A 56,878-nucleotide genomic window follows, 5' to 3' on the forward strand; every position below is an offset into this window, starting at 1 on the left:
ACCGCCTGCAGAACGTGGCCAAGGAAACCGCCTCGCTGTCGGCGGTGTACGACGCCGGGACGATCTTCGGCGGCGACAGGCTGCGCCTGGGCAGCGGCGCCCGCTACGTGGGCAAGCGCGCGGGCGACCCGGCGAATTCCTTCGAGCTGCCGTCCTACACCGTGGCCGATGCCTTCGCCAGCTACGACACCCAGCTGGGCGGGCACAACGTCGGCTTCCAGTTCAACGTGAAGAACGTCTTCAACCGCGAGTACTACCCCTCGGCGGCGAACAACCTCTACGTCGCGGTGGGGGAGCCGCGGCAGTTCGAGGTTTCCACGACGGTGGAGTTCTGAGGGGAGGGTCTTTTCGTAGGAGCGAGCTTGCTCGCGAACGGAGTTCTGCCAGGTGGACCAAGTGCTCGGCCTGAAGAGCGCCCTCTCCCTAACCCTCTCCCTGAAGGGAGAGGGGACCGTTGGGCAGGGCTGGGTGTTTTGGAGTCAGCCGGCAGCACTGAAGGTTCCGGTTGAAACCATGCCTTCTCTCGGCACGGACAAGCCCCCTCTCCCTTCAGGGAGAGGGCTGGGGAGAGGGAGCGGAGTCACCTCAACACACCAGAGCCGCCGGGAAACACCGTTCGCGAGCAAGCTCGCTTCTACAAGCTCGGCAGACTTACATCTCCACCACAATCCGCCCCTCGATCTGCCCGGCGCGCATCTTGTCGAAGATGCCGTTGATGTCCTCCAGCTTGCCGGCGCTCACCGTCGCCTTCACCAGCCCCTCGCCGGCGAAGTCCAGCGCCTCCTGCAGGTCGGCGCGGGTGCCGACGATGGAGCCGGTGATGTGCAGGCCCTTGAGCACCACGTCGAAGATTGGCGTGGGGAAGTCGCCCGGCGGCAGGCCGACCAGGGACACGGTGCCGCCGCGGCGGGCCATGCCGATGCCCTGGCCGAAGGCGCTGTTGGACACCGCCGTCACCAGCACGCCGTGGGCGCCGCCGATGTCGCGCTGGACCACTTCCACCGGGTTTTCCTGCTTCGCGTTGATGGTCAGGCTGGCGCCCAGTTTGCGCGCCAGCTCCAGCTTGGCGTCGTCCACGTCCACCGCCGCCACGTGCAGGCCCATGGCCTTGGCGTACTGCACCGCGACGTGGCCCAGGCCGCCGATGCCGGAGATGGCCACCCACTGGCCGGGGCGCGCCTTGGTTTCCTTCAGGCCCTTGTACACGGTGACGCCCGCGCAGAGGATCGGGGCGATCTCGGTGAAGCCGACGCCCTTGGGCAGGATGCCGACGAAGTTCGGGTCCGCCAGCACGTATTCGGCGTAGCCGCCGTTCACCGAGTAGCCGGTGTTCTGCTGGTGCGTGCAGAGGGTTTCCCAGCCGGTCAGGCAGTGCTCGCAGCAGCCGCAGGCGGTGTACAGCCAGGGCACGCCGACGCGGTCGCCTTCCTTCACCCGGGTCACCCCGGCGCCCACCGCGGCGACGTAGCCGACGCCCTCGTGGCCGGGAATGAACGGCAGGCTCGGCTTCACCGGCCAGTCGCCCTCGGCGGCGTGCAGGTCGGTGTGGCAGACGCCGGAGGCCTCGATCTTCACCAGGATCTGGCCGGGGCCGGGCAGCGGCACCTTCACTTCCTCCAGGCGCAGCGGCGCGCCGAAGGCGTGCACCACTGCGGCTTTCATGGTCTGGGGCAGTGTCGAGGACATGACGAAGCTCTCCTTGTGCAAACGAACGGGGGCGGGCGAAAGCCTGTCTGCGCCGCGGGTTGCATCAGTCTGAACCCTTGAGCCTAGGCGATATTGAGCTGGAGCAAGGGCCGCTCGCCTCATCCCTTGGTAGCACCTGCCCAACGGCCCGCGCACGGACTCCACGAACGGCGCGGCCTTGCGGTATACTGCGCCGCCTCCGAACCGGCCCCGCTCGTCGGTTCGTCCATGTACAAGCCACGCCCGGGACCGGAATGCGTGGCTTGTTGGTTTTTGACGCGCAGCACGCGCACCACCAAGAGGCACGACGATGAGCGTACTGGTTGGCGTGATCATGGGCTCCAAGTCCGACTGGAGCACCCTTAGTCACACCGCGGACATGCTGGACAAGCTGGGCATCCCCCATGAAGTGAAGGTGGTTTCCGCCCACCGCACCCCGGACCTGCTGTTCCAGTACGCCGAAGAGGCCGAAGGCCGCGGCATCGAGGTGATCATCGCCGGTGCCGGCGGCGCCGCCCACCTGCCGGGCATGTGCGCGGCCAAGACGCACCTGCCGGTGCTCGGCGTGCCGGTGCAGTCGTCCATGCTCTCGGGCGTCGATTCGCTGCTGTCGATCGTGCAGATGCCCGGCGGCGTGCCGGTCGCCACCCTGGCCATCGGCAAGGCCGGCGCCATCAACGCCGCGCTGCTGGCGGCGAGCATCCTCGGCGGCAAGCACCCGCAGTACCACGACGCGCTCAAGCGCTTCCGCACCGAGCAGACCACCTCGGTGCTGGACAACCCCGACCCCCGCGAGGCCTGAGCAGAACCATGAAGATCGGTGTCATCGGTGGCGGCCAGCTGGGCCGCATGCTGTCCCTGGCGGGCACCCCGCTGGGCATGGACTTCGCCTTCCTCGACCCGGCGCCGGACGCCTGCGCCCAGGCCCTGGGCGAGCACATCCGCGCGGACTACAGCGACCAGGACCACCTGCGCCAGCTGGCCGACGAAGTGGACCTGGTGACCTTCGAGTTCGAGAGCGTGCCGGCCGAGACCGTGGCCTTCCTCTCGCAGTTCGTGCCGGTCTACCCCAGCGCCGAGGCGCTGCGCATCGCCCGTGATCGCTGGTTCGAGAAGTCGATGTTCAAGGACCTGGGCATTCCCACCCCGGCCTTCGCCGACATCCAGTCCCAGGCCGACCTCGACGCCGCCGCGGCCAGCATCGGCCTGCCGGCGGTGCTCAAGACGCGCACCCTGGGCTATGACGGCAAGGGCCAGAAGGTCCTGCGCAAGCCCGCGGACGTGGCCGGCGCCTTCGCCGAACTGGGCAGCGTGCCCTGCATCCTGGAAGGCTTCGTGCCCTTCACCGGCGAAGTCTCGCTGGTAGCGGTGCGCGCCCGCGACGGCGAGACGCGCTTCTACCCGCTGGTGCACAACACCCACGAGAACGGCATCCTGCGCCTGTCCGTGGCCAGCAGCGAGCATCCGCTGCAGGCTCTGGCCGAGGACTACGTCGGTCGCGTGCTGGACAAGCTGGACTACGTCGGCGTGCTGGCCTTCGAGTTCTTCGAGGTGGACGGCGGCCTGAAGGCCAACGAGATCGCCCCGCGCGTGCACAACTCCGGGCACTGGACCATCGAAGGCTCCGAGTGCAGCCAGTTCGAGAACCACCTGCGGGCCGTCGCCGGCCTGCCGCTGGGCTCCACCGCCAAGGTGGGCGAGAGCGCCATGCTCAACTTCATCGGCGAAGTGCCGCCGGTGGACAAGGTGCTGGCCATCGCCGACTGCCACCTGCACCACTACGGCAAGGCCTTCAAGGCCGGGCGCAAGGTCGGCCACGCCACCCTGCGCAGCAAGGACCTGGCCACCCTGAAGGCGCGCATCGGCGAAGTCGAAGCCCTTATCGGCAAGGGCTGACAACCCCGGTCGCCCGTCCCTCATGGCGGGCGGCCGCGCGGAACGCCAGGCTTTCCTACACTGTCAGACAAAGGGCGCGCCGGTTGGCGCGTCCATCCACAGGAGGGAAAACCATGGGTTTAATCGGAACCATCGTCATCGGCCTGATCGTCGGCCTCATCGCTCGTTTCCTGAAGCCAGGGGACGACAGCATGGGCTGGATCATGACCATCCTGATCGGCATCGGCGGCTCGCTGCTGGCCACCTACGGCGGCCAGGCCGTGGGCATCTACCAGGCCGGGCAGGCCGCCGGCTTCATCGGCGCGGTGGTCGGCGCGGTGATCCTGCTGGTGATCTACGGCATCGTGAAGAAGAGCTGATCCACCCGTCGTACGCCGGGTAGCGCCTCGCGCTGGTCATTTGCCCGGCGATCCCCAAGAATGTGCGCCGATTCCCGCTCGCCCGGCCAGGGCGGGCGGCGAAGGTCTTCGCCGTCTTCCCGTTGCGTGGGCGCCTGCTGCCGGCGCCCGAGAGCCCATCCATGCGCCGTACCCTGCTCGCCTGCAGCCTCGCGCTGCTCACCGGCCTGGCCCATGCCGCCGACATCCCGGAAACCGACTGGCTGCAACTGATGCCGCCCAGCGACCGCAAGGCGCTGGAGGAAATGCCCGAGATCGACCACAACAGCCCGGAAGCCGCCGGCACCTTCACCCAGAAGCAAGGTGGCCTGAAGCAGAAGGGCAAGCTGCCGCAGGTGATGTTCTCGACCAGGACGGTCGCCGCGCTGGATGGCAAGCAGATCCGCCTGGGCGGCTACCCGGTGCCGCTGGAGAACGACGCCAGGGGCCGCGTCACCGAGTTCTTCCTGGTGCCCTACCCGGGCGCCTGCATCCACGTGCCGCCGCCGCCGCCGAACCAGATCGTGCTGGTGCGCTACCCCAAGGGCATGAAGATCGACGACATCTACAGCCCGCTGTGGGTGACCGGCAAGCTGAAGGTGGAGAAGGTCAGCAACGAGATGGCCGACGCCGCCTACGCCATGGACGAGGCCAAGGTGCGGGCGGTGCAGGAGAGTGATCTGTAGCGTGCCTTGCTCTTCTTAGGAGCGAGCTTGCTCGCGAACCCGGTTCGGTGCTTGGCCTGAAGAGCGCCCTCTCCCTAACCCTCTCCCTGAAGGGAGAGGGGACCGTTCGGCGTGGGTGGGTATTCCTGAGTTAGCCGGCAGCCCCGGCGCTTTCGGCTGAAACCATGCCTTCTCTCGGCACGGACAAGCCCCCTCTCCCTTCAGGGAGAGGGCTGGGGAGAGGGAACGGAGTCAACCCAACACACCAGAGCCGCCGGGAAACACCGTTCGCGAGCAAGCTCGCTCCTACGAAAAGACGCGCAGCCTAACCCTCCAGCCCCTCGCTCCAGATTTCCACCGCCATCGTCTCGCTACGCCCCGGCGCCACGCTCAGCACGTCGTCCCAGACCCGCGCCGTCTCGATGCACAGCATGCGCTGCCAGGCGTCGTCGGCGAACTGCGAGAGGCGCTGGGCCTTGTCGATCCAGGGGTTCCACAGCACCGCCGAGCGCGAGTGGCTGGCCTGGATGTGGATGCCGCGGTTCCACTGTGGGTCGCGGATCACCAGGGGGCGGTCGACGTCCAGGTAGATGCGGTCGGTCTCGCCCTGGATGCGCACCACGCCGTCCTGGCGGCGTTCCTCCCAGTTCTCCAGCGTCTCGATGTAGCGGCAGCCCTGCAGGCCGTCGACGCTGAGCTGGCGGGCGTCGCTGACGGCGAAGTAGGTGTGCAGCGCCTGGCTCAGGGCCAGCGGCTTGTCGCCGAGGTTGCGGGTGGTCAGTTCCAGGGCCAGGCGCTCGCCGAAGCGCATCACCAGGCTCAGTTCGGCGCAATGGGCCCAGCCCGGCAGGCCCTGGCGGGCGTCGAGCTTCCAGTGCACGGCCAGCGCGCCCTGTTCGTCGGCGATGTCGTCCAGTTGCCAGTCGATGCCGCGCACCAGGCCGTGGGCCGGCGGCTTGTCGCCCTCGTATTCGGTGCGCACCTGCACCGGGTTGCGCGCCAGGTCGCCGAACCAGGGCCAGCACACCGGCACGCCGCCGCGCAGGGACTGGCCGCGCTTGTACCCGGCCTGCTCGCTGAGCCACACCAGCGGCGGCTGTTCGTGGGGCTGGTAGCTGAGCAGCTGGGCGCCCTGCTGGGCGATCAGCGCCTCGCCGAACTCGGTGTGGATGCGCCAGCAGGGCAGCTCGTCGATGGTCGTCTGTTCGACGCGGGGGGTGATGTAGGGGCTGCTCATGGGGGCCTCCGGCACTGCAAGGGGAAAGGATTCAGTATCACCGATCCCCCGGCGGCCGGGCAGTTCCCCGAAACGGCTTTTTTCAGCCTTGGCGCAGGCTTTCCAGGCTGCGCCGCTGGCGCCCCTGCGCGTCGAAGTTGGCCGCGTCGAGCCAGGCCTCGAAGGCTGCCTGGCGCACCGGCCATTCGCTGTCGAGGATGGAGAACCAGGCGCTGTCGCGGTTGTGGTCCTTGACCACCATGTGCTGGCGGAAGGTGCCCTCGTAGACGAAGCCCAGGCGCTCGGCGGCGCGCATGGAGCGCGCGTTCAGCGCGTTGCACTTCCACTCCAGGCGCCGGTAGCCCAGCTCGAAGGCGCGCCTGGCCAGCAGGTAGACCGCCTCGGTGGAGGCCGGGCTGCGTTGCATGACGCGGCCGAAGGCGATGTGGCCGATCTCGATCACCCCGTCCTTCGGGGTGATGCGCAGGAAGCTCAGCAGGCCGGTGACGCGGCCGCTGTTGCGCTCGCGCACGGCGTAGAACTGCGGGTCGGCGCTGGCGGCGTTGCCGGCGATCCAGGCGTCGAAGGCGGCGCGCTCGGGGAAGGGGCCGTAGGGCAGGTAGTCCCACAGCACGGGGTCGGATTCCGGGCCCTGCAGGGCTTCCCACAGGTCGTCGCCGTGGCGCGCGGCGTCCAGCGGCTCCAGGGCCAGGTAGCGGCCTTCCAGGGTTTCCCGGGCCGGGGCGGGCACCGGCTGCCAGTGCAGGGCGGGTTGGGTGTCGGTCATGGCGGTGCTCCGATCAGAGGATCTTGCGGTATTGGACGAAGCCGGAGCGGTCGGCGATCCGGTCGTACAGGTGCATGGCGTCGGTGTTGGTCTCGTGGGTCAGCCAGTGCACCCGCGAGGCGCCGGCGGCGCGCGCCATGGCGTAGACGTGCTCGATCAGCTCGCGGCCGATGCCGCCGCCGCGCAGGCCTTCGGCGACGTAGAGGTCCTGCAGGTAGACATAGTCGCCCTGGGTCCAGCAGGAGCGGTGGAAGATGTAGTGGACCATGCCGATGGCCTTGCCGTCGCGCCAGGCCAGCGCCGCGTGCATGGGTTCGGCGGGGTCGAGGAAGCGCTGCCAGGTCAGGGCGCTGGTGGCTTCGTCGATCACGGTCTTGTAGAAACGCTGGTAGCCCTGCCAGAGCGGCAGCCAGGCGGCATGGTCGTCGGCGGTGACGGAGGCGATCTCGAGCGGTGCGGTCATGGGGTGGCCTTTGTCCTTGGGGTCTGGTTCCAGACTAGAGCGGGAATTGGTTCCGCTAAAGAGCCATTCATGGTCCAATTCGAGGAGCCATTTCCGGAGCCTGCCATGAACGCCCCGCTGCCTTTCGACCCGTCCGGCATCCGCCTGGACCCTGCCAGGGGGCTGGGCCAGCAGCTGTTCCAGGCGCTGCACGAACGCATCCTCGACGGCCGCCTCGGCGCGCGCTCGCGGCTGCCGGCCAGCCGCGACCTGGCCGCCGCCCTGGGGGTGTCGCGCAACACCGTGGTGCGCGCCTACGAGCAGCTCTACGCCGAGGGCTACATCGAAGGCCACACCGGCGATGGCACCTACGTCGCCGAACGCGTGCAGCCGCGCAGCGCGCCCGCCCCGCAACCGGGCAAGGTGCCCGAGGTGGCGGCGCTGGAGCGCTTGCAGCGGCACCACCTGCCCAGGCCGCCGAGCGGTGCGCCCAGGGCCTTCCGCGTCGGCGTGCCGGCCTTCGACCTGTTCCCCTTCGAGACCTGGGCGCGCCTGCAGGCGCGCTTCTGGCGCGACCCGCCGGCGGACTGCCTGGGCTACGGCGACGCCGCCGGCGAATGGCGCCTGCGCGAGCTGATCGCCGCCTACCTGCGTAGCGCGCGTGGCCTGCATTGCGAGGCGGGGCAGGTGATAGTCACCAGCGACGCGCAGCAGGCCATCGCCCTGTGCGCCCAGGTGCTGCTCGCCGCGGGCGACCACGTGGCCATCGAGAACCCCGGCTACCGCGCCGCCGGCCATGCCTTCGCCACCGCCGGCGCGCACCTGCACGGGGTGGCGGTGGACGCCGAGGGCCTGCGCACCGAGCAACTGCGCGAGCTGCCGGACTGCCGGCTGGTCTACCTCACCCCCTCGCACCAGTACCCCACCGGCGTCACCCTGTCGCTGGCGCGGCGCCTGGCGCTGCTGGAGTGGGCCGAGCGCAGCGGCGGCTGGATAGTCGAGGACGACTACGACGGCGAGTACCGCTACGCCGGCACCCCGCTGATGCCCCTGGCGGCGCTCGACCGCCAGCAGCGCGTGCTCTACGTCGGCACCTTCTGCAAGATCGCCTTTCCCGCCCTGCGCCTGGGCTACCTGGTGGTGCCGCCGGCCCTGGCCGAGGCCTTCGCCCGCCGCCGCGCCCTCGACGTGCGGCATTCGGAGGTCGGCACCCAGCGGGTGATGGCCGACTTCATCGCCGAAGGCCACTTCCAGCGCCACGTACGGCGCATGCGCCGGGCCGCCCGGGCCCGGCGCGACGCCCTGCTGCGCGGTTGGCCCGAGGTGCCCGGCTGCGCGCCCATGCCGCCGGTGGAGGCGGGGCTGCACCTGTGCGTGCGGGTGGAAAGCCGCGAGCGCGAGCGCTGGCTGGTGGAGCGCGCGCTGCAGGCCGGGGTGGAGGTCAACGCGCTGAGCGACTACTGGCTGCCCGAATCGACGGAGCCCGAAGACGAGCGCGCCGGCCTGGTCATGGGCTTCGCCGCCGTGCCCGAGGCGCGTATCGCCGAGGCCCTGAAGGCCCTGCGCAAAGCCTGGAAACTTCCGCTTTCGTAGGCGCCCCCCTCGATCCTACGAAGAGCCCGGGGGCTTTTCCTCGCGCTCGGCCCAGTAGGTCTGCTTGTGCCCGCGGCCCTGGTACTCCAGGGCCAGGGCCTCGGCCTCGTCGCGGCTCAGGCCGCGGCGCACGACGAAGCGGTTGCCGTTGTCGTCCAGCCGCCACAGGCACCAGTCGCGCGCTTCAGGCATCGAAGGTCGAGGTCTTGCGCAGGCGCAGCGCGAGCAGGATCAGCAGCACGCCGAAGAACAGCGCATAGGCGCCGATCACCCAGACCACCGCCACCGCGCCGGCGCCGGGGTTGGCGATCATCAGCACGCCGAACAGCACCGACAGCGCCCCCGACAGGCCCAGCCACCATTCGTTGGCCAGGCTCTTGCGCAGGCGGAAGGCGGCGACGATCTGCAGCACGCCGGTGGCCAGCGCCCAGCCGGCGATCAGCATCAGCAGGCCCAGCGCCGTCAGCGCCGGCCAGAAGAAGGCCACCAGCCCGGCCAGCACGCCCAGGGCACCGACCAGCCACAGCGGCCAGATCGGCCGTTGCGACTCGCGCATGCTGGCCGCGGCGATCAGGGTGAAGACGCCATCGACGAAGGCGTAGGCGCCCCAGACGATGACCAGCACGGTGAGGGCGATGCCCGGCCAGGCGATGGCGAGGACGCCGAACAGCACGGCGGCGATGCCGCGCAGGGCGATCCATTTCCAGTGCCGGCCCAGGGCTTGCCACAGGGGATGATCGTTCATGGGGTTCTCCAGCGGGGTTCGCCAGAAACCATAGCAGCCCCGTGCCCGTGGACGCTTTTCGTAGGAGCGAGCTTGCTCGCGAACCCCGCCCATTCGCGAGCAAGCTCGCTCCTACGAAGAGCCGGGCAAAAAGAAAGCCCGGCGCGAGGGCCGGGCGAAAGGGCCTGCCGGGGCAGGCGGGTGGCGTCGGGCGGGACGTCACCGGGGAGCCGTGGATCAGCCGGCGGCCAGCTCGCCGCCGGCTTCCGGCCGCGGGCCGTGCAACCGCTCGTAGTCGGCGCGCATGGCCTTGTGCAGGCCGAACATGAACAGGATCAGCACCGCCGAGAAGGGCAGGCCGGCCAGCACCACCACCGTCTGCATGGCGGTGAAGTTGCCGGCGAACAGCAGGCCGATGGTCACCAGGGTGACGATCGCCGACCAGAGGATGCGCAGCCAGTTCGGCGCGTCCTCGTCCAGGTCGCCGCCCTCGCGGGACAGGTTGGCCAGCATCACCGAGCCGGAGTCCGCCGGGGTGAGGAAGAGCACGAAGCCGACGAAGATCGACACGCCGATCACCACCTTGGCGAAGGGGTAGTGCTCCAGCAGCAGGTAGATCGACATCGACGGCTGCTCCAGGGCGGCCTTGCCGAGGTCGGCGGCGCCGTGGTTCATCACCAGGTCCAGGGCGCTGTTGCCGAATACCGAGAGCCAGGCCAGGGTGAAGCCCAGGGGGATCAACAGCACGCCGCAGACCAGCTCGCGCACCGTGCGCCCGCGGGAGATGCGCGCCACGAACATGCCCACGAAGGGCGCCCAGGAAATCCACCAGGCCCAGTAGAACAGCGTCCACAGGCCCAGCCATTCCTCGCTCCTGGCGGCGCTGCCGCCGGTGTAGACGTAGAGGTCGAAGGTCTTGAGGACCAGGCCGTTGAGGTAGTCGCCCAGGTTCTGCACGAAGCCGTTGAGCAGCTCCAGGGTGGAACCGCAGACCAGCACGAACACCAGCAGCGAGCTGAACAGCACGATGTTCAGGTTGGACAGCCGGCGGATGCCCTTCTCGATGCCCGAGACCGCCGCCAGGGTGGCCACCAGGCTCATCACCAGCAGCACGATCAGCAGCGTGGTCTTCGAATGTTCCATGCCGGCCAGGTACTCCAGGCCGGAGGACACCTGCAGCGCGCCTATCCCCAGGTTGGTGACCAGCCCGAGCAGGGTGACGAAGATGCCGAAGATATCCACCGCGTGGCCGGCGCCGCCCTTCACCCAGCGCTCGCCGAGGATCGGCAGCAGCGCCGAGCGCAACGCCAGCGGCTGGCGGTGGCGATAGGCGAAGTAGCCCACGGCCAGGCCGACCAGGGCGTAGATCGCCCAGCCGTGCAGGCCCCAGTGCAGGAAGGTCAGCTGCAACGCCTGGCGCGCCGCCTGCGGGCTGCCGGCGACACCCTCGGGCGGGTGGTAGAGGTGGTCGATGGGCTCGGAGGCGGCGAAGTACAGCAGCGAGATGCCGATCCCCGAGGAGAACAGCATGCCGGCCCAGGCGCCGTAGCTGAAGTCGGGCTTCTCATGGTCGGCGCCGAGCTTCAGCGTGCCATAGCGTGAGAAAGCGACCCAGGCGACGAAGAACAGGTAGGCCCCGATGGCCAGCATGTAGTACCAGCCGAAGCTGTGCGACAGCCAGGCCTGGGTACGGGCCAGGGCGGCGCCGGCGCTGTCCGGGAAGAAGATCAGGATGGCGGTCAGAACCAGGATCAGGGCGGTGGAGCCGAAGAACACGATCGGGTTCAGACGGGCCTGCTCGTTTGTTTTTCTTGGCGAAGCAGAACTCATTTTTCAGGGGGACCCCATGGCAGTGAACGCATGGCGGCCGGCGACAGTGCGCGAGGCACGGCGACGGGCCGCGAACCACAGACACAGCATTGCCGCCGCGACACTTCCGGCCGGGATTCTGCGATCCTTGGCCATTGGAGAGCGGCGCGGTGATGAACGGCTCGGGCCCGCTTGCACGCAAGGGCTCGGGAGGGTTCACGGAGCGCAGCTTATTCTTAGTTGATTGAACGTTCAATAAAAACAAAATAGACTGGCCCACATTGACGCCGGACGGCACAGCCACGTCCCGCGTGAGGAGAGAAACCAATGCCCAAGGTCGGTATGCAGCCGATTCGCCGTTCGCAACTGATCCACGCCACCCTCGAGGCCGTGGACCAGGTCGGCATGAGCGACGCCAGCATCGCCCTGATCGCCCGCCTGGCGGGGGTCTCCAACGGCATCATCAGCCACTACTTCCAGGACAAGAACGGCCTCCTGGAGGCGACGATGCGGCATCTGATGTCGGCTTTGAGCAAGGCCGTGCGCGAACGCCGCGCTAGCCTGCGAACCGACGATCCGCGCGCCCACCTGCGGGCGATCGTCGCCGGCAACTTCGACAACAGCCAGGTCAACGGCCCGGCCATGAAGACCTGGCTGGCGTTCTGGGCCAGCAGCATGCACCAGCCGTCCCTGCGCCGGCTGCAGCGGATCAACGACCACAGGCTGTATTCCAACCTGTGCTGGCAGTTCCGCCGCGAGCTGCCGCTGGGCCAGGCGCGCAGCGCCGCCCGTGGCCTGGCCGCGCTGATCGACGGCCTGTGGCTGCGCGGCGCGCTTTCGGGCGACGCCTTCGACACCGAGCAGGCGCTGGCTATCGCCTACGACTATCTCGACCAACAACTGGCCAAGCGCACCGGATAGCGGGCGCGGCCTTACGTGCTGAAACCATAAGAGAGGACAACCGACCCATGGCTCGATTCGACGTTCAGAAGCTCTACATTGGCGGCCGCTACGTGGAGGCCACCAGTGGCGCCACCTTCGAGACCGTCAACCCGGCCAACGGGGAGGTCCTCGCCCTGGTGCAGCGGGCTTCGAAGGAAGACGTCGAGCGCGCCGTCGCCAGCGCCGTCGAAGGCCAGAAGGTGTGGGCGGCGATGACCGCCATGCAGCGCTCGCGCATCCTGCGCCGCGCCGTGGAAATCCTCCGCCAGCGCAACGACGAGCTGGCCGAACTGGAAACCCTGGACACCGGCAAGCCGCTGGCCGAGACGCGTTACGTCGACATCGTCACCGGCACCGACGTGCTCGAGTACTACGCCGGCCTGGTGCCGGCCATCGAGGGCGAGCAGATCCCGCTGCGCGAGACCAGCTTCGTCTACACCCGCCGCGAGCCGCTGGGCGTGGTCGCCGGCATCGGCGCCTGGAACTACCCGATCCAGATCGCCCTGTGGAAATCCGCCCCGGCCCTGGCCGCGGGTAACGCGATGATCTTCAAGCCCAGCGAAGTCACCCCGCTGAGCGTGCTCAAGCTCGCCGAGATCTACACCGAGGCCGGCCTGCCCGATGGCGTGTTCAACGTCCTAACCGGCAGCGGCCGCGAGGTCGGCCAGTGGCTGACCGAGCACCCGCTGATCGAGAAGATCTCCTTCACCGGCGGCACCTCCACCGGCAAGAAGGTCATGGCCAGCGCCTCCAGCTCCTCGCTCAAGGAAGTCACCATGGAGCTGGGCGGCAAGTCGCCGCTGATCATCTTCGACGACGCCAACCTCGACCGCGCCGCCGACATCGCCGTCATGGCCAACTTCTTCAGCTCCGGCCAGGTCTGCACCAACGGCACCCGGGTGTTCGTCCCGCGCGGCCTGCAGGCGCGCTTCGAGGAGAAGGTGCTGGAGCGCGTGAAGCGCATCCGCCTGGGCAGCCCGCAGGATGCGAACACCAACTTCGGCCCGCTGGTGAGCTTCGCGCACATGGAGAGCGTGCTCGGCTACATCCAGGCCGGCAAGGACCAGAAGGCCCGCCTGCTGTGCGGCGGCGAGCGCGTCACCGAAGGCGAATTCGCCAAGGGCGCCTACGTCGCCCCCACCGTGTTCACCGACTGCCGCGACGACATGACCATCGTCCGCGAGGAAATCTTCGGCCCGGTGATGAGCATCCTCGTCTACGACAGCGAGGAAGAAGTCATCCGCCGCGCCAACGACACCGAGTACGGCCTGGCCGCCGGCGTCGTCACCCAGGACCTGGCCCGCGCCCACCGGGTGATCCACCGCCTGGAGGCGGGCATCTGCTGGATCAACACCTGGGGCGAGTCGCCGGCGGAAATGCCGGTGGGCGGCTACAAGCAATCCGGCGTCGGTCGCGAGAACGGTCTGACCACCCTGGCTCATTACACTCGCATCAAGTCCGTGCAGGTGGAGCTGGGCGACTACGCCTCGGTGTTCTGACCACCGCGATCGAGCCCTGAGCGGCCGGTCGCCGGAGCGACCGGCCATTCCGACCTTCAGACACCGGCGCGCCCAGCGTCGCGGGCGGTGTCGTGCCCAGAAAAAGAGGTAGGCCTGCATGACCCAGGAATATGACTACATCATCATCGGCGCCGGTTCCGCCGGTAACGTCCTCGCCACCCGCCTGACCGAGGACCCGGACGTCAGCGTGCTGCTGCTCGAGGCCGGCGGCCCGGACTACCGCGCCGACTTCCGCACCCAGATGCCCGCCGCGCTGGCCTACCCGCTGCAGGGCCGCCGCTACAACTGGGCCTACCTCACCGACCCCGAGCCGCACATGAACAACCGCCGCATGGAATGCGGGCGCGGCAAGGGCCTGGGCGGCTCCTCGCTGATCAACGGCATGTGCTACATCCGCGGCAATGCCATGGACTTCGACGGCTGGGCGAAAGAGAAGAGCCTGGAGGACTGGGCCTACCTCGACTGCCTGCCGTACTTCCGCAAGGCCGAGACCCGCGACATCGGCCCCAACGACTACCACGGCGGCGACGGCCCGGTCAGCGTGACCACGCCCAAGGCCGGCAACAACCCGTTGTTCCACGCCATGGTCGAGGCCGGCGTGCAGGCCGGCTACCCGCGTACCGAGGACCTCAACGGCTACCAGCAGGAAGGCTTCGGCCCCATGGACCGCACCGTGACGCCCCAGGGCCGTCGCGCCAGCACCGCGCGCGGCTACCTGGACCAGGCCCGCGAACGCGCCAACCTGACCATCGTCACCCACGCCCTGACCGACCGCATCCTGTTCAGCGGCAAGCGCGCCATCGGCGCCAGCTACCTGCAGGGGGACGACAATACGCCGAAGGAAGTGCGCGCGCGCCGCGAAGTGCTGGTGTGCTCCGGGGCCATCGCCTCGCCGCAACTGCTGCAGCGTTCCGGCGTCGGCCCGGCGCCCGTGTTGCGCGACCTGGGCATCGAGGTGGTGCACGACCTGCCGGGCGTCGGCCAGAACCTCCAGGACCACCTGGAGATGTACCTGCAGTACGCCTGCAAGCAGCCGGTGTCGCTGTACCCGGCGCTGCAGTGGTGGAACCAGCCGCAGATCGGCGCCGAGTGGATGTTCCTCGGCAGCGGCCTGGGCGCCAGCAACCAGTTCGAGGCCGGCGGCTTCATCCGCACCCGCGACGAGTTCGAATGGCCGAATATCCAGTACCACTTCCTGCCGGTGGCGATTAACTACAATGGCAGCAACGCGGTGAAGGAGCACGGCTTCCAGGCCCACGTCGGCTCCATGCGCTCGCCCAGCCGCGGGCGGATCCAGCTGACCTCGCGCGACCCGCGCAAGCACCCGAGCATCCTCTTCAACTACATGTCCAGCGAGCAGGACTGGCAGGAGTTCCGCGACGCCATCCGCGTCACCCGCGAGATCATGGCGCAGCCGGCGCTGGACGCCTACCGCGGCCGCGAACTGAGCCCGGGCCTGGACAAGAAGAGCGACGCCGAACTGGACGCCTTCGTCCGCGAACACGCCGAAACCGCCTTCCACCCCTCCTGCTCGTGCAAGATGGGCGAGGACGACATGGCGGTGGTCGACGGCCAGGGCCGCGTGCACGGCATGGAAGGGCTGCGCGTGGTGGATGCGTCGATCATGCCGCTGATCATCACCGGCAACCTCAACGCCACCACCATCATGATCGCCGAGAAGATCGCCGACCGTATCCGCGGCCGCCAGCCGCTGCCGCGCAGCACCGCGGACTACTACAAGGCCAACGGCGCACCGGTGCGGGGCAAGCCGATGCGGGCGTGAGTTCCAAGCAGGAATAGGGAAGGGCGCCACGAGTTGGCGCCTTTTTCTTCATATGGGTGGGAGCGATAAGGAAGTAACCGGCTGAATCCGGCCTCTGGTCTGGCACGGACTGGCCCCCTCTCCCTTCAGGGAGAGGGCTGGGGAGAGGGAAAAGCGATATCAGGGAGCGCAGGACTCGTCACCACTCCGAGCTGCTTCCAGCCAAAGAGGACTGTCCCTCACCCCCGCCGCGGCGGCACCGGCCTAGTCCGCCCGCTGCCATCGATGGCCACGAACACGAACACCGCCTCGGTGACCTTGCGCCACTCGCTGGACAGCGGATCGTCGCTCCACACCTCCACCAGCATGCGGATCGAGCTGCGCCCGACCTCCAGCGTCTGGGTATAGAAGGACAGCTGCGCGCCCACCGCCACCGGCACCAGGAAGGCCATGCGGTCGATCGCCACCGTGGCCACGCGGCCGGCGGCGATGCGGCTGGCCATGGCGGTGCCGGCCAGGTCCATCTGCGACACCAGCCAGCCGCCGAAGATATCGCCGAAACCGTTGGTCTCGCGCGGCAGCGCGGTTATCTGCAGTGCCAGGTCGCCCTGCGGGATGGGGTCTTCTTGTTCAAGCTCGATCATAGGTAAGGGCCTCTTGCCCCGACGGTCTCGATTCAAGGTACGAAAGGAAAAGCTCTCCCAAGAGTCCTGTTTTGTGTTGCTTCCTACAGAAACTTGGGACAACTTTCTGATCGGCCCCGCGCACATGGCTTGGGCATTATATAGAGGCCGGCCTGCGGCAGCGACCGCAGAATTCCCCATAACAATGTTGCGCTGACGAGTATCCATTTGCCATGGTTCGCCGTTCGCGATCCCGTGTCAGCGCCGCCAACCTGCCGAGAAACCTTGCATGCCTTCTGCGAATACCCCAGCCGCCCGTCCGCTCACCCGCAGCGACTACAAGACACTGTCCCTCTCCGCCCTGGGCGGCGCCCTGGAGTTCTACGACTTCATCATCTTCGTCTTCTTCGCCACCGTGGTGGGCAAGCTGTTCTTCCCCGCCGACATGCCCGAATGGCTGCGCCAGCTGCAGACCTTCGGCCTGTTCGCCGCCGGCTACCTGGCGCGGCCGCTGGGCGGCATCGTCATGGCGCACTTCGGCGACCTGCTCGGGCGCAAGAAGATGTTCACCCTGAGCATCTTCATGATGTCCGTCCCGACCCTGCTCATGGGCGTGCTGCCCACCTACGAGCAGATCGGCATCTGGGCGCCGCTGGCGCTGTTGCTGCTGCGCGTGGTGCAGGGCGCGGCCATCGGCGGCGAGGTGCCCGGGGCCTGGGTGTTCGTTTCCGAACACGTGCCTTCGCGCAACGTCGGCTTCGCCTGCGGCACCCTCACCGCGGGGCTGACCGCGGGCATCCTCATCGGCTCGCTGATGGCCACGGTGATCAACAGCTTCTATAGCACCGAGGAAGTGTTGGCCTACGCCTGGCGCATCCCCTTCCTGCTCGGCGGCATCTTCGGCCTGTTCTCCGTCTACCTGCGCCGCTGGCTGCACGAGACCCCGGTGTTCGCCGAACTGCAGCAACGCAAGCAACTGGCCGACGAGGTGCCCCTGGGCGTGGTGGTGCGCGAGCACCGTCCGGCGGTGGCCATCTCCATGCTGCTCACCTGGCTGCTGTCGGCGGCCATCGTCGTGGTCATCCTCATGACGCCCTCGGTACTGCAGAGCGTCTACGGCGTGCCGGCGGCCACCGCGCTCAAGGCCAACAGCCTGGCGATCATCTTCCTCACCGGCGGCTGCATCCTCGCCGGGCGCATCGTCGACCGCATCGGCGGGGGCCGTACCTTCATCGGCGGCAGCCTGCTGCTGGGCGTGACCTCGTGGATCTTCTACAGCAGCCTGAAGACCCATCCGGACTGGCTCTTCTCTTTATATGCACTGACCGGCCTGTGCGTCGGCATCGTCGGCGCCGTGCCCTACGTCATGGTCAAGGCGTTCCCGGCGGTGGTGCGCTTCAGCGGCCTGTCCTTCTCCTACAACCTGTCCTACGCGATCTTCGGTGGCCTGACGCCGATGGTGGTGGCGCTGCTGATGAAGGAAGACCCCATGGGCCCCGCTTACTATGTGGCTGCGCTGTGCCTGGTCGGCTTCCTCACCGGCTGCTTCCTGCTGCGCCAGGAACGCCTGGCCAGTGGGGCTTCGCTGGTCACCAATTGATCGATCGGACAGGTTTTTCAGAAAAGTTTCAAAAAGTCGTTGACGGGCATTCTGAAGTCCCTATAATGCGCACCACTCCCAGCGACGAAGCGCTGAAAGAGCTTGAAAATCAAGCACTTAAGTGGATTCGAAATTGGGGGTGGTGGTCAGGCAGGTGCTTCACTTGCCGCCTTTCGGTTCAATAACTGCTCCGGCAGCGGGCCGAAAAGGAAGATCGCCGAGGTGCTTGACAGCGAGTTTGAACGCTGTAGAATGCGCCTCCCGCTGACGAGAAGCTTCGGCCGATCGAAAGCGCAAGCGGTTGAGTAGGAACGAAAAATTCTGAAAATAACGCTTGACGGAATGAGAGGTTGGCGTAGAATGCGCGGCCTTGGTTGAGACGAAAGAATCAACCGCTGCTCTTTAACAAGTTGAATCAAGCAATTCGTGTGGGTGCTTGTGAGCTAAGACTGGTGATCGCAAGATTATCAGCATCACAAGTAACACTCGTGAATTCGAGAGTTTTTTGCGATTGCTGAGCCAAGTTTAGGGTTTTCTCAAAACCCGATCAGTATTGAACTGAAGAGTTTGATCATGGCTCAGATTGAACGCTGGCGGCAGGCCTAACACATGCAAGTCGAGCGGATGAAGGGAGCTTGCTCCCTGATTCAGCGGCGGACGGGTGAGTAATGCCTAGGAATCTGCCTGGTAGTGGGGGACAACGTTCCGAAAGGGACGCTAATACCGCATACGTCCTACGGGAGAAAGTGGGGGATCTTCGGACCTCACGCTATCAGATGAGCCTAGGTCGGATTAGCTAGTAGGTGGGGTAATGGCTCACCTAGGCGACGATCCGTAACTGGTCTGAGAGGATGATCAGTCACACTGGAACTGAGACACGGTCCAGACTCCTACGGGAGGCAGCAGTGGGGAATATTGGACAATGGGCGAAAGCCTGATCCAGCCATGCCGCGTGTGTGAAGAAGGTCTTCGGATTGTAAAGCACTTTAAGTTGGGAGGAAGGGCTGCAAGTTAATACCTTGTAGTTTTGACGTTACCAACAGAATAAGCACCGGCTAACTTCGTGCCAGCAGCCGCGGTAATACGAAGGGTGCAAGCGTTAATCGGAATTACTGGGCGTAAAGCGCGCGTAGGTGGTTTGGTAAGATGGATGTGAAATCCCCGGGCTCAACCTGGGAACTGCATCCATAACTGCCTGACTAGAGTACGGTAGAGGGTGGTGGAATTTCCTGTGTAGCGGTGAAATGCGTAGATATAGGAAGGAACACCAGTGGCGAAGGCGACCACCTGGACTGATACTGACACTGAGGTGCGAAAGCGTGGGGAGCAAACAGGATTAGATACCCTGGTAGTCCACGCCGTAAACGATGTCGACTAGCCGTTGGGATCCTTGAGATCTTAGTGGCGCAGCTAACGCGATAAGTCGACCGCCTGGGGAGTACGGCCGCAAGGTTAAAACTCAAATGAATTGACGGGGGCCCGCACAAGCGGTGGAGCATGTGGTTTAATTCGAAGCAACGCGAAGAACCTTACCTGGCCTTGACATGTCCGGAATCCTGCAGAGATGTGGGAGTGCCTTCGGGAATCGGAACACAGGTGCTGCATGGCTGTCGTCAGCTCGTGTCGTGAGATGTTGGGTTAAGTCCCGTAACGAGCGCAACCCTTGTCCTTAGTTACCAGCGGGTTATGCCGGGCACTCTAAGGAGACTGCCGGTGACAAACCGGAGGAAGGTGGGGATGACGTCAAGTCATCATGGCCCTTACGGCCAGGGCTACACACGTGCTACAATGGTCGGTACAGAGGGTTGCCAAGCCGCGAGGTGGAGCTAATCCCACAAAACCGATCGTAGTCCGGATCGCAGTCTGCAACTCGACTGCGTGAAGTCGGAATCGCTAGTAATCGTGAATCAGAATGTCACGGTGAATACGTTCCCGGGCCTTGTACACACCGCCCGTCACACCATGGGAGTGGGTTGCTCCAGAAGTAGCTAGTCTAACCTTCGGGGGGACGGTTACCACGGAGTGATTCATGACTGGGGTGAAGTCGTAACAAGGTAGCCGTAGGGGAACCTGCGGCTGGATCACCTCCTTAATCGAAGATCCCGGCTTTCTCATAAGCTCCCACACGAATTGCTTGATTCACTGGTAAGCGACGGTTAGGCAACCCTATATGGGTCTGTAGCTCAGTCGGTTAGAGCGCACCCCTGATAAGGGTGAGGTCGGCAGTTCGAATCTGCCCAGACCCACCAATCGTTGGAAAAGAGGGGGCCATAGCTCAGCTGGGAGAGCGCCTGCTTTGCACGCAGGAGGTCAGGAGTTCGATCCTCCTTGGCTCCACCATCTCCGAATCGTCGAAAGCTCAGACATGAGTGTTCCGCTGCGAACATTGATGTCTGGTCTTTGTACCGGAACCGTTCTTTAAAAATTTGGGTATGTGATAGAAGTAGACTGAATGATCTCTTTCACTGGGGATTGTTCAAGTCAAGGTAAAATTTGCGAGTTCAAGCGCGAATTTTCGGCGAATGTCGTCTTCACGTTCGAGACGTATGACCAGATTGCTTGGGGTTATATGGTCAAGTGAAGAAGCGCATACGGTGGATGCCTTGGCAGTCAGAGGCGATGAAAGACGTGGTAGCCTGCGATAAGCTTCGGGGAGTCGGCAAACAGACTGTGATCCGGAGATCTCTGAATGGGGGAACCCAGCCAGCATAAGCTGGTTATCACACACTGAATCCATAGGTGTGTGAGGCGAACCAGGGGAACTGAAACATCTAAGTACCCTGAGGAACAGAAATCAACCGAGATTCCCTTAGTAGTGGCGAGCGAACGGGGACTAGCCCTTAAGCTTCTTGGAATCTAACAGAACGCTCTGGAAAGTGCGGCCATAGTGGGTGATAGCCCCGTATGTGAAAGGTTCCAGGAAGTGAAATCGAGTAGGACGGCGCACGTGAAACGTTGTCTGAACATGGGGGGACCATCCTCCAAGGCTAAATACTACTGACTGACCGATAGTGAACCAGTACCGTGAGGGAAAGGCGAAAAGAACCCCGGAGAGGGGAGTGAAATAGAACCTGAAACCGTATGCGTACAAGCAGTGGGAGCCCACGTGTTGGGTGACTGCGTACCTTTTGTATAATGGGTCAGCGACTTATATTCAGTGGCGAGCTTAACCGAATAGGGGAGGCGTAGCGAAAGCGAGTCTTAATAGGGCGTTTAGTCGCTGGGTATAGACCCGAAACCGGGCGATCTATCCATGAGCAGGTTGAAGGTTAGGTAACACTGACTGGAGGACCGAACCCACTTCCGTTGAAAAGGCAGGGGATGACTTGTGGATCGGAGTGAAAGGCTAATCAAGCTCGGAGATAGCTGGTTCTCCTCGAAAGCTATTTAGGTAGCGCCTCACGTATCACTCCAGGGGGTAGAGCACTGTTTCGGCTAGGGGGTCATCCCGACTTACCAAACCGATGCAAACTCCGAATACCTGGAAGTGTCAGCGTGGGAGACACACGGCGGGTGCTAACGTCCGTCGTGAAAAGGGAAACAACCCAGACCGTCAGCTAAGGTCCCAAAGTTATGGTTAAGTGGTAAACGATGTGGGAAGGCTTAGACAGCTAGGAGGTTGGCTTAGAAGCAGCCACCCTTTAAAGAAAGCGTAATAGCTCACTAGTCGAGTCGGCCTGCGCGGAAGATGTAACGGGGCTCAAACCATACACCGAAGCTACGGGTGCATCGCAAGATGCGCGGTAGAGGAGCGTTCTGTAAGCCTGTGAAGGTGAGTTGAGAAGCTTGCTGGAGGTATCAGAAGTGCGAATGCTGACATGAGTAACGACAATGGGAGTGAAAAACTCCCACGCCGAAAGACCAAGGGTTCCTGCGCAACGTTAATCGACGCAGGGTTAGTCGGTCCCTAAGGCGAGGCTGAAGAGCGTAGTCGATGGGAAACAGGTTAATATTCCTGTACTTCTAGTTACTGCGATGGAGGGACGGAGAAGGCTAGGCCAGCTTGGCGTTGGTTGTCCAAGTTTAAGGTGGTAGGCCGAACACTTAGGCAAATCCGGGTGTTCAAGGCCGAGAGCTGATGACGAGCTTTCTTTTAGAGAGCGAAGTGGTTGATGCCATGCTTCCAGGAAAAGCTTCTAAGCTTCAGGTAACTAGGAACCGTACCCCAAACCGACACAGGTGGTCGGGTAGAGAATACCAAGGCGCTTGAGAGAACTCGGGTGAAGGAACTAGGCAAAATGGCACCGTAACTTCGGGAGAAGGTGCGCCGGTGAGGGTGAAGTATTTACTGCGTAAGCCCACGCCGGTCGAAGATACCAGGCCGCTGCGACTGTTTATTAAAAACACAGCACTCTGCAAACACGAAAGTGGACGTATAGGGTGTGACGCCTGCCCGGTGCCGGAAGGTTAATTGATGGGGTTAGCGAAAGCGAAGCTCTTGATCGAAGCCCCGGTAAACGGCGGCCGTAACTATAACGGTCCTAAGGTAGCGAAATTCCTTGTCGGGTAAGTTCCGACCTGCACGAATGGCGTAACGATGGCGGCGCTGTCTCCACCCGAGACTCAGTGAAATTGAAATCGCTGTGAAGATGCAGTGTATCCGCGGCTAGACGGAAAGACCCCGTGAACCTTTACTGTAGCTTTGCACTGGACTTTGAGCCTGCTTGTGTAGGATAGGTGGGAGGCTTTGAAGCGTGGACGCCAGTTCGCGTGGAGCCAACCTTGAAATACCACCCTGGCATGCTTGAGGTTCTAACTCTGGTCCGTTATCCGGATCGAGGACAGTGTATGGTGGGCAGTTTGACTGGGGCGGTCTCCTCCTAAAGAGTAACGGAGGAGTACGAAGGTGCGCTCAGACCGGTCGGAAATCGGTCGTAGAGTATAAAGGCAAAAGCGCGCTTGACTGCGAGACAGACACGTCGAGCAGGTACGAAAGTAGGTCTTAGTGATCCGGTGGTTCTGTATGGAAGGGCCATCGCTCAACGGATAAAAGGTACTCCGGGGATAACAGGCTGATACCGCCCAAGAGTTCATATCGACGGCGGTGTTTGGCACCTCGATGTCGGCTCATCACATCCTGGGGCTGAAGCCGGTCCCAAGGGTATGGCTGTTCGCCATTTAAAGTGGTACGCGAGCTGGGTTTAGAACGTCGTGAGACAGTTCGGTCCCTATCTGCCGTGGACGTTTGAGATTTGAGAGGGGCTGCTCCTAGTACGAGAGGACCGGAGTGGACGAACCTCTGGTGTTCCGGTTGTCACGCCAGTGGCATTGCCGGGTAGCTATGTTCGGAATAGATAACCGCTGAAAGCATCTAAGCGGGAAACTAGCCTCAAGATGAGATCTCACTGGGGACTCGATCCCCCTGAAGGGCCGTCGAAGACTACGACGTTGATAGGTCGGGTGTGTAAGCGCTGTGAGGCGTTGAGCTAACCGATACTAATTGCCCGTGAGGCTTGACCATATAACACCCAAACAATTTGTGTGTTGGACGGTGAAGTCGACGAACCGAAAGTTCGTGAGAGCCGCAAATACCTGTCACATACCCGAATCGGGATGAGCGTGAGCGCAAGCCACGAGCATCCGAAAGAATTGCTTGACGACCATAGAGCGTTGGAACCACCTGATCCCATCCCGAACTCAGTAGTGAAACGACGCATCGCCGATGGTAGTGTGGGGTTTCCCCATGTGAGAGTAGGTCATCGTCAAGCACCTATCCCAAAACCCCTGATCAGCCTGGCTGGTCGGGGGTTTTGCTTTGGCGCGGGGAAAACCATTCCCCTGTAGGAGCGCGCCCTGCGCGCGAATCGCGGGCAGGGCCCGCTCCTACGCTTCACCCCTCGCGCCAGGCCTCCCCCTCCTGTAGGAGCGGATCTCATCCGCGATCCGGCCGGCAGGCCGGCGATGCCGTTGGGGCCAGCGGCGGATAACCGCGAACGGTTATTCGCCCTACGTCTGAAATATTCCGTAATAAATACCGTCACATTTCTCCTTCGAGCCCGTCGGTTTTCATCTGGCTGTCACATTGCTTTCATAGAGTCTGCTCGCGCCCCAACGCGTGGCGCCGAATTCCAGCCAGTCGGCCTTTCCCCAAGGAGCAAGGCATGAAACTCAAGCGTTTGATGGCGGCGCTGACCTTCGCCGCCGCCGGCGTGGGCGCTGCCAGCGCTTTCGCGGCGATCGACCCGGCGCTGCCGGACTACCAGAAGACCAGCGGCGTCTCTGGCAACCTGTCCAGCGTGGGCTCGGATACCCTGGCCAACCTCATGACCCTCTGGGCCGAGGAGTACAAGCGCCTGTACCCGAGCGTGAACGTGCAGATCCAGGCCGCTGGCTCCTCCACCGCCCCGCCGGCGCTCACCGAGGGCACCGCCAACCTCGGTCCCATGAGCCGCAAGATGAAGGACGTCGAGCTGCAGGCCTTCGAGCAGAAGTACGGCTACAAGCCCACCGCCGTGCCCGTCGCCGTCGATGCCCTGGCCGTCTTCGTGCACAAGGACAACCCCATCAAGGGTCTGACTATGCAGCAGGTCGACGCCATTTTCTCCGCCACCCGCCTGTGCGGTGCCAAGCAGGACGTGAAGACCTGGAGCGACCTGGGCCTGGGCGGCGACTGGGCCAACAAGCCGGTGCAGCTGTTCGGCCGCAACTCGGTGTCCGGCACCTACGGCTATTTCAAGGAAGAGGCCCTGTGCAAGGGCGACTTCAAGCCCAACGTCAACGAGCAGCCGGGCTCCGCCTCGGTGGTGCAGTCCATCAGCCAGTCGCTCAACGGCATCGGCTACTCCGGCATCGGCTACAAGACCGCCAGCGTGAAGACCGTGGCCCTGGCCAAGAAGCAGGGCGACCCCTACGTCGAGGACAACGAGCAGAACGCGCTGAACGGCACCTACCCGCTGGCCCGCTTCCTCTACGTCTACGTGAACAAGGCGCCGAACAAGCCGCTGGACCCGCTGGAGGCGCAGTTCCTGAAGATGGTGCTGTCCAGGAGCGGCCAGGAAATCGTCGTCAAGGACGGCTATATCCCGCTGCCGTCCAAGGTCGCGGCGAAGGCGGTCAAGGAGCTGGGACTCTAGGTAGCGCCGGCCCGCCAGCCGTCCCTGGGCTGAGCGGTAGGTGATCCGGCCCGTTGGCAGGCAACTGCCGACGGGCTTCGTCTCGTCATCTAAGTGTCATGTTTCTGTCATAGACTGCCGCAAGCGTGTCGCCCCATGAACGACCTGGCCACTTCAGCAATGAGCAACTCTTCCCCCGAGCGGATCGACTTCAATACCCCGACCCTGCGCCGCAAGCGCCGCATGCGCGCCCTCAAGGACCGCCTGACGCGCTGGTACGTGCTGGTCGGCGGGCTGTCGGTGCTGGTGGCCATTACCCTCATCTTCTTCTACCTGGCCTACGTGGTGCTGCCGCTGTTCCGCGGCGCCGAGCTGGATGCCCGCGCCCCCTGGCCCCGGCTTGGCTGAAGGGCGTGCAGGCGCCCCTGCTGCTGAGCATCGAGGAGCAGAACCAGGTCGCCATGCGCGTGGCCGCCGACGGCCAGGTGCTGTTCTTCGACCTGGACAGCGGCGCCGAACTCAGCCGCCAGGCGCTCAAGCTGCCGGCCGGCAGCCAGGTGGTCTCCATCGCCGAGGACCAGCCGGGGCACCCGATGGTGGCGCTCGGCCTGTCCAACGGCCAGGCCCTGGTGTTCCAGCACAGCTACCAGGTCACTTACCCGGACAACCGCAAGACCATCACCCCGCAGGTCGACTACCCCTACGGCGAGACGCCCATCAGCCTCGACCCGCAGGGCCGCGCGCTGGAGCACGTGGCCCTGGCCTCCGACGACGACGGCCTGCTGCTGGCCGCCTCCACCGGCAGCCAGATGTTGCTGCTGAGCCTGACCAGCCAGGAGAACATGCTCACCGGCGAGACCAGCCTGGAGCGGGAAGCCGTGAACCTGCCGCAGATCGCCGACCCGGTGAAGGCGATCTACATGGACCCGCGCAAGCAGTGGCTGTACGTCATCAACGGCCGCGCCCAGGCCGACGTCTTCGACCTGCGCACCCGCCAGCTCAACGGCCGCTACAAGCTGCTCGACCATGCCAACCGCGAGGTCACCGCCAGCGCCCAGCTGCTGGGCGGCATCTCGCTGATGATCGGCAATTCCGACGGCGGCATCAGCCAGTGGTTCATGGCCCGCGACACCGACGGCGAGCCGCGCCTGGCGCACGTGCGCGACTTCCAGCTGGGCAGCAAGCCGATCACCGCCATCGTCCCCGAGCAGCGCCGCAAGGGCTTCGTCGCCCTGGACAGCGCCGGCGAGCTCGGCGTGTTCCACAGCACCGCGCACCGCACCCTGCTGGAACAGCAGGTGGCACCGGCCAGCGGCGTGCTGGCCCTGTCGCCGCGGGCCAACCGCCTGCTGCTGGAGCAGGGCGGCCAACTGCACGGCTTCGACCTGAGCAACCCGCACCCGGAGGTCTCCTGGAACGCGCTCTGGGGCAAGGTCTGGTACGAGAACTACGACAAGCCCCAGTACGTCTGGCAATCCACCGCCGCCACCACCGACTTCGAGCCCAAGCTGAGTCTCGCGCCGCTGACCTTCGGCACCCTCAAGGCGGCCTTCTACGCGATGATCCTGGCCGCCCCGCTGGCCATCGCCGCGGCCGTCTACACCGCCTACTTCATGGCACCGGCCATGCGCCGCAAGGTCAAGCCGGTGATCGAGCTGATGGAAGCGCTGCCGACGGTGATCCTCGGCTTCTTCGCCGGCCTGTTCCTTGCGCCCTACGTCGAAGGCCACCTGCCGGGCATCTTCAGCCTGCTGCTGCTCACCCCGCTGGGCATCCTGCTCGCCGGCCTGCTCTGGAGCCGCCTGCCCGAACGTATCCGCCTGGCGCTGCCGGACGGCTGGGAAGCGGCCATCCTGATCCCCGTGGTGCTCGGCGTCGGCGCCTTCGCCCTGTGGCTCAGCCCGCACCTGGAAACCGCCTTCTTCGGCGGCGACATGCGCCTGTGGATAAGCCACGAGCTGGGCATCACCTACGACCAGCGCAACGCCCTGATCGTCGGCCTGGCCATGGGCTTCGCGGTGATCCCGAACATCTTCTCCATCGCCGAGGACGCCATCTTCAGCGTGCCCCGCAGCCTCACCGACGGCTCCCTGGCCCTGGGCGCCACGCCCTGGCAGACGCTCACCCGCGTGGTGATCCTCACCGCCAGCCCGGGCATCTTCTCGGCGCTGATGATCGGCATGGGCCGCGCGGTGGGCGAGACCATGATCGTGCTGATGGCCACCGGCAACACCCCGGTGATGGACATGAACATCTTCCAGGGCATGCGCACCCTGGCGGCGAACGTGGCAGTGGAAATGCCCGAGTCGGCGGTGGCCAGCACCCACTACCGCGTGCTGTTCCTCTCGGCGCTGGTGCTGCTGACCTTCACCTTCGTGATGAACACCCTGGCCGAGCTGATCCGTCAGCGGCTGCGGAAGAAATACGCGTCGCTCTGACCGGCGTCTGAAGAGGCTCTTTTCGGTGAAACAGAAACAGGATTCGGTGAAAGCCTGGTTCGCCAGCGGTTCTCCCTGGGTATGGATGAACGCCGGCGCGGTTTCCATCGCGGTGATCATGACCCTCGGCCTGCTGGCCGTCATCGCCGTGCGCGGCCTCGGCCATTTCTGGCCGGCCGACGTGCTGGAGGCCCGCTACAGCGTGCCGGGGCAGGAAGCCAGGGTGCTGATCGGCGAAGAAGTGCAGGTCGAGGAAGTGCCGCGCGAGCGCCTGCGCGGCGCCGGCCTGCCGGTGCCCGCCGAAGGCCCGGAGTTCATGACCCGCGAACTGCTCAAGCTGGGCAACCGCGACCTCTACGGCAGCGACTTCTCCTGGGTGATCGGCGACTGGCTCACCGAGCGGCGCTGGCCGCGGGAACTGGTGGCCCTGGAGCGTCGCGAGTGGGGCAACTTCTATGGCTACCTGGTCAGCGTGAAGCAGGACGGCCAGGTGCTGGCCCGGGGCGCCGACGCCATGCCCGAGCTGCAGGCCCGCCTGCGGCGGGTGGAAGGGTTGTACGGCCAGCTCTACCAGCTGGAGAAGAAGGACATCGGCGGCGTCAACCACGAACTGGAGCGCCTGCGCCTGAAGGAGCGCCGCCTGCAGTTGCACGATGGGCTGGACGCCGCCGCCCAGGCCGACCTGGCCGCCGCGCGCGCCGAACTGCAGGGGCGCTACCAGGAATACGAAGGGAAGCTGACGGAGCTGCGCCAGCAGTTCAACCGCGACAGCGTGGTAATGCGCGACGCCGGCGGCCGCGAGCTGGAGATCAGCCTCGGCAAGCTGGTCCACGCCTACCAGCCCAACGCCATGGGCCTGGGCGCCAAGCTGGCGTTCTACTTCAAGAAGCTCTGGGAGTTCCTCAGCGAGGACCCGCGCGAGGCCAACACCGAGGGCGGCATCTTCCCGGCGATCTTCGGCACCGTGATGATGACCCTGGTGATGGCGGTGATCGTCACCCCGTTCGGCGTCATCGCCGCGGTATACCTGCGCGAGTACGCGCGCCAGGGCCTGCTGACGCGGGTGATCCGCATCGCCGTGAACAACCTCGCCGGGGTGCCGGCCATCGTCTACGGCGTGTTCGGCCTGGGCTTCTTCGTCTACGTGCTGGGCGGCTCGATCGACCGGCTGTTCTTCCCCGAGGCCCTGCCGGCGCCGACCTTCGGCACCCCGGGGTTGTTCTGGGCCTCGCTGACCCTGGCGATCCTCGCCGTGCCGGTGGTGATCGTGGCCACCGAGGAAGGCCTGTCGCGCATCCCGCGGGCGATCCGCGAGGGCTCCCTGGCCCTGGGCGCGACCAAGGCCGAGACGCTGTGGAAGATCGTCCTGCCCATGGCCAGCCCGGCCATGATGACCGGCCTGATCCTCGCCGTGGCCCGCGCCGCCGGCGAGGTGGCGCCGCTGATGCTGGTGGGCGTGGTCAAGCTGGCGCCGTCGCTGCCGGTGAACGGCAACTACCCCTACGTGCACCTGGACCAGAAGATCATGCACCTGGGCTTCCACATCTACGACGTCGGCTTCCAGAGCCCCAACGTCGAGGCCGCGCGGCCGCTGGTGTACGCCACCGCGCTGCTGCTGGTGCTGGTGATCGCCCTGCTGAACTTCTCCGCCATCGCCATCCGCAACCGCCTGCGCGAGAAGTACAAGGCGCTGGAAAACTGATCCGCGGCCGCCGCCCGTGCAGGCGGCGGCCCGAGCCTCCAACGGGAGAGACGAGATGCAACAAGAACCCCATCGCCATGGCATCGACCTCGCAGCCCTCGGCCGGCCGATCCGCGAGGGCCTGCGCCTGGACAAGGAAACCGTGGCCCTGGAAGTGCCCGGCCTGAACCTGTTCTACGGCCAGAAGCAGGCGCTGTTCGACATCGCCATGCAGGTCCCCAAGCAGCGCGTGACCGCCTTCATCGGCCCGTCCGGCTGCGGCAAGTCGACCCTGCTGCGCTGCTTCAACCGCATGAACGACCTGGTCGACGATTGCCGCGTGGAAGGCGAGATCCGCCTCGACGGCCACGACATCTTCGCCCGCGGCGTGGACGTGGCCGAGCTGCGCCGCCGCGTCGGCATGGTGTTCCAGAAGCCCAACCCCTTCCCCAAGACCATCTACGAGAACGTGGTCTACGGCTTGCGCATCCAGGGCGTGAACAAGAAGCGCACCCTCGACGAGGCCGTGGAATGGGCGCTCAAGGGTGCAGCCCTGTGGGAGGAGGTGAAGGACCGCCTGCACGAGTCGGCCCTGGGCCTGTCCGGCGGCCAGCAGCAGCGCCTGGTGATCGCCCGTACCATCGCGGTGGAGCCGGAAGTGCTGCTGCTCGACGAACCCTGCTCGGCGCTCGACCCGATCTCCACGCTGAAGATCGAGGAACTGATCTACGAACTGAAATCCAAGTTCACCATCGTGATAGTCACCCACAACATGCAGCAGGCCGCGCGGGTCTCCGACTACACGGCGTTCATGTACATGGGCAAGCTGATCGAGTTCGGCGACACCGACACGCTCTTCACCAACCCGGCGAAGAAGCAGACCGAGGACTACATCACCGGGCGCTACGGCTGAGGGCCAGGCGGCGGTCGCAATAAATCTGCAACCTTCGGCGCGTAGCCTGCAGCTTTCGCGGAGCGAAACCACATGATCAACAAAGAAAGTCTCAGCCATCACATCTCCCAGCAGTTCAACGCCGAGCTGGAGGACGTGCGCAGCCACCTGCTCGCCATGGGCGGGCTGGTGGAGAAACAGGTCAACGACGCGGTCACCGCGCTGATCGACGCCGACTCGGGCCTGGCCCAGCAGGTGCGCGAGATCGACGACCAGATCAACCAGATGGAGCGCAACATCGACGAGGAATGCCTGCGCATCCTCGCCCGCCGCCAGCCGGCGGCCTCCGACCTGCGCCTGATCATCAGCATCTCCAAGTCGGTGATCGACCTCGAGCGCATCGGCGACGAGGCCTCGAAGATCGCCCGCCGCGCCATCCAGCTGTGCGAGGAAGGCGAGTCGCCGCGCGGCTACGTCGAGGTGCGCCACATCGGCGGCCAGGTGCGCAAGATGGTGCAAGAGGCGCTGGACGCCTTCGCCCGCTTCGACGCCGACCTGGCGCTGTCGGTGGCGCAGTACGACAAGACCGTCGACCGCGAATACAAGACCGCCCTGCGCGAGCTGGTGACCTACATGATGGAAGACCCGCGGGCCATCTCCCGCGTGCTCAACGTCATCTGGGCCCTGCGCTCGCTGGAACGCATCGGCGACCACGCGCGCAACATCGCCGAACTGGTGATCTACCTGGTGCGCGGCACCGACGTCCGCCACATCGGCCTGACGCGCATGAAGGAAGAGGTGCAGGGCAAGTCCGATAGCTGAGTCGATTTTCGCGAAAAGCCCCATACGGATTCGCTTTTGCCGCCTGAGCCGAGTGCTCTTCGTAGGATGGGGCGTACCCAGCAGGACCATCGGCGGATAACCGCGAACGGTTATTCGCCCTACGTCGAGGGTGGGTTGGGCGTAGGGCGAATAACGTTCAACGTTATCCGCCGTTTGACCTTGATCCCATGCGCGCTTCGGGGGCGGCCTCGAAGCACCTGTTCCCGGCCAACCCGAGTCCAGTCGAGACGCCGGCCGCCTCAGAAATTCAACGTCAGCATCTCCGCCAACCGCCGCCCCTGCGGATCGCGGGCGCGGCTGTTGTGCTTCAGCGCCTGCTGCAGGCAATGGATGAAATGCCGCGAGGTCGCGTCCAGCCCCTGGTCGCGCAGGCGGATGATGCTGATATCCCCATCCGGCAACGGCTCCTCTAGCTCCAGGGCCCGTGCGCCGCTGCGCAACGGTTCGCAGAGCAGCATCGGCTGCGGGGCGTAGCCGAGCAGGCCGGCATCCACGATCAGGCTGCTGAGCATGCCCGAGGAATGGGCGCAGACGATGCGCTCGCGGGCGATCTGCAGGCCGTGCTGGCCGAAGAGCTCGTAGGTGGTCTCGGCGTAGCGGTCGTCGGTGAAGTTCATCGTCCAGTCGTGGTCCAGCAGCTGCTTCAGCGAGCGCGCCACGGCCAGCGGGTGGTCGTTGCGGGCCACCACCTGCATGCGGTAGTACGCCAGGGGCTGGTGCACGAACTCCGCGCCCTGGAGGATGCACGCCGGGCCCAGGACGAACTGCATGCGGCCCGTGCGCAGCAGCGGCAGGATCAGCGCCTGCAACCCCTCGTACAGCTCCAGCTGGACGTGCGGCATATCCTTGCGGAAGGCCTGCAGGGCCTCGCCCAGCAGGGTCTGGCCGAACCAGGGGGTGACGCCGACGCAGAGCGACGCCGCGCCCTCGCCGCGCAGGCTGGCCAGCTCCTGGCGGGCGCTTTCCAGCTGGGTGGCGATCTGCCGGGCGCGGGGCAGCAGCACCTGCCCGGCGGTGGTCAGGCGGGCGCCGCCGGCGTGCCGCATCAGCAACGGCAGCCCCTGTTCCTCCTCCAGCTCGCGCAGGGCGCGGGTCACCGCGGCCTGGCTGAGGCCCAGGCCACGGGCCGCGGCGCGGATGCCGCCGCCGTCCGCCACTGCTACCAGGGCCTGCAACTGATGCAGTTTCAAGGTGGGTCCCCCCTCCGAACACCGGAGATCGTCACGACAACATTTTTTTGGCTTATGCGCAGCGGGCGCCAGCGCTAGGGTAATTCACGCCTAGCGCACCGGCCGGTCCAGGCATCGATCCAGTCCAATCCCACAAGAAAACAGGAGCGAGCCGATGAACAAAGCCTGCATCGCGCCGGGCATAGCCGCTATCGTCCCGGAAATGGTCGAACTGCGCCGGGCCATCCATGCCGAACCCGAACTGGGTTTCGAAGAGTACTCCACCCGCGAGCGGGTCATCGAGCGGCTGCGCGCCTGGGGCTACGAGGTGGCCGAGATGGCCGGCACCGCGGTGATCGGCACCCTGCGCAACGGCCCCGGCCCGGCGCTGGGCCTGCGCGCGGAGCTGGACGCGCTGCCCATCCAGGAACAGAGCGGGTTGCCCTGGAGCAGCCAGGTGCCCGGCAAGATGCACGCCTGCGGCCACGACGGGCACACCGCCATGCTCCTGGCCGCGGCCTGCGAGCTGGCCCGCGAGCGCAGCTGGCGCGGCACCCTGCACCTGTTCTTCCAGCCCGCCGAGGAAGGCCATGGCGGCTCCGGGGCCAAGCGCATGCTCGACGAGGGCGTGCTGCAGCGCTTCCCCTGCGACGCCCTGTTCGCCATGCACAACCTGCCCGGCCTGGCCGAGGGGCGCTTCATGGTCATGCCGGGGCCGTGCATGGCCTCGGCCGACAGCCTGACGATCCTCATCCACGGCCGCGGCGGCCACGGCGCCATGCCCCAGCAGACGGTGGACCCGATCCTGGCCGGCGCGACGCTGGTCACCGCCCTGCAGAGCCTGGTGTCGCGCAACGTGCCGCCGTCCGAGGCGGCGGTGCTCACCGTCGGCGCCTTCCTGGCCGGCGACGCCAGCAACGTGATCCCCGACAGCGCCGAACTGCGCCTGAGCGTGCGCGCCCTGAGCCCGCAGGTGCGCGAACTGCTGCTGCGGCGCATCGGCGAGCTGGCGCGGCAGCAGGCGGGCAGCTTCGGCGCCCGCGCCGAAATCGAGGTCGAGGCGGACGGCTACCCGGTGCTGGTCAACGACGTCGAGTGCGCGGAACTGGTCCGCCAGCTGGTCCTCGACTGGCTCGGCGAGGACGGCCTGGTGCCCGACCCGCGGCCGATCCACGCCAGCGAGGACTTCGCCTTCTGGCTGGAGCAGGTGCCCGGCTGCTACCTGATGATCGGCAATGGCGACGGCGAGGGCGGCTGCGCGGTGCACAACCCCGGGTACGACTTCAACGACCGCATCCTGCCGCTGGGCGCGACCCTCTGGGTGCGCCTGGCGCAGCGCTTCCTGGCCTGAACCCTCCAGACGAGCAGGGAATACCGACATGACAACAAGAACGACTTCCTTCGCTGTGAGTGCCGAACCCTCCCGCGCCGGGCGCACCCGCGCCATCGCCGCGGTATGCCTGGGCAACGCCCTGGAGTTCTACGACTTCCTCGTCTACAGCCTGCTCGCCACGCTGATGGCGCGGCTGTTCTTCCCCTTCGGGGAAAACCCGCTGACGTCCCTGCTGCTGTCCTTCGCGGTGTTCGGCACCGGCTTCGTCATGCGCCCGCTGGGCGGCCTGGTGATCGGCCTGTACGCCGACCGTGTCGGGCGCAAGGCGGCGATGCGCCTGACGCTGTGGCTGATGGCCCTGGGCGCGCTGCTGTTCACCCTGGCGCCGACCTACGCCCAGGCCGGGCTGTTCGGGCCGCTGGTGGTCATACTCGCGCGGCTGCTGCAGGGCTTCGCCGTCGGCGGCCAGGTGGGGACCGCCACCACCATCCTGATGGAGTACGCCGGGGCCGGCTCGCGGGCTTTCTATTGCAGCTGGCAGGTGTTCAGCCAGAGCCTGGGCGTGCTCATGGGGGCACTGGTGGTGCTGGCCCTGAGCAACCTGCTCAGCGCCGAGGCCATGGACGCCTGGGGCTGGCGGGCGGTCTTCGCGGTGGGCATCCTGGCCATCCCGATCAGCGAATACATCCGCCACCGCCTGGAGGAAACCCTGCCCGCCCAGGCGCAGGGCGACCGCCAGCCGGCGCCGGCCAGCCAGGGCCTGGCGCTGCTGTGCCGGCACCCGCGCCAGCTGGTCACCGGCGTGCTGCTGGTGACCGGCGTCTCGGTGCCGGTCTACATCACCCAGTTCTACCTGGCCAACCACGCCATCGGCGTGCTCGGCATGCCGCTGGGCGTCGCTACCTGGGCGGCGGTGGTGAGCTGCCTGCCGTCGCTGCTGCTGGCGCCCCATGCCGGGCGCCTGAGCGACCGCATCGGCCGGCGCCGCTCGATCTTCTGGCCGCTGCCGATCCTGCTGCTGGCGATCTACCCGGCGTTCCTGCTGCTCAACCACTCCCCGAGCCTCGCTACGCTGCTGCTGATCGTGGGGCTGCTCAACATCCCGCTGACCTACTGCATGGTGGCTTCCCTGGCGATCCTGCCCGAGCTGTTCCCGGCGGCGATCCGCGCCACCGGGCTGTCGGTCACCTACTGCGTGGGCGTGGCGCTGTTCGGCGGCTTCGCGCAATTCTTCGCCGCCGGGCTGATCGGCCTGACCGGTAGCCCGAACGCGCCGGCCTGGTACATGGTCGGGGCCATCCTGCTGTGCCTGGCCGGGTTGCGCATGGCGCCGGAAACCGCCGGGCGAACGCTGGATTGAGTGACGGACGTGTCCGACCGGTCACGCCGGCATGGCATCCTGCCAGCGCCCGAGGCTATCCTTCGCCTTGGCGTTCCAGGGAGTCGACGATGAGCAAGGTCAGTGTTCTGGTGGTGGATGATGCACCCTTCATCCGCGACCTGGTGAAGAAGGGGTTGCGCGACCATTTTCCGGGGTTGCGCATAGAGGAGGCGGTGAACGGCCGCAAGGCCCAGCAGCACCTCGCCCGCCACGCGGTCGACCTGATCCTCTGCGACTGGGAGATGCCGGAGATGTCCGGCATCGAACTGCTCGGCTGGTGCCGCGCCCAGGCGCCGCTGAAGGACGTGCCCTTCATCATGGTGACCAGCCGCGGCGACAAGGAGAACGTGGTCCAGGCCATCCAGGCCGGGGTGTCGGACTACATCGGCAAGCCCTTCTCCAACGACCAGCTGGTGAGCAAGGTGCGCAAGGCCCTGAGCCGCAGCGGCAAGCTCGACACGCTGCTGGCCTCGGCGCCGCAGCGGAGCCTGGCCGGCGGCCCGCCGAACGACTCCCTCGCCGCCCTCACCGGCGGCAAGGCCGAGGTGGTGCGCCCCACGGCCGCGCCGGCCGCAGCCCCGCCCCGGCACGCCCGGCGCCTGCTGCCGCACCGGCCGCCGCCGCCGCTGCACGGGGCAAGGGCCAGGGCCAGTTGCGCCTGCCCAACGCCAGCCTGCCCTGCGTGATCCGTGGGCTCAGCCTGAAGGAGGCGCAACTGGTGGTGAAACGCGGCCAGGTGCTGCCGCAGGTGCTGGAAACCGCAGTGCTGGACCTGGAGGAAGACAACGAGGTGGCGCGCCTGAACGGCTACCTGCACTCGGTGGCGGCGCTGGAGCCCAAGCCCGACAGCGAGTGGCTGCTGCTGTTGCTGCGCTTCGTCGACCAGGACCCGCAGAAGCTCGACTACCTGTCGCGGCTGATCGCCCGCGGCAGCACCCAGAAGCACTACGTCCCCGGCGCCTGAGGCCTGCTTCACAGCCCGACGGCCGGCGGCTCGCCGCTGCCGGGCGCGGCTGCTAGTCTTGCTGGCGTCGAATACCTATAACCAGAGTCGACATGCTAGGGCGCCTTTTCTTCCTTTGTGGCCTATGGATGGCCACGGGGCCGGCTGCGGCCGTGACCATCTACAAATACGTCGACGCCAATGGCGTGGTCACCTACACGGACAAGGCCGTGGCGGGTGCGCAGGTGTTCGTCTTCCGCGACCGCATGGTCGAGCACCTGGAGCAGCAGGTGAAGCTGCAGACGCTCAGGCACGACGGCTTCGAGACCCTGCAGGTGCGCAATGACCTCTACGCGCCGGTGGAGGTGGAGCTGAGCGTGAACGCCGCGCAGAACGCCGTGGGCGCGCCGGAGCGGCCGATCCGCTGGGTGCTGGCGCCGCGCAGCGCCATCCGCCTGGCCACGCTGAGCCCGCGCGATGCGTCGCGGCCGATGCAGTACAAGCCCAGGCTGCGCTACGCCCTGGGCGACCCGCGCCTGCAGCCGGTGCCCTACGACTATCCGCTGCCCTGGCGCGGCGGGCCCTTCCGCCTGAGCCAGGGCGCCAACGGCAAGTACAGCCACTTCACCCCCAAGAGCCGCTACGCGCTGGACATCGCCATGCCCGAGGGCACGCCCATCGTGGCCGCCCGCGGCGGTACCGTGGTGAAGGTGGAGAACGCCCAGAGCGGCCGTGGCAACAACCCTTCCGGCAACTTCGTGCGCATCCTCCACGACGACGGCACCATGGGTGTCTACCTGCACCTGATGCGTGGCTCGGTGCTGGTCAGCGAGGGCCAGCGCGTCGGCGTCGGCACGCCCCTGGCGCGCTCGGGCAACACCGGCAACAGCAGCGGCCCGCACCTGCACTTCGTGGTGCAGCGCAACGTCGGCCTGGCGCTGGAATCCATCCCCTACGACTTCGCCCAGCCGGTGGGCACCCTGCCGAACTTCGCGGTGGTCAAGGAGTAGCCAGCTTCCCGGCGAAGGCCGCGCGCAGGTCGGTGGTCGGCGGCGGGGCGAAGCGCAGGCGCTCGCCCATGCCGCGCAGGTAACTCTCCAGGCAGGCACAGGCGCGCTGTGCGTCACCTTCGCCGAGGGCTTCGAGCATTTCCCCCTGTTGCCGGCAGCTGTCCAGGGTGTGGGCCTGGCCGCGACCGAGGGCGATGCTCACCGCCAGGCGCTCCAGCAGCGGGCCCAGCAGGTCGGGCAGCAGGGGGTTGGCGGACAGCTGCGCCAGGCGCAGGTGCAGGCGCCGGGCCAGGTCCTGCGCGCCCAGCGCGTCGCCTGCGGCCAGGCACCGGCGCTGGGCGGCGAGCAGGTCGCGCAGTTCCGCCAGGCGCTCGCCGTCCAGGTTCCCGGCCAGGCGCCGGAGCATGTCGCTTTCCAGCAGCAGGCGGGTTTCCAGCAGTTGCCGCAGGTGCTGCGGGTCGGGGCGGGCGACGCTGGCGATGCGCCGTGGCGCCAGTTCCACCGCGCCTTCCCGGGCCAGGCGCTGCAGGGCGCGACGCACGCTGCTGGGGCCGGCATGGAAGATCCGCCCGAGGGTTTCCTGGCTGAGCGGCGCGGCGGGGCGCAGGCGCCGCGAGAGGATGGCCGCGTGCAGGTCCTCGTAGATCCGCTGGGCCTGGCCCCGGCGGCGCGGGCCCGTTTCGCCGTTCATCGCCCCGTCCCCGCTTCCGGCACGCGCAGCACCAGGTTCAGGCGCAGGCCTTCGTTGAGAATGTGCTGGCGCATGGCCTGGCTGGCGCCTTCGCTGTCGTGCTGGCGGATGGCGCGGACGATGGCCTCGTGCTCGGCCAGCAGTTCCTCGGCGTGGGCGGCGTTGCGCTGGATGAGGTGGTCGCTCTGCTCCAGGGCGCCGCCGATCTGCTGCGAGACGCTGAGGAAGATCGGGTTGGAGGTCAGCGCCACCAGCTTGCGGTGGAAGGCGTTGTAGGCCTCGACCAGGGCGGCGGTGCGGCCGTCCTCCACCGCTTCGCGCATGTCCAGCAGCAGCAGGCGCAGGCGGCCGAGGGAATCGCTGTCGATGCTCTGCGCCACCAGTCCGGCGATGAAGGGCTCCAGGGCGTAGCGCAGTTGCAGCACGTCCTCCAGGGTGGCGGTGGCCGGGGCGCGGATCTCGCGCAGGGCGCCTTCCTCGCGTTCCAGCACCAGCACCCCCTTGCCGGGCAGCGAACGGACCACGCCGAGGGTCTCCAGCACGGTGATGGCTTCACGCAGGCTCGGCCGGCTGATTTCCAGCTGCTCGGCCAGTTCGCGCTGGCCCGGCAGCATCTGGCCGGCCGCCCAGCGCCCCTGTTCGATGGTGTCTAGCAGTTTCTGAACCACTGAATTGACCAGCTTGGATGAGGAAAACATGGTGACTCCTGAGGCAGTAAGTAGGAGGGGCCCATCCGGCCCCACCATTGCGCACCGCACCCATGGATGCGGTACGCGTGGCGGCTGTGGTCAGCCGCGCAGTTCGCCCTTGCTCGAGGCGGGCGTCACATTCTGGGTGGCGCCGGGTTCGCCAGTCAGTACCGCCCGGGTGCGTTGCAGGTCGATGTCGTTTTCCCAGCGGGCGATGACCACGGTGGCGACGCAGTTGCCGATCAGGTTGGTCAGCGCCCGGCCGATGCCCATGAACCAGTCCACCGAGAGCACCAGCACCAGGCCGGCGGCGGGGATGGCCGGTACCGCGGCGAGGGTGGCGGCGAGGATCACCAGGGCCGAGCCGGGGATGCCGTGGGCGCCCTTGGAGGTTACCAGCGACACCAGCAGGATGGTCAGCAGGTCGCTGATGGCCAGCGGCGTGCCGGTGGCGTGGGCGATGAACACCACCGCCAGGGTCAGGTAGATGGAGAAGCCGTCGAGGTTGAAGGAGTAGCCGGTGGGGATCACCAGGCCCACGGTGGAGCTGCGGATGCCCATGTTCTCCAGCTTGCGCATCACCTGCGGCAGCACGGCATCGGAAGAGGCGGTGCCGAGGACGATCAGCAGTTCCTCGCGGAAGTAGCGCAGGAACGGCCGCAGGCGCACGCCGCTCAGGCGCAGCACGGTGCCCAGCACCAGGCACACGAAGACGATGCAGGTGAGGTAGAACACCAGCACCAGGGCGCCCAGGTGGCTCAGCGACTCCAGGCCGTAGCGGCTGGTGGTGAAGGCCACCGCGCCGAACACGCCCAGCGGCGCCAGGCGCACGATCATGCCCATGATGCGGAAGACCACGTGGCTGAACTCGTTGATCAGCCGCGCCACGCCGCTGGCCTGTTCACCCACCAGGTTCAGGGCGCTGCCGAACAGCACGGCGAACACCAGCACCTGGAGGATGTCGTTGTTGGCGAAGGCGCTGAACACCGAGGTGGGGATCAGGCCCATGATGAAGTCCACCGGCCCGTGGATGTCCTTGGTGTGCGCGGTGTAGGTCGCGGCATCGCCGGCGGAGAGGCCGTTCAGGTCGATGTTGGCGCCGCTGCCCAGGCCGCTGCCGTAGGCCACCAGCAGGCCGAGGAGGAGGGCGAGGGTGGTGAGGATCTCGAAATAGACCACCGACTTCAGGCCGATGCGCCCGACCTTCTTCAGGTCGCCCGCGCCGGAGATGCCGTTGACCACCACGCAGAACACGATGAGCGCGATGAGCATCTTGATCAGCTTGATGAAGCCGTCGCCCAGCGGCTTGAGCTGGGCCGAGAAGTCCGGAAGGCCGACACCGAACAGCACGCCGAGGGCCAGGCCGAGCACCACTTGCAGGAAGATCGAGCGGGAACAGCGGTGGATGAGCATTGGGGGGTCTCCGTTGTCTGCGCCCGTCCGCATCCACGAGGGAGGGCTGAGGCGCGCAGTTATTGTTCTGGTATTACCGGTCAGACCAGTTCAGGGTATGCCCATGGGGCGCCGCCGGCAAGTGCGGAGTGGGGGATGGTGCGACGAATGGTTCCGGGGAAGGGGGAATTAGAGGGGGTTAAGGCTCTAGGGCAGTGCTCTTGCGGGGGATGGATTCTGTCCGGGGCAGTCGGCAGGGTGATTCAACTGGTCAGACCGGTATGGGTGGCGAGTCCAATCGCGGACGGAGTCCGCTCCTACAGTCCCAGGAAACACCGTGTAGGAGCGGACTTTGTCCGCGATTGGCGGATAACGCCGTAGGCGTTATGCGCCCTACGAAAACACCGCCATGGCTCCATGCCCTGGCTTGCAGCTTGCAGCTTGCAGCTTGCAGCTTGCAGCCGCTTCAATCCAACTTCACCACCTTGGCCAAAACGATCTTCGGCCCCTTCATCTTCTTCACGATGATGCGCAGGCCGTCGGCTTCCAGCACTTCTTCCTCTTCCGGCACGCGCTTGAGGGTCTCGTAGATCAGGCCGGCGAGGGTGTCCGCCTCGATGTGGTCGAGGTCGATGCCCAGCAGGCGCTCTACCTTGAACAGCGGGGTGTCGCCGCGCACCAGCAGCTTGCCCGGCTGGTAGGCGAGGATGCCGCGCTCGGTCTTGCGGTGCTCGTCCTGGATGTCGCCGACCAGCACTTCCAGCACGTCTTCCATGGTCAGGTAGCCGATCACCTTGTGGTCGGCCTCCTCCACCAGGGCGAAGTGCGCGCCGCCCTGGCGGAACTGCTCCAGCAGGCGCGACAGCGGCATGTGCTTGGTCACCAGCTCCAGCGGGTGGGCCAGCTCGTCGAGGTCGATGGTTTCCGGCTGGCTGTCGGTGGTCGCCAGTTCCAGCAGCAGGTCCTTGATGTGCAGCAGGCCGGTGAACTCGCCCTTCTCGGCGTCGAACACCGGGTAGCGGCTGTACTTGTGCCGGCGGATGGTCGCCAGCACGTCGGCCAGCGGCGCGTGGCGTTCCAGGTAGACCAGGTCTTCGCGGGAGTTGGCCCAGTCCACCACTTCCAGCTCGCCCAGCTCCACCGCCGAGGCCAGCACGCGCATGCCCTGGTCGCTGGGGTCCTGGCCGCGGCTGGAGTGCAGGATCAGCTTGAGCTCCTCGCGGCTGTAGTGGTGCTCGTGGTGCGGGCCCGGCTCGCCCTGGCCGGCGATCTTGAGGATGGTGTTGGCGCTGGCGTTGAGCAGCCAGATGGCCGGGTACATCAGCCAGTAGAACAGGTACAGCGGCACCGCGGTCCACAGCGACAGCAGCTCCGGCTTGCGGATCGCCCAGCTCTTGGGGCCAGCTCGCCGACCACGATGTGCAGGTAGGAGATGATGAAGAAGGCGCTGAAGAAGGACACGCCGCGGATGACTTCCTCGGAATGCACGCCCACCGCGGCCAGCAGCGGCTCCAGCAGCTCGGCGAAGGCCGGCTCGCCGACCCAGCCCAGGCCCAGGGAGGCCAGGGTGATGCCCAGCTGGCAGGCGGAGAGGTAGGCGTCGAGCTGGTTGTGCACCTTGCGCAGGATGCTGCCGCGCCAGCCGTGCTGCTTGGCGATGGTCTCCACGCGGGTGGAGCGCAGCTTGACCATGGCGAACTCGGCGGCGACGAAGAAGCCGTTGAGCAGGACGAGGAGAAGGGCGAAGAGTACGAGGCCGAAATCGGCGAAATAGGTCAGCAATTCGCTACTGGGGGAAGGGTCCATGGTTCTGTTGGCTGATGAATGAGCGAGTAAGCATGGCGGCAGCGTGCGGCCGTGGCAAGACGACGTTGGTTCAGGCGACCTGCTGCCGGGGGAAGTGGCAGACGAAACTGCTGCCCTTGCCCGGCACGCTGCTGATGTCCAGGGTGGCGCGGTGGCGGATCAGCACGTGCTTGACGATGGCCAGGCCCAGGCCGGTGCCGCCGGTGCTGGCGTTGCGGCTGGAGTCCACGCGGTAGAAGCGTTCGGTCAGGCGCGGCAGGTGCTTGGGGTCGATGCCGATGCCGCTGTCCTGCACCGCCAGGTGCGCGCCCTGCTCGTCGCCCCACCAGCGGATGCGGATCTCGCCGCCCTCGGGGGTGTACTTCACCGCGTTGAACACCAGGTTGGAGAAGGCGCTGCGCAGCTCCGCCTCGCTGCCCTTGAGCTTCACCTTCGGGTCGGCCTCCAGGCTGATGCGGTGCTCGCGGGCGCCGGACAGCGCCTGGGCGTCGTTGCGGATGGCCAGCAGCATCAGGTCCACCGCCACCGGCTTGTTGTCCGCTGGGTAGTCGGTGGCCTCCAGCTTGGCCAGCAGCAGCAGGTCGTTGAGCAGGCCCTGCATGCGCGCGGCCTGCTGCTGCATCTGCTGCAGGGCGCGGGCCCAGCGCGGGTTGATGTTCTCGGCGTTGTCGAGGAAGGTCTCAAGGTAGCCGGCGATCACCGTCAACGGCGTGCGCAGCTCGTGGGAGACGTTGGCGACGAAGTCCTTGCGCATCTGCTCCAGGCGCTGCACGCGGGTGACGTCGCGGGCCAGCATCAGGTGCTCGCCGTTGCCGTAGAGGGTGATCTGGAACTGCAGCAGCAGCTTGTCGTCCACTGGCGAGGGCATGTCCAGCGGCTCCTGGTAGTCGCCGCGGGCGAAGTATTCCTTGAAGCGCGGGTTGCGGATCAGGTTGGTCACCGCCTGGCCGCCGTCCTGCGGGCTCTTCAGGCCGAGCAAGCGTTCGGCGGCGAGGTTCCACCACTCCAGGTTGCCGTCGGCGTCGAGCATGACCACCGCATCGCGCAGCGCCGCGGTGGACTCCTGCATGCGGTCGATCACTGCCTGCAGGCGTCCGCGGGCGCGCTGGTTGCGCCGCTGCAGGTGGTAGATGCTGTCGAACACCTCGCCCCACAGGCCGTAGCCGTCCGGCGGCGGTTCGTCCTCGCGGTGGTTCTTCAGCCATTTGTGCAGGCGCAGCACCTGCCAGAGGGTCCAGCCGAGGTAGATGCCCAGGCAGCCTGCCAGGGCCCAACCGTATTGCCCGCTCACCACGCCGATCAGCGCGGCGGCGACTATCAGCAGTAGCAGATGGCGGATCAGGGCGCCACGCCAGTCTTGGTTCACCAGGTCCTTTCCTTGTGAATATCAGGCGCGGGGGCGCGGTCAGCTCTTGGTGGAGAAACGATAGCCGGTTCCACGGACCGTCTGCACCAGGTTCTCGTAGACCTCGCCCAGGGCCTTGCGCAGGCGGCGGATGTGCACGTCGACGGTGCGCTCCTCGACGTAGACGTTGCCGCCCCACACCTGGTCGAGCAACTGGCCGCGGGTGTAGGCGCGCTCCTGGTGGGTCATGAAGAACTGCAGCAGGCGGTACTCGGTGGGGCCCATCTCGGCCGGCCTGCCGTCGATGGTGACGCGGTGGCTGATGGGGTCGAGCATCAGGCCGCCGACCTCGATCGGCGTCTCGCTGTCGCCGGCGCCGGTGCGGCGCAGCACCGCCTTCAGCCGCGCCACCAGCTCGCGCGGCGAGAAGGGCTTGGTGATGTAGTCGTCGGCGCCGACCTCCAGGCCCTGGATCTTGTTGTCCTCCTCGCCCTTGGCGGTGAGCATGATGATCGGGATGTCCTGGGTCATCTCGTCGCGCTTCAGGCGCCGCGCCAGCTCGATGCCGGAGGTGCCCGGCAGCATCCAGTCGAGCAGGATCAGGTCCGGCTTGCGGTCGACGATGGTGGCGTGGGCCTGCTGCGCGTTCTCCGCCTCCAGGCATTCGTAGCCGGCCATCTCCAGGGCCACGGCGATCATCTCGCGGATCGGCGCTTCGTCGTCAACGATGAGGATTGTCTTGCCAACCATGGTCTCGCCTCGGGAATTCTGTACTGCGCCGCATTAGATAACGGAATTATTACAGCGATGTGACGCGGGCATGTTAGCCGAGGCACATGCCCGGCGGGTGGCGGGGCGCTCTACTATGCTGATGTGACCGCCCCCACCGGGCGGCCCCACGCGCGTTCCCGGGGCCGTTGTGACGGCCTGCCCGACCTGCCGCCGTTTCCGGCCGCGCCTCCCTTGCGAGTCCGACCTCAGAAGAGGAGATTCACGATGAATTGCAAACACCTGGCGCTGGCCCTGTGCCTGGCGCTGCCGGCCATGGCGGCGCAGGCGGCGGAACCGGCGACCACCAAGAACGGCACGCTGGTCGATGCCAAGGGCATGACGCTGTACACCTTCGACAAGGACAGCGGCGGCAAGTCGGTGTGCAACGACAAGTGCGCGCAGAACTGGCCGCCCCTGGCCGCCGAGACCGGCGCCATGGCCAGCGGCGACTGGAGCGTGATCACCCGCGACGACGGCACCCAGCAGTGGGCCTACAAGGGCAAGCCGCTGTACACCTTCGTCCAGGACAAGGCCGCCGGCGAGGTGAAGGGCGACGGCAAGATGAACGCCTGGCACATCGCCAAGCCGTGATGCGGCGGGGGATACCCCTGTAGGAGCGGGCCCTGCCCGCGATTCGCGCGCAGGGCGCGCTCCTACAGGGAGCACGGGGCGTAGGGCGATACATCCTGCTCTTGTAGGAGCGAGCTTGCTCGCGAACCGCATGGCACCGCATTTGTTCGCGAGCAAGCTCGCTCCTACAGGAAGCCGTGCCTTGCCCGTAGGGTAGGCGCCAGGCTCAGCGCAGCGCGTAATCCACCACGGTACCGACGAAGATCGCCAGGCCCGCCCAGTGGTTGTGCAGGAAGGCCTTGAAGCAGGCCTGCGGGTCGCGGTCGCGGGTGGAGTGGAATTCCCAGGCGAAGCAGCCGGCGGCCACCACCAGGCCGGCGTAGAACCACAGGCCCATGTGCAGCTTGCCGGCGGCCAGCACCAGCAGCAGGAGCATCAGGCCCTGCAGGCTGAGGTTGATCACCCGGTCGGCGTCGCCGAAGAGGATGGCGGTGGATTTCACCCCGATCTTCAGGTCGTCCTCGCGGTCGGTCATGGCGTAGTAGGTGTCGTAGGCCACCGTCCACAGCACGTTGGCGAAGAACAGCAGCCAGGCCGCGGCCGGCAGCGTGCCGCTGGCGGCGGTGAAGGCCATGGGGATGCCCCAGGAGAAGGCCGCGCCCAGCACCACCTGCGGGTAGTAGGTGTAGCGCTTCATGAAGGGGTAGAGCGCGGCGATGGCGGCGCCGCCGAAGGACAGCCAGATGGTCTGCTCGTTGGTGCACAGCACCAGCACGAAGCTGGAGGCCAGCAGGCTGAAGAAGGCGATCCAGGCCTCGCTCGTGGTGATCTTCCCGGTGGCCAGGGGCCGCGCCTTGGTGCGCGCCACGTGGCCGTCGAAGTCGCGGTCGGCGAAGTCGTTGATCACGCAGCCGGCGGCGCGCATCAGCACGGTGCCGAGGACGAAGATCACCAGGTTCTTCAGGCTGGGCAGGCCGCCGCTGGCCATCCACAGCGCCCACAGCGTCGGCCACAGCAGCAGGTAGATGCCGATGGGCTTGTCCATGCGCGTCAGCTGGATGAAGTCCCAGGCGCGGGGGTGCAGGCGGGCGAGGGGTTTGATCAGGGCGGCGAACATGGCGGGCTCCGACGGACGATCGGAGGATTATACGGCCTCGACTCCGGCAGCGCGCCACAGGCGCGGCAGGAACACCTCGGCCACCAGCACGCCCAGGCGGTCGCGGCGGAAGCACGAGCGGCGGCCCCAGAGCAGCACGCGGCGCACTTCCAGGGGCAGGAAGGGCGCGGGGTACAGGCACACCTCGATGACGTCGCGGCGGAAGGCGCTGTCGCTGAACAGCAGCTCGCCGAGCGAGCGCCTGCCCAACTGCGCCAGGTCGAAGCCCGAGGCCTCCAGGGCCGAGCGGGCCGCCACGCTGCGGGCGAAGACCCACGGCTGGCCGTGGCCGCGCAGGTAGACCTCGCGTACCCAGCCCTGGCTGTGGCTGGGCACGCCCAGGGCGGTGCACTCGTCGTTGCGCAGCACCTGCCAGCCTTCCAGCAGCGGTTCGACGCTGAAGGCGCCTTCGGCGAGGGCGGTGAGGCGGCGGGTCAGGGAGCCCTGGTCGAACAGCCAGTCGTGCACGGCGGGTTCGACGTTCGCCGGCAACTGGTCTTCGTTGAGCCAGTTCGGCAGAGGTACGGAAAGGTCGGACACGGGAATTCAACGCTGACGTAGGACCGCCGCAGGGTACCACGGATCGATGATCGTTAGCCTGCGACCTATCGCCCCCCGCGCCTCATTCCCAGCCCTGCAGGCGCATGGTGGCGCGGACCAGGCGCTGCTCCTCCTGCTCGATCTCGCGCAGGTTGTCGCGGATGCTGTGGATATGTTCGCGGGCGGCGCGCTGGGCCTGGTCCGGCAGGCGCTCGACGATGGCGTTGTACAGGCGCGTGTGCTGGCGGTCGATCTGCCGCTTCTGCAGCGGCCGGTGGTAGAGGTTGTTCACCGAGGCGAACACGGTGCTGAGCATCAGTTCGCTGAGCGACTGCAGGGTGTGCACCAGCACCGGGTTGTGCGAGGCCTCGCTGATCGCCCGGTGGAAGGCGTGGTCGCGGCGGGCGTGTTCGCGCGGGTCCGGCGGCGGCGTCTCGCTCTGGGCCAGGAGCATCTCCTCGTAGCGGCGCTTGAGCAGGATCAGGTCGGCATCGGTGGCGCGCAGCGCGGCCAGGCGCGCCGACTCGCCTTCCAGCAGGGCGCGCACCTCCAGCAGGTCGTAGAGGGTCCGTGGCTGCGAGGCGAACAGGTGCATCAGCGGCGTGGCGTCGTTGGCCCGGCTGAGGTCGGCGACGAAGGAGCCGCGGCCCTGCTCGGTGTCGATGATGCCGCGCCCGCGCAGGATGCGCAGGCCCTCGCGCAGCGCCGAGCGCGAGCAGCCGAGCTTGTCCACCAGGCGCCGCTCCGAGGGCAGGGCCTGGCCGACCTTGAGCACGCCATCGACGATCAGCCGCTCGATGCGCTCGGCCACCTGGTCGGCGACCCGCGCGCGGGCGCCGCTGCTTTGGCTTTCCATTCGTCCTCCAACTGGTCCTACCAGTTCGAATGCATGGCGCCACTCTAGACCACCCGATGCGCTTTGATAAGGCCGCTGAACGGCCTCCTGGCCGAAAGTCGAGTGTCTAAACTGGTAGGACCAGTGCTGCGGCAACTGGACGCAGGTTCGTCCGACGGTCCAGTCTGCGCCGACCTGAGACCCGTCAGTCCAGCAGCCGCCCCGGTTCGCCGGGGCGGCGCCACCCATAAGAAAAACCACCGTGTGAGACCCGATGAACATCCTCTACGATGAGCGCCTCGACGGCGCACTGCCGAAGGTGGACAAGGCCGCGCTGCTCGCCGAGATGCGCGCCGCGCTGCCGGACCTGGAGATCCTCCACGAGGCCGAGGACCTGCGCCCCTACGAGTGCGACGGCCTCTCCGCCTACCGCAGCACGCCGATGCTGGTGGTGCTGCCCGAACACGTCGAGCAGGTGCAGACCCTGCTGCGCCTGTGCCACCGCATGCAGGTCCCGGTGGTCGCCCGTGGCGCCGGCACCGGCCTGTCCGGCGGCGCGCTGCCGCTGGAGCAGGGCGTGCTGCTGGTGATGGCGCGCTTCAAGCGCATCCTCGAGGTCAACCCCGAAGGCCGCTATGCCCGGGTGCAGCCCGGCGTGCGCAACCTGGCCATCTCCCTGGCCGCCGCGCCCCACGGCCTGTACTACGCGCCGGACCCGTCGTCGCAGATCGCCTGCTCCATCGGCGGCAACGTCGCCGAGAACGCCGGCGGCGTGCACTGCCTGAAGTACGGCCTGACGGTGCACAACCTGCTCAAGGTGGACATCATCACCGTCGACGGCGAACGCCTGACCCTGGGCTCCGACGCCCTCGACAGCCCGGGCTTCGACCTGCTGGCGCTGTTCACCGGCTCCGAGGGTATGCTCGGCGTGGTGGTCGAGGTGACCGTCAAGCTGCTGCCCAAGCCGCAGGTGGCCAAGGTGCTGATGGCCAGCTTCGACGACGTCGAGAAGGCCGGCCGCGCGGTCGGCGACATCATCGCCGAAGGCATCATCCCCGGCGGCCTGGAGATGATGGACAACCTGTCGATCCGCGCCGCCGAGGACTTCATCCACGCCGGCTACCCGGTGGACGCCGCGGCCATCCTGCTGTGCGAGCTGGACGGCGTGGAATCCGACGTCCACGAGGACTGCGAGCTGGTCGATGCGGTGCTGCGCAAGGCCGGCGCCACCGACGTGCGCCTGGCCCGCGACGAGGACGAGCGCGCCAGGTTCTGGGCCGGGCGCAAGAACGCCTTCCCGGCGGTGGGGCGCATTTCCCCGGACTACTACTGCATGGACGGCACCATCCCGCGCCGCGAGCTGCCGCGCGTGCTCAACGGCATCAGCGAACTGTCCGAGGAGCACGGCCTGCGCGTGGCCAACGTGTTCCACGCCGGCGACGGCAACATGCACCCGCTGATCCTCTTCGATGCCAACGTCCCCGGCGAGCTGGAGCGCGCCGAGGCCCTGGGCGGGAAGATCCTCGAACTCTGCGTGGCGGTGGGCGGCAGCATCACCGGCGAGCACGGCGTGGGCCGCGAGAAGATCAACCAGATGTGCGCCCAGTTCAACGCCGAGGAGCTGACCCTGTTCCACGCGGTGAAGGCCGCCTTCGACCCCCAGGGCCTGCTCAACCCCGGCAAGAACATCCCGACCCTGCATCGCTGCGCCGAGTTCGGCGCCATGCACATCCACCACGGCCAACTGCCGTTCCCGGAACTGGAGCGCTTCTGATGCAGACCCAGCACTTCGACCCCCAGGCCGGCCACGACCGCAGCGCCGAGCTGCTCGAACAGGTGCGCCAGGCCCTGGCGGAAAAGACCGCCCTGGCCATCCGCGGCGGCTCCAGCAAGGCCTTCCTCGGCCGCTGGGTGGAGGCCCGCCCGCTGGACGTGGCCGGGCACACCGGGATCGTCTCCTACGATCCCACCGAGCTGGTGATCACCGCCCGCGCCGGCACCCCGCTGCGCGAGCTGAACGCCGCACTGGACAGCGCCGGGCAGATGCTCGCCTGCGAGGCGCCCTGTTTCACCGACAACGCCACGGTCGGCGGCATGCTCGCCGCCGGGCTGTCCGGCCCGCGCCGGCCCTGGGCCGGCGCGGTGCGCGATTTCGTCCTGGGCACGCGGCTGATCAGCGGCCTGGGCACCCACCTGCGCTTCGGCGGCGAGGTGATGAAAAACGTCGCCGGCTACGACCTGTCGCGCCTGCTGGCCGGCAGCTTCGGTTGCCTGGGCGTGATCACCGAAGCCTCGTTCAAGGTCCTGCCCAAGCCGCGCTGCCGCATCAGCCTGCGCCAGGAAATCCCCCTGGAGCGCGCCCTGCTGCGCCTCGGCGAATGGGGCCAGCAGCCGCTGCCGCTGAGCGCCGCGGCCCACGACGGCAAGCACCTGTACCTGCGCTTCGAAGGCAACGAAGGCTCGGTGCGCGCCGCCTGCGACCGCATCGGCGGCGAGGCCCTGGACGACGCCTGGTGGGACGACCTGCGCGAACAGCGCCTGGACTTCTTCCGCGACCCGCGGCCGCTCTGGCGCCTGTCGCTGCCGGCGCTCAGCGCGCCGCTGGCGCTACCCGGCGAGCAACTGCTGGACTGGGGCGGCGCGCAGCGCTGGCTGAAGCCCGAGGCTGGCGCCGCGGAGATCCGCCAGGCGGTGAGCGCCGTCGGCGGCCACGCCACCTGCTTCACCCCGGGCCAGGTCGACGACCCGCTGCACCCGCTGCCGGCGCCCCTGCTCAAGCTGCACCGCTCGCTGAAGCGCCAGCTCGACCCGCAGGGCATCTTCAACCCCGGGCGCATGTACGCCGACTTCTGACGCGGATAGACCTATGCAGACCAACCTGAGCGAAGCGGCCAAACGCCTGGCCCACGCCGAGGAAGCCGAACGCATCCTGCGCAGCTGCGTGCACTGCGGCTTCTGCAACGCCACCTGCCCGACCTACCAGGAGCTGGGCGACGAACTGGACGGCCCGCGCGGGCGCATCTACCTGATCAAGCAGTTCCTCGAACAGGACGAGGTCAGCGAGAAAACCCAGGAACACCTGGACCGCTGCCTGACCTGCCGCAACTGCGAAACCACCTGCCCCTCGGGCGTGGAGTACCACAAGCTGCTGGACATCGGCCGCGCCGCCATCGAAGTGCGCGTGCCGCGGCCGCTGGGCGAGCGCCTGCTGCGCGGCGGCCTGCGCGCCATCGTGCCGCGCCCGGCGCTGTTCAAGGCGCTGGTGAACACCGGCGAGGCGCTGCGGCCGATCCTTCCCGTGGCGCTGCGCAGTCACCTGCCGCGGGCCATAGCCCCGGCCGGTGTGCGCCCGGCGGAGCGCCACAAGCGCCGCGTGCTGATGCTCGAAGGCTGCGTGCAGCCGGCGTTGTCGCCGAACACCAATGCGGCCACCGCGCGGGTGCTGGACCGCCTCGGCATCAGCATCGCCACGGCCGCCCAGGCCGGCTGCTGCGGCGCCGTGGACTACCACCTCAACGCCCAGGACACCGGCCTGGACCGCGCCCGGCGCAACATCGACGCCTGGTGGCCGGCCATCGAGAACGGCGCCGAGGCCATCGTGCAGACCGCCAGCGGCTGCGGCGCCTTCGTCAAGGAATACGCCTACCTGCTGCGCGACGACCCGCAGTACGCGGCCAAGGCCAAGCGCGTCAGCGAGCTGGCCAAGGACCTGGTCGAGGTGATCCGCGCAGAACCCCTGGAAAACCTCGGCCTGCACTGCGACCAGACCCTGGCCTTCCACTGCCCCTGCACCCTGCAGCACGCCCAGAGGCTCGGCGGCGCCGTCGAGGCGGTGCTCAAGCGCCTGGGTTTCAACCTCACCGCGGTGCCCGACAGCCACCTCTGCTGCGGCTCGGCCGGCACCTATTCACTGACCCAGCCGGAGCTCTCGCACAAGCTGCGCGACAACAAGCTGGACGCCCTGGAAAGCGGTCGGCCCGACCTGATCGCTACCGCCAACATCGGCTGCCAGACCCACCTCGACGGCGCCGGACGCACCCCCGTCCGGCACTGGATCGAGCTGGTCGACCACGCCCTCACCACCGGAAGCTGACGCCATGCAAAGCAAAGCCGTACTGACCCAGGGCGAAGTCGCCCGCATCCTCGCCGCCGCCCGCGCCGAAGCCCAGGCCAACCAATGGGCGGTGGCCATCGTCGTGGTCGACGACGGCGGCCACCCGCTGGCCCTGGAGCGCCTCGACGGCTGCGCGCCGGTCGGCGCCTACATCGCCACCGAGAAGGCCCGCAGCGCCGCCCTGGGCCGCCGCGAGACGCGCCTGTACGAGGAAATGATCAACAACGGCCGCACCGCCTTCCTTTCCGCCCCGGTGCTGCAGGGCACCCTGGAAGGCGGCGTGCCGGTGATCCACGAGGGCCAGGTGATCGGCGCGGTCGGCGTGTCCGGCGTGCAGGCCGCGCAGGATGCCCAGGTGGCCAAGGCCGGCGTGGCCGCGCTCTGAGCACTCGACGAACACAGGAGAACCTTGCGATGACCCAACGAATCACCCGCCAGCGCCTGCAGGTCGCCGACGTACTGCAACGCTTCATCGAGGACGAGGCCCTGCCGGGCACCGGTGTGCAGGCCGAGGCCTTCTGGCAGGGCTTCGACGCCCTGGTCCACGAGCTGGCGCCGAAGAACCGCGCGCTGCTCGCCGAGCGCGACCGCCTGCAGGCCGAGCTGGACAACTGGCACCGCGCCCACCCCGGCCCGATCCAGGACATGCCGGCCTACCGCGCCTTCCTCGAATCCATCGGCTACCTGCTGCCGGCGCCCGCCTCGGTGCAGGCCAGCACCGCCAACGTCGACACCGAGATCACCCAGCAATCCGGCCCGCAGCTGGTGGTGCCGGTGATGAACGCGCGCTATGCGCTGAACGCCGCCAACGCCCGCTGGGGCTCGCTGTACGACGCGCTCTACGGCACCGACGCGATCAGCGAGGACGACGGCGCCGAGAAGGGCAAGGGCTACAACCCGCGCCGTGGCGAGAAGGTCATCGCCTTCGCCCGCGCCTTCCTCGACCAGGCCGCGCCGCTGGCCCAGGGCAGCCACGCCGACGCCACCGCCTACCGCATCGAGCAGGGCCAGCTGCGCGTGACCCTGGAGGACGGCAGCGTCGCCGGCCTGGCCCAGCCGCAGAAATTCGTCGGCTACCAGGGCGAGCCGCTGGCGCCCAAGGCCGTGCTGCTGAAGAACAACGGCCTGCACTTCGAGATCCAGATCGACTCCACCAGCCCCATCGGCCAGACCGACGCCGCCGGCGTGAAGGACGTGCTGGTCGAGGCCGCGCTGAGCACCATCCTCGACTGCGAGGACTCGGTCGCCGCGGTGGACGCCGAGGACAAGACCCTGGTCTACCGCAACCTGCTGGGCCTGATGAAGGGCGACCTCAGCGAGGCGGTGGAGAAGGGCGGCAAGAGCTTCGTCCGGCGCATGAGCGCCGACCGCCAGTACACAGCTGCCGATGGCTCGGCGCTGACCTTGCACGGCCGCTCGCTGCTGTTCATCCGCAACGTCGGCCACCTGATGACCACCCCGGCGATCCTCGACGAGAGCGGCGCGGAAATCCCCGAGGGCATCATGGACGCGGTGCTCACCGGCCTGGTGGCGATCCACGACCTGCAGCGCAAGGGCAACTCGCGCACCGGCAGCGTCTACATCGTCAAGCCGAAGATGCACGGCCCGCTTGAGGTGGCCTTCGCCGACGAACTGTTCGGCCGCGTCGAGGACGTCCTCGGGCTGCCGCGCAACACCCTGAAGATGGGCATCATGGACGAGGAGCGGCGCACCAGCGTCAACCTCCAGGCCTGCATCGGCGCCGCCGCGGCGCGGGTGGTGTTCATCAACACCGGCTTCCTCGACCGCACCGGCGACGAGATGCACAGCGCCATGGAAGCCGGCCCGATGCTGCGCAAGGGCGACATGAAGGGCACGAAATGGATCGCCGCCTACGAGCGCAACAACGTGCTGGTCGGCCTGGCCTGCGGCCTGCGCGGCCGCGCGCAGATCGGCAAGGGCATGTGGGCCATGCCCGACCTGATGGCGGCCATGCTCGAACAGAAGATCGGCCACCCGAAATCCGGCGCCACCACCGCCTGGGTACCGTCGCCCACCGCCGCCACCCTGCACGCGCTGCACTACCACCAGGTGGACGTGCAGGCGGTACAGGGCGAGCTGCAGAAGGTCGACCTGGCCAGCGTGCGCGACGAGCTGCTGAACGACCTGCTGAGCGTCCCGGTGGCCGCGTCCGCCGACTGGAGCGCCGAGGCCCGCCAGGAGGAGCTGGACAACAACTGCCAGGGCATCCTCGGCTACGTGGTGCGCTGGGTCGAGCAGGGCGTGGGCTGCTCCAAGGTGCCGGACATCCACGACGTGGGGCTGATGGAAGACCGTGCCACCCTGCGCATCTCCAGCCAGCACATCGCCAACTGGCTGCACCACGGCGTGGTGCCCGAGGCCCAGGTGCGCGAGACCCTGGCGCGCATGGCCAAGGTGGTGGACGCGCAGAACGCCGGCGACCCGGCCTACCGCCCGATGGCCGCGGACTACCAGGGTTCGGCGGCCTTCCAGGCGGCCAGCGACCTGGTCTTCAAGGGCCGCGAGCAGCCCAGCGGCTACACCGAGCCGCTGCTGCACGCCTGGCGCCTGCGCTACAAGGCGCAGCACTGAAGCTGCCCTTGTAGGTGTAGGAGCGAGCTTGCGCGCGAACGGGGCTCACCCGAGGCTTCGGTGTCCTGCTGTGACTCCGCTCCCTCTCCCTAACCCTCTCCCTGAAGGGAGAGGGGACCGTTCGGCGTGCTCGGATATTTCAGAGTCAGCCGGCAGCTCTGCAGTTTCCGGCTGAAACCATTCCTTCTCTCGGCACGGGCTAGCCCCCTCTCCCTTCAGGGAGAGGGCTGGGGAGAGGGACTCTTCAGGACGCGCACCAACCCCAGCCGGCAGAACACCGTTCGCGAGCAAGCCCGCTCCTACGAAAAGCCAACCCCCCCACGCACCACCCATCTTTGGTTGGCCCTGAATGAGCGTCCAACCGCCCAGCGGCGTCTTGGCGCACGCCGGGAATTGCGTTAGCGTGCGGCCGCAACCGTGGTAACCCGCTCGAGGGGTAGACAATGAAAAAGTGGCAATGCGTAGTCTGCGGACTCATCTACGACGAATCCCAAGGCTGGCCGGAAGAGGGCATCGCAGCGGGCACCCGCTGGGAAGACGTGCCCGAGGACTGGCTGTGCCCGGACTGCGGCGTCGGCAAGCTGGACTTCGAGATGATCGAGATCGGCTGAGCCGTCCCGGCATCCCTGCGAGCGGCGGCCAGTGGCCGCCGTTTTCGTCTCCGGTCCCGTGCTTGAGCGCTTCGCGCGGTTGGCCGCGCTGCCGCCGGGCGGCGGCGACCCTGCCCTTGGCGGGGGGCCGAAAAGTGCGCTAGGTTGCCCTGGCAACCCGCAGGAGGTTCGACGATGCGCAAGTGGCAATGCGTGGTCTGTGGCTTCATCTACGACGAGGCCCTCGGCCTGCCCGAGGAGGGCATCGCCCCCGGCACCCGCTGGGAAGACATTCCCGCCGACTGGTTCTGCCCCGACTGCGGCGTGGGCAAGATCGACTTCGAGATGATCGAAATCGCCTGACAGGCCCCGCGAAACCCTGAATTCCACCGAGCCGGCCAGGGCCGCTCGGTCCCGTTCGATGTGGAGAATCCAATGAGCGAGAACGCACCGCTGGTGATCATCGGCACCGGCCTGGCCGGCTACAACCTGGCGCGCGAATGGCGCAAGCTGGACGCGGAAACCCCGCTGCTGCTGATCACCGCCGACGATGGCCGCTCCTACTCCAAGCCGATGCTCTCCACCGGCTTCTCCAAGAACAAGGACGCCGACGGCCTGGCCATGGCCGAGCCGGGCGCCATGGCCGAGCAGCTGAAGGCGCGCATCCTCACCCACACCCGCGTCACCGGCATCGACCCGGGGCACAAGCGCATCTGGATCGGCGAGGAACAGGTCGAGTACCGCGACCTGGTGCTGGCCTGGGGCGCCGAGACCATCCGCGTGCCGGTGCAGGGCGACGCCCTGGACGCCATCTTCCCGATCAACGACCTGGAGGACTACGCGCGCTTCCGCGCCGCAGCCGCCGGCAAGCGCCGCGTGCTGCTGCTGGGCGCCGGCCTGATCGGCTGCGAGTTCGCCAACGACCTGTCCGCCGGCGGCTACCGGATCGACGTGGTCGCGCCCTGCGAGCAGGTCATGCCCGGCCTGCTGCACCCAGCTGCCGCGGCGGCCGTGCAGGCCGGCCTGGAGGGCCTGGGCGTGCGCTTCCACCTGGGCCCGGTGCTCAACCGCCTGGAGCGCGCCGGCGAAGCCCTGGAGGCGCACCTGTCGGACGGCCAGGTGATCCCCTGCGACCTGGTGGTCTCGGCCGTCGGCCTGCGCCCGCGCATCGACCTGGCCGCCGAGGCGGGCCTGGAGGTCAACCGCGGCGTGGTGGTGAACCGCGAGCTGCGCACCTCCCACGCCAACATCTACGCCCTGGGCGACTGCGCCGAGGTCGACGGCCTCAACCTGCTCTACGTGATGCCGCTGATGAGCTGCGCCCGCGCCCTGGCCCAGACCCTGGCGGGCAAGCCGACGGCGGTGGCCTACGGCCCCATGCCGGTCACCGTGAAGACCCCGGTGTGCCCGCTGGTGGTCTCGCCGCCGCCGCGCGGCAGCGATGGCCAGTGGCTCGTGGAAGGCTCTGGCGCGGACCTCAAGGTGCTGTGCCGGGATACCGCCGGTCGCTTGCTCGGTTACGCCCTGACTGGCGCGGCAGTCGGTGAAAAACTCTCGCTGAACAAGGAGTTGCCGGCACTTCTGGCTTGAAAGTCCTCGGTTATGGCGTTTCCGTCATGGGAATGTATCCGCAAATTGTCTGACGATACTGGCGTACCAGCTTGCGGCGTGCCATCCTCCCCCCGTCTGCCGCAGCCTAGAGCCTGTAGGGCCTGGGCCGCGGTGCCTTAGGCGCTGTTGGGAAGACAGCACGGACACAAAAACAACAAACCGTCAAAGAGGCATCTATGCGTAAACCAGAACTCGCCGCCGCGATCGCCGAAAAGGCCGACCTCACCAAAGAACAAGCCAACAAGGTGCTGAACGCGCTGCTGGATGAGATCACCGGCGCGCTGAACCGCAAAGACAGCGTCACCCTCGTTGGTTTCGGCACCTTCATCCAGCGCCACCGTGGCGCCCGCACCGGCAAGAACCCGCAGACCGGCCAGCCGGTGAAGATCAAGGCCAGCAATACCGTCGCCTTCAAGCCGGGCAAGGCCCTGAAGGACGCTGTCAACTAAGGCTGTTCCCAGCCCCGGAGCCCATGCGGCTCCGGGCTACCAAACGGTTACATTTCCCTTCGAAAGTACGGATGTAGTCCTTTCTCGATCCCGCTACAATGCGCAGCCATCTGTCTCGAACGCGTCGAGGTCTGTGCATGAAATTCCGTCTTCTGTTGTGGTTCCTCGGCCGTATGATGGCCAGGTCCTCGCGCGACAACCCGGCCTTCCGCAAGCAGCTCGAAGGCAAGGACCTGGTGTTCCAGCTGCACAGCCTGGACGGCAAGGTCGCCCGCCACTACATCGTCCACGACCAACGCGTCAGCGCCCGCCGCGGCGTGCACCCGCAGCCGGCCTTCGCCATCGGCTTCCGCGACAGCGCCTACGGCTTCGCCACCCTCACCTCGAAGAACCCGCAGCTGGCCTTCATGCAAGGCATCCAGAACAAGGACATCCAGATCCAGGGCAACCCGGCGCTGGTGATCTGGTTCCAGGGCCTGGTGAAGTACCTCAAGCCGAAGAAGAAGGCTGCGGCCAAGGCGGTGGAGAAGGAAGCGGCCTAAGGCCATGCCCCTGTAGCCGGACATATCGGCGCGGATCGCGGATGAGATCCGCTCCTACGCTGCGCCACCCACACCGCTCCCATGTAGGAGCGCGCCCTGCGCGCGAAATCGCGGGCAGGGCCCGCTCCTACAGGTCTGTCCGCGATGGCCAATGGCGGACACGAAAAAGCCGCTTCCTCGAAAGGAGGCGGCTTTTTTCATTTCCGCAGCCAGATCAGTGCGGGCTGTTCATCTGCGAGGCCAACTCGCGCAGCACGGCTTCGGCGTCCAGTACCTTGCGCACCGCGTCTTCGGCCCTTTCCCGGGGGATGTCCAGGCGGTCGAGCAGGGCCTGCGGCACGCCCTGCTGCGGGCCGCTGCCGATGCCGTTCTGGCGCAGCAGGCGGGTGGCCAGGCACACCAGGTTGGCGTAGGCGGCGTTGGGGCCGGCGTAGTCCGGGTCGTGCTGGAAGCGCAGGGCGGTGTAGATCTCTTCCGGCATGTCCCAGGCGCGCATCAGCCAGGCGCCGATCTGCTCGCGGGTGATGCCCAGCAGGTGCTGCTCCACCAGGTCGTGGGGCACGTGGGGGTTGACCTCCAGGTGGCGGCAGATCAGCGAGAAATGCGGCGGGAAGATGTGCGCCAGGACCAGGTAGCCGATGCTGTGCAGCAGCCCGCCGAGGTAGGTCAGGCCGGCTTCCGGGCGTTCGGCGCGGGGCACGGCGCGGGTCAGGCCCTCGATCACCGCGGCGGTGTAGATCGCCTGCTGCCAGTAGGGCGTGGCGTGCTGCGGCTGGTCCTTGGGCAGGCTCAGGGTCTTGC

General features: G+C 67.0%; 48 protein-coding genes, 2 tRNA genes, 3 rRNA genes and 2 pseudogenes (2 of these 55 running past the window's edge). 36 read left to right on the forward strand and 19 right to left on the reverse strand.

Going from position 1 to position 56,878, the window contains the following annotated elements; genetic code table 11:
* A protein-coding gene (locus tag PKO50_RS31475) for a TonB-dependent receptor (protein WP_275628197.1) crosses the window boundary here: on the forward strand, positions 1-335 show its 3' portion. It extends 2,083 nt beyond the left edge of the window; only the last 335 of its 2,418 coding nucleotides appear in the window; the start codon falls outside the window, past its left edge; the stop codon is at positions 333-335.
* Positions 336-651: 316 nt separating this feature from the next.
* On the opposite strand, the gene adhP is transcribed toward PKO50_RS31475, so the two are convergent.
* A complete protein-coding gene (gene adhP, locus PKO50_RS31480; protein WP_275628198.1) occupies positions 652-1,686 on the reverse strand; it encodes an alcohol dehydrogenase AdhP in 1,035 nt (344 codons plus the stop codon).
* 310 nt (positions 1,687-1,996) lie between these two features.
* Between adhP and purE the strand changes: the two genes are divergently transcribed.
* The 4 genes from purE to PKO50_RS31500 all read left to right on the forward strand — a co-directional run bounded on the left by purE (position 1,997) and on the right by PKO50_RS31500 (position 4,645).
* Entirely contained in the window at positions 1,997-2,488 is a 492-nt protein-coding gene (gene purE / locus PKO50_RS31485) for a 5-(carboxyamino)imidazole ribonucleotide mutase (RefSeq protein ID WP_009614245.1), read from the forward strand.
* 8 nt (positions 2,489-2,496) lie between these two features.
* Positions 2,497-3,582 carry a 5-(carboxyamino)imidazole ribonucleotide synthase gene (locus PKO50_RS31490; RefSeq protein WP_275628199.1) on the forward strand — a complete coding sequence of 362 codons (1,086 nt, stop codon included), beginning with the start codon at positions 2,497-2,499 and terminating at the stop codon, positions 3,580-3,582.
* A gap of 113 nt (positions 3,583-3,695) precedes the next feature.
* The gene (locus PKO50_RS31495) at positions 3,696-3,941 is read left to right on the forward strand and encodes a GlsB/YeaQ/YmgE family stress response membrane protein (protein ID WP_109934343.1); all 246 of its coding nucleotides are present in this window, start codon (positions 3,696-3,698) and stop codon (positions 3,939-3,941) included.
* A 161-nt stretch (positions 3,942-4,102) separates the two neighbouring features.
* Positions 4,103-4,645, forward strand: coding sequence for a DUF3299 domain-containing protein (locus PKO50_RS31500; protein ID WP_275628200.1), 543 nt, complete (start codon positions 4,103-4,105; stop codon positions 4,643-4,645).
* Between the two features lie 304 nt (positions 4,646-4,949).
* Here the strand turns inward: PKO50_RS31500 and PKO50_RS31505 are convergent, their stop codons facing one another.
* The 3 genes from PKO50_RS31505 to PKO50_RS31515 all read right to left on the reverse strand — a co-directional run bounded on the left by PKO50_RS31505 (position 4,950) and on the right by PKO50_RS31515 (position 7,090).
* Positions 4,950-5,861 (reverse strand): D-hexose-6-phosphate mutarotase, encoded by a 912-nt coding sequence (locus PKO50_RS31505; protein WP_275628201.1) that lies wholly within the window; start codon positions 5,859-5,861, stop codon positions 4,950-4,952.
* Between the two features lie 82 nt (positions 5,862-5,943).
* Positions 5,944-6,627 carry a GNAT family protein gene (locus tag PKO50_RS31510; protein WP_275628202.1) on the reverse strand — a complete coding sequence of 228 codons (684 nt, stop codon included), beginning with the start codon at positions 6,625-6,627 and terminating at the stop codon, positions 5,944-5,946.
* Positions 6,628-6,640: 13 nt separating this feature from the next.
* Positions 6,641-7,090, reverse strand: coding sequence for a GNAT family N-acetyltransferase (locus PKO50_RS31515; protein ID WP_275628203.1), 450 nt, complete (start codon positions 7,088-7,090; stop codon positions 6,641-6,643).
* Positions 7,091-7,195: 105 nt separating this feature from the next.
* On the opposite strand from PKO50_RS31515, the gene PKO50_RS31520 reads away from it, so the two are divergent.
* Positions 7,196-8,662 (forward strand): PLP-dependent aminotransferase family protein, encoded by a 1,467-nt coding sequence (locus tag PKO50_RS31520; protein WP_275628204.1) that lies wholly within the window; start codon positions 7,196-7,198, stop codon positions 8,660-8,662.
* A gap of 15 nt (positions 8,663-8,677) precedes the next feature.
* On the opposite strand, the gene PKO50_RS31525 is transcribed toward PKO50_RS31520, so the two are convergent.
* From PKO50_RS31525 to PKO50_RS31535, 3 genes are all read right to left on the reverse strand, one after another.
* Complete coding sequence (locus PKO50_RS31525) at positions 8,678-8,854, reverse strand: hypothetical protein (protein ID WP_275628205.1); 177 nt, start codon at positions 8,852-8,854, stop codon at positions 8,678-8,680.
* The gene (locus PKO50_RS31530; protein ID WP_275628206.1) at positions 8,847-9,407 is read right to left on the reverse strand and encodes an HdeD family acid-resistance protein; all 561 of its coding nucleotides are present in this window, start codon (positions 9,405-9,407) and stop codon (positions 8,847-8,849) included. Before PKO50_RS31530 ends, PKO50_RS31525 begins: the two co-directional genes overlap by 8 nt.
* A gap of 216 nt (positions 9,408-9,623) precedes the next feature.
* Positions 9,624-11,162, reverse strand: coding sequence for a BCCT family transporter (locus PKO50_RS31535; RefSeq protein ID WP_275628207.1), 1,539 nt, complete (start codon positions 11,160-11,162; stop codon positions 9,624-9,626).
* Positions 11,163-11,522: 360 nt separating this feature from the next.
* Here PKO50_RS31535 and betI point away from each other — a divergent pair, with 360 nt between their 5' ends.
* The 3 genes from betI to betA all read left to right on the forward strand — a co-directional run bounded on the left by betI (position 11,523) and on the right by betA (position 15,440).
* Entirely contained in the window at positions 11,523-12,116 is a 594-nt protein-coding gene (gene betI / locus PKO50_RS31540) for a transcriptional regulator BetI (protein ID WP_109934335.1), read from the forward strand.
* Positions 12,117-12,163: 47 nt separating this feature from the next.
* Positions 12,164-13,636 (forward strand): betaine-aldehyde dehydrogenase, encoded by a 1,473-nt coding sequence (gene betB, locus PKO50_RS31545; RefSeq protein ID WP_275628208.1) that lies wholly within the window; start codon positions 12,164-12,166, stop codon positions 13,634-13,636.
* 118 nt (positions 13,637-13,754) lie between these two features.
* Positions 13,755-15,440 carry a choline dehydrogenase gene (gene betA / locus PKO50_RS31550; RefSeq protein WP_275628209.1) on the forward strand — a complete coding sequence of 562 codons (1,686 nt, stop codon included), beginning with the start codon at positions 13,755-13,757 and terminating at the stop codon, positions 15,438-15,440.
* A gap of 218 nt (positions 15,441-15,658) precedes the next feature.
* Here the strand turns inward: betA and PKO50_RS31555 are convergent, their stop codons facing one another.
* The gene (locus PKO50_RS31555; RefSeq protein WP_089392471.1) at positions 15,659-16,063 is read right to left on the reverse strand and encodes an acyl-CoA thioesterase; all 405 of its coding nucleotides are present in this window, start codon (positions 16,061-16,063) and stop codon (positions 15,659-15,661) included.
* Positions 16,064-16,331: 268 nt separating this feature from the next.
* Here PKO50_RS31555 and PKO50_RS31560 point away from each other — a divergent pair, with 268 nt between their 5' ends.
* The 12 genes from PKO50_RS31560 to phoU all read left to right on the forward strand — a co-directional run bounded on the left by PKO50_RS31560 (position 16,332) and on the right by phoU (position 30,527).
* A complete protein-coding gene (locus PKO50_RS31560) occupies positions 16,332-17,642 on the forward strand; it encodes an MFS transporter (RefSeq protein ID WP_275628210.1) in 1,311 nt (436 codons plus the stop codon).
* A 555-nt stretch (positions 17,643-18,197) separates the two neighbouring features.
* A 16S ribosomal RNA gene (locus PKO50_RS31565) occupies positions 18,198-19,734 on the forward strand.
* A gap of 80 nt (positions 19,735-19,814) precedes the next feature.
* Positions 19,815-19,891: transfer RNA gene (locus PKO50_RS31570), tRNA-Ile, on the forward strand.
* A 15-nt stretch (positions 19,892-19,906) separates the two neighbouring features.
* A tRNA-Ala gene (locus tag PKO50_RS31575) sits at positions 19,907-19,982 on the forward strand.
* Between the two features lie 231 nt (positions 19,983-20,213).
* Positions 20,214-23,103: ribosomal RNA gene (locus PKO50_RS31580) — 23S ribosomal RNA — on the forward strand.
* A 131-nt stretch (positions 23,104-23,234) separates the two neighbouring features.
* Positions 23,235-23,350: ribosomal RNA gene (rrf, locus tag PKO50_RS31585) — 5S ribosomal RNA — on the forward strand.
* Together the 16S, 23S and 5S rRNA genes with 2 tRNA genes alongside form the textbook arrangement of a ribosomal RNA operon.
* Before the next feature lie 393 nt (positions 23,351-23,743).
* A complete protein-coding gene (locus tag PKO50_RS31590) occupies positions 23,744-24,715 on the forward strand; it encodes a phosphate ABC transporter substrate-binding protein PstS (protein ID WP_109937048.1) in 972 nt (323 codons plus the stop codon).
* 135 nt (positions 24,716-24,850) lie between these two features.
* A complete protein-coding gene (locus PKO50_RS31595; protein WP_275630571.1) occupies positions 24,851-25,102 on the forward strand; it encodes a hypothetical protein in 252 nt (83 codons plus the stop codon).
* Positions 25,099-27,132, forward strand: a complete 2,034-nt coding sequence (locus tag PKO50_RS31600; RefSeq protein WP_275630556.1) for an ABC transporter permease subunit — start codon at positions 25,099-25,101, stop codon at positions 27,130-27,132. Before PKO50_RS31595 ends, PKO50_RS31600 begins: the two co-directional genes overlap by 4 nt.
* 25 nt (positions 27,133-27,157) lie before the next feature.
* Entirely contained in the window at positions 27,158-28,834 is a 1,677-nt protein-coding gene (gene pstA / locus PKO50_RS31605; protein WP_275628211.1) for a phosphate ABC transporter permease PstA, read from the forward strand.
* A 55-nt stretch (positions 28,835-28,889) separates the two neighbouring features.
* Positions 28,890-29,726 (forward strand): phosphate ABC transporter ATP-binding protein PstB, encoded by an 837-nt coding sequence (pstB, locus tag PKO50_RS31610; protein ID WP_109937051.1) that lies wholly within the window; start codon positions 28,890-28,892, stop codon positions 29,724-29,726.
* A 72-nt stretch (positions 29,727-29,798) separates the two neighbouring features.
* Positions 29,799-30,527 (forward strand): phosphate signaling complex protein PhoU, encoded by a 729-nt coding sequence (phoU, locus tag PKO50_RS31615; protein ID WP_009614205.1) that lies wholly within the window; start codon positions 29,799-29,801, stop codon positions 30,525-30,527.
* Between the two features lie 260 nt (positions 30,528-30,787).
* On the opposite strand, the gene PKO50_RS31620 is transcribed toward phoU, so the two are convergent.
* On the reverse strand, positions 30,788-31,738 hold the full coding sequence (locus PKO50_RS31620) for a LysR substrate-binding domain-containing protein (RefSeq protein WP_275628212.1): 951 nt from the start codon (positions 31,736-31,738) through the stop codon (positions 30,788-30,790).
* A gap of 154 nt (positions 31,739-31,892) precedes the next feature.
* Between PKO50_RS31620 and PKO50_RS31625 the strand changes: the two genes are divergently transcribed.
* The 4 genes and pseudogenes from PKO50_RS31625 to PKO50_RS31640 all read left to right on the forward strand — a co-directional run bounded on the left by PKO50_RS31625 (position 31,893) and on the right by PKO50_RS31640 (position 36,384).
* On the forward strand, positions 31,893-33,068 hold the full coding sequence (locus PKO50_RS31625) for a M20 aminoacylase family protein (RefSeq protein ID WP_275628213.1): 1,176 nt from the start codon (positions 31,893-31,895) through the stop codon (positions 33,066-33,068).
* A 28-nt stretch (positions 33,069-33,096) separates the two neighbouring features.
* Positions 33,097-34,410 (forward strand): MFS transporter, encoded by a 1,314-nt coding sequence (locus PKO50_RS31630; RefSeq protein WP_275628214.1) that lies wholly within the window; start codon positions 33,097-33,099, stop codon positions 34,408-34,410.
* 89 nt (positions 34,411-34,499) lie between these two features.
* Positions 34,500-35,395: pseudogene (locus PKO50_RS31635) on the forward strand (response regulator).
* Positions 35,396-35,487: 92 nt separating this feature from the next.
* Complete coding sequence (locus PKO50_RS31640; protein ID WP_089390716.1) at positions 35,488-36,384, forward strand: peptidoglycan DD-metalloendopeptidase family protein; 897 nt, start codon at positions 35,488-35,490, stop codon at positions 36,382-36,384.
* On the opposite strand, the gene PKO50_RS31645 is transcribed toward PKO50_RS31640, so the two are convergent.
* The 6 genes and pseudogenes from PKO50_RS31645 to phoB form a co-directional block, all read right to left on the reverse strand.
* The gene (locus PKO50_RS31645) at positions 36,374-37,075 is read right to left on the reverse strand and encodes a GntR family transcriptional regulator (protein WP_275628215.1); all 702 of its coding nucleotides are present in this window, start codon (positions 37,073-37,075) and stop codon (positions 36,374-36,376) included. The genes PKO50_RS31640 and PKO50_RS31645 overlap by 11 nt on opposite strands.
* Positions 37,072-37,773, reverse strand: coding sequence for a FadR/GntR family transcriptional regulator (locus PKO50_RS31650; protein ID WP_275628216.1), 702 nt, complete (start codon positions 37,771-37,773; stop codon positions 37,072-37,074). The genes PKO50_RS31645 and PKO50_RS31650 overlap by 4 nt, the downstream gene beginning before the upstream one ends.
* Before the next feature lie 90 nt (positions 37,774-37,863).
* Positions 37,864-39,177 carry a C4-dicarboxylate transporter DctA gene (locus PKO50_RS31655; protein WP_275628217.1) on the reverse strand — a complete coding sequence of 438 codons (1,314 nt, stop codon included), beginning with the start codon at positions 39,175-39,177 and terminating at the stop codon, positions 37,864-37,866.
* Positions 39,178-39,622: 445 nt separating this feature from the next.
* A pseudogene (locus PKO50_RS31660) lies at positions 39,623-40,962 on the reverse strand (hemolysin family protein).
* 70 nt (positions 40,963-41,032) lie between these two features.
* On the reverse strand, positions 41,033-42,328 hold the full coding sequence (gene phoR, locus PKO50_RS31665; RefSeq protein WP_275628218.1) for a phosphate regulon sensor histidine kinase PhoR: 1,296 nt from the start codon (positions 42,326-42,328) through the stop codon (positions 41,033-41,035).
* Positions 42,329-42,367: 39 nt separating this feature from the next.
* Positions 42,368-43,057, reverse strand: coding sequence for a phosphate regulon transcriptional regulator PhoB (gene phoB / locus PKO50_RS31670; RefSeq protein ID WP_089390722.1), 690 nt, complete (start codon positions 43,055-43,057; stop codon positions 42,368-42,370).
* Between the two features lie 246 nt (positions 43,058-43,303).
* Between phoB and PKO50_RS31675 the strand changes: the two genes are divergently transcribed.
* Positions 43,304-43,669 (forward strand): hypothetical protein, encoded by a 366-nt coding sequence (locus tag PKO50_RS31675; protein ID WP_275628219.1) that lies wholly within the window; start codon positions 43,304-43,306, stop codon positions 43,667-43,669.
* A 205-nt stretch (positions 43,670-43,874) separates the two neighbouring features.
* Here the strand turns inward: PKO50_RS31675 and ubiA are convergent, their stop codons facing one another.
* The 3 genes from ubiA to glcC form a co-directional block, all read right to left on the reverse strand.
* Entirely contained in the window at positions 43,875-44,765 is an 891-nt protein-coding gene (gene ubiA / locus PKO50_RS31680) for a 4-hydroxybenzoate octaprenyltransferase (protein ID WP_275628220.1), read from the reverse strand.
* A gap of 27 nt (positions 44,766-44,792) precedes the next feature.
* Complete coding sequence (locus tag PKO50_RS31685) at positions 44,793-45,323, reverse strand: chorismate lyase (RefSeq protein ID WP_089390916.1); 531 nt, start codon at positions 45,321-45,323, stop codon at positions 44,793-44,795.
* Positions 45,324-45,426: 103 nt separating this feature from the next.
* Complete coding sequence (gene glcC / locus PKO50_RS31690; RefSeq protein WP_109937178.1) at positions 45,427-46,200, reverse strand: transcriptional regulator GlcC; 774 nt, start codon at positions 46,198-46,200, stop codon at positions 45,427-45,429.
* Positions 46,201-46,453: 253 nt separating this feature from the next.
* Between glcC and glcD the strand changes: the two genes are divergently transcribed.
* The 10 genes from glcD to PKO50_RS31740 all read left to right on the forward strand — a co-directional run bounded on the left by glcD (position 46,454) and on the right by PKO50_RS31740 (position 56,077).
* Positions 46,454-47,953: a glycolate oxidase subunit GlcD gene (gene glcD / locus PKO50_RS31695; protein WP_275628221.1), complete on the forward strand. Its 1,500-nt coding sequence runs from the start codon at positions 46,454-46,456 to the stop codon at positions 47,951-47,953.
* The gene (gene glcE / locus PKO50_RS31700; protein ID WP_109937176.1) at positions 47,953-49,032 is read left to right on the forward strand and encodes a glycolate oxidase subunit GlcE; all 1,080 of its coding nucleotides are present in this window, start codon (positions 47,953-47,955) and stop codon (positions 49,030-49,032) included. The genes glcD and glcE overlap by 1 nt, the downstream gene beginning before the upstream one ends.
* Positions 49,033-49,045: 13 nt before the next feature.
* Complete coding sequence (gene glcF, locus PKO50_RS31705) at positions 49,046-50,272, forward strand: glycolate oxidase subunit GlcF (RefSeq protein WP_275628222.1); 1,227 nt, start codon at positions 49,046-49,048, stop codon at positions 50,270-50,272.
* A 4-nt stretch (positions 50,273-50,276) separates the two neighbouring features.
* A complete protein-coding gene (locus PKO50_RS31710; protein ID WP_275628223.1) occupies positions 50,277-50,678 on the forward strand; it encodes a heme-binding protein in 402 nt (133 codons plus the stop codon).
* 29 nt (positions 50,679-50,707) lie between these two features.
* Positions 50,708-52,885, forward strand: coding sequence for a malate synthase G (locus PKO50_RS31715; protein ID WP_275628224.1), 2,178 nt, complete (start codon positions 50,708-50,710; stop codon positions 52,883-52,885).
* A 443-nt stretch (positions 52,886-53,328) separates the two neighbouring features.
* On the forward strand, positions 53,329-53,496 hold the full coding sequence (locus PKO50_RS31720) for a rubredoxin (RefSeq protein WP_009614173.1): 168 nt from the start codon (positions 53,329-53,331) through the stop codon (positions 53,494-53,496).
* A gap of 174 nt (positions 53,497-53,670) precedes the next feature.
* A complete protein-coding gene (locus PKO50_RS31725) occupies positions 53,671-53,838 on the forward strand; it encodes a rubredoxin (protein ID WP_275628225.1) in 168 nt (55 codons plus the stop codon).
* Between the two features lie 72 nt (positions 53,839-53,910).
* Positions 53,911-55,065, forward strand: a complete 1,155-nt coding sequence (locus PKO50_RS31730; RefSeq protein WP_275628226.1) for an FAD-dependent oxidoreductase — start codon at positions 53,911-53,913, stop codon at positions 55,063-55,065.
* A gap of 197 nt (positions 55,066-55,262) precedes the next feature.
* Positions 55,263-55,535 carry an HU family DNA-binding protein gene (locus tag PKO50_RS31735; RefSeq protein WP_009614168.1) on the forward strand — a complete coding sequence of 91 codons (273 nt, stop codon included), beginning with the start codon at positions 55,263-55,265 and terminating at the stop codon, positions 55,533-55,535.
* Positions 55,536-55,672: 137 nt separating this feature from the next.
* Positions 55,673-56,077 carry a helicase gene (locus tag PKO50_RS31740; RefSeq protein WP_109937172.1) on the forward strand — a complete coding sequence of 135 codons (405 nt, stop codon included), beginning with the start codon at positions 55,673-55,675 and terminating at the stop codon, positions 56,075-56,077.
* A gap of 214 nt (positions 56,078-56,291) precedes the next feature.
* Here the strand turns inward: PKO50_RS31740 and PKO50_RS31745 are convergent, their stop codons facing one another.
* Positions 56,292-56,878, reverse strand: partial view of an aminoacyl-tRNA deacylase and HDOD domain-containing protein gene (locus PKO50_RS31745; protein ID WP_275628227.1) — the final stretch only. The gene runs 814 nt beyond the window's last position; 587 of the gene's 1,401 nt are visible here — the last part of the coding sequence; its start codon lies beyond the right edge, outside the window — the gene reads right to left on this strand; the stop codon is at positions 56,292-56,294.

The organism is Pseudomonas sp. 273 (assembly GCF_029201425.1).
In the GTDB taxonomy this organism is placed as follows: domain Bacteria; phylum Pseudomonadota; class Gammaproteobacteria; order Pseudomonadales; family Pseudomonadaceae; genus Pseudomonas; species Pseudomonas delhiensis.

Coding starts and splice junctions, on each gene's coding strand:
- adhP (WP_275628198.1), bottom strand. CDS start 1,686: ATGTCCTCGACACTGCCCCAGACCATGAAAGCCGCAGTGGTGCACGCC.
- purE (WP_009614245.1), top strand. CDS start 1,997: ATGAGCGTACTGGTTGGCGTGATCATGGGCTCCAAGTCCGACTGGAGC.
- PKO50_RS31490 (WP_275628199.1), top strand. CDS start 2,497: ATGAAGATCGGTGTCATCGGTGGCGGCCAGCTGGGCCGCATGCTGTCC.
- PKO50_RS31495 (WP_109934343.1), top strand. CDS start 3,696: ATGGGTTTAATCGGAACCATCGTCATCGGCCTGATCGTCGGCCTCATC.
- PKO50_RS31500 (WP_275628200.1), top strand. CDS start 4,103: ATGCGCCGTACCCTGCTCGCCTGCAGCCTCGCGCTGCTCACCGGCCTG.
- PKO50_RS31505 (WP_275628201.1), bottom strand. CDS start 5,861: ATGAGCAGCCCCTACATCACCCCCCGCGTCGAACAGACGACCATCGAC.
- PKO50_RS31510 (WP_275628202.1), bottom strand. CDS start 6,627: ATGACCGACACCCAACCCGCCCTGCACTGGCAGCCGGTGCCCGCCCCG.
- PKO50_RS31515 (WP_275628203.1), bottom strand. CDS start 7,090: ATGACCGCACCGCTCGAGATCGCCTCCGTCACCGCCGACGACCATGCC.
- PKO50_RS31520 (WP_275628204.1), top strand. CDS start 7,196: ATGAACGCCCCGCTGCCTTTCGACCCGTCCGGCATCCGCCTGGACCCT.
- PKO50_RS31525 (WP_275628205.1), bottom strand. CDS start 8,854: ATGCCTGAAGCGCGCGACTGGTGCCTGTGGCGGCTGGACGACAACGGC.
- PKO50_RS31530 (WP_275628206.1), bottom strand. CDS start 9,407: ATGAACGATCATCCCCTGTGGCAAGCCCTGGGCCGGCACTGGAAATGG.
- betI (WP_109934335.1), top strand. CDS start 11,523: ATGCCCAAGGTCGGTATGCAGCCGATTCGCCGTTCGCAACTGATCCAC.
- betB (WP_275628208.1), top strand. CDS start 12,164: ATGGCTCGATTCGACGTTCAGAAGCTCTACATTGGCGGCCGCTACGTG.
- betA (WP_275628209.1), top strand. CDS start 13,755: ATGACCCAGGAATATGACTACATCATCATCGGCGCCGGTTCCGCCGGT.
- PKO50_RS31555 (WP_089392471.1), bottom strand. CDS start 16,063: ATGATCGAGCTTGAACAAGAAGACCCCATCCCGCAGGGCGACCTGGCA.
- PKO50_RS31560 (WP_275628210.1), top strand. CDS start 16,332: ATGCCTTCTGCGAATACCCCAGCCGCCCGTCCGCTCACCCGCAGCGAC.
- PKO50_RS31590 (WP_109937048.1), top strand. CDS start 23,744: ATGAAACTCAAGCGTTTGATGGCGGCGCTGACCTTCGCCGCCGCCGGC.
- PKO50_RS31595 (WP_275630571.1), top strand. CDS start 24,851: ATGAACGACCTGGCCACTTCAGCAATGAGCAACTCTTCCCCCGAGCGG.
- pstB (WP_109937051.1), top strand. CDS start 28,890: ATGCAACAAGAACCCCATCGCCATGGCATCGACCTCGCAGCCCTCGGC.
- phoU (WP_009614205.1), top strand. CDS start 29,799: ATGATCAACAAAGAAAGTCTCAGCCATCACATCTCCCAGCAGTTCAAC.
- PKO50_RS31625 (WP_275628213.1), top strand. CDS start 31,893: ATGAACAAAGCCTGCATCGCGCCGGGCATAGCCGCTATCGTCCCGGAA.
- PKO50_RS31630 (WP_275628214.1), top strand. CDS start 33,097: ATGACAACAAGAACGACTTCCTTCGCTGTGAGTGCCGAACCCTCCCGC.
- PKO50_RS31640 (WP_089390716.1), top strand. CDS start 35,488: ATGCTAGGGCGCCTTTTCTTCCTTTGTGGCCTATGGATGGCCACGGGG.
- PKO50_RS31645 (WP_275628215.1), bottom strand. CDS start 37,075: ATGAACGGCGAAACGGGCCCGCGCCGCCGGGGCCAGGCCCAGCGGATC.
- PKO50_RS31650 (WP_275628216.1), bottom strand. CDS start 37,773: ATGTTTTCCTCATCCAAGCTGGTCAATTCAGTGGTTCAGAAACTGCTA.
- PKO50_RS31655 (WP_275628217.1), bottom strand. CDS start 39,177: ATGCTCATCCACCGCTGTTCCCGCTCGATCTTCCTGCAAGTGGTGCTC.
- phoB (WP_089390722.1), bottom strand. CDS start 43,057: ATGGTTGGCAAGACAATCCTCATCGTTGACGACGAAGCGCCGATCCGC.
- PKO50_RS31675 (WP_275628219.1), top strand. CDS start 43,304: ATGAATTGCAAACACCTGGCGCTGGCCCTGTGCCTGGCGCTGCCGGCC.
- ubiA (WP_275628220.1), bottom strand. CDS start 44,765: ATGTTCGCCGCCCTGATCAAACCCCTCGCCCGCCTGCACCCCCGCGCC.
- glcC (WP_109937178.1), bottom strand. CDS start 46,200: ATGGAAAGCCAAAGCAGCGGCGCCCGCGCGCGGGTCGCCGACCAGGTG.
- glcD (WP_275628221.1), top strand. CDS start 46,454: ATGAACATCCTCTACGATGAGCGCCTCGACGGCGCACTGCCGAAGGTG.
- glcE (WP_109937176.1), top strand. CDS start 47,953: ATGCAGACCCAGCACTTCGACCCCCAGGCCGGCCACGACCGCAGCGCC.
- glcF (WP_275628222.1), top strand. CDS start 49,046: ATGCAGACCAACCTGAGCGAAGCGGCCAAACGCCTGGCCCACGCCGAG.
- PKO50_RS31710 (WP_275628223.1), top strand. CDS start 50,277: ATGCAAAGCAAAGCCGTACTGACCCAGGGCGAAGTCGCCCGCATCCTC.
- PKO50_RS31715 (WP_275628224.1), top strand. CDS start 50,708: ATGACCCAACGAATCACCCGCCAGCGCCTGCAGGTCGCCGACGTACTG.
- PKO50_RS31720 (WP_009614173.1), top strand. CDS start 53,329: ATGAAAAAGTGGCAATGCGTAGTCTGCGGACTCATCTACGACGAATCC.
- PKO50_RS31725 (WP_275628225.1), top strand. CDS start 53,671: ATGCGCAAGTGGCAATGCGTGGTCTGTGGCTTCATCTACGACGAGGCC.
- PKO50_RS31730 (WP_275628226.1), top strand. CDS start 53,911: ATGAGCGAGAACGCACCGCTGGTGATCATCGGCACCGGCCTGGCCGGC.
- PKO50_RS31735 (WP_009614168.1), top strand. CDS start 55,263: ATGCGTAAACCAGAACTCGCCGCCGCGATCGCCGAAAAGGCCGACCTC.
- PKO50_RS31740 (WP_109937172.1), top strand. CDS start 55,673: ATGAAATTCCGTCTTCTGTTGTGGTTCCTCGGCCGTATGATGGCCAGG.